Genomic DNA, 42986 nt, shown 5'->3' on the forward strand with positions numbered 1-42986 from the left:
CAAATTTAAAAGATCACAACAGCCTAACCTGTTCAGTTTGCAGCAATGTTAAGGATATCAAAAGGTTATTAATTGTGATTTTGGGGAAACTCTATTATACCATAAATTCTTGACATAGATCATTTAATATGGTAAAGTAATCAAAAATAGCATAATAATATCTTATCAAGAGAGGTGGAGGGAACTGGCCCTGAGAAACCCGGCAACCAGCAGTTTATTCTGCCCGGTGCTAAATCCAGCAGGATAAACCTGAAAGATAAGTTATCCTAGGCCATTTCTTTTTCAGGGAGTGGATTTTTTAATTAAACAACATTTATTGATGATAATATATTAAGGAGAGAAAAGGTTAAAATGAAAATTAAAGATATTTTTGCAGAAAAAAAAGTGGTATTCTCACTGGAAATTTTTCCACCTAAATATGATATGCATATTGAAACAATATATAAGGTGCTGGATAAATTTAAAAAAATTGAGCCTGATTATATGAGTGTTACTTATGGTGCAGGTGGAGGGGTAAACAACAATAAAACCTGTGAGATTTCATCTTTATTAAAAGAAAAATATGGAGTAGAGCCCCTGGCACATTTAACCTGTATCAATTCTACCCAGGAAAATATAGATGATATTTTGGAGAGATTGAAGGCTAATAAGATAGAAAATATTCTGGCCTTAAGAGGGGATAAACCACTTGACGGCAGTCAGACAGGAAATTATAATTATGCCTATCAGCTGATTGATTATATTAAGAAAAAAGGAGATTTTGGAGTGGCTGCTGCTTCCTATCCTGAAGGACATCTGGAAACAGAGAATCTGGCAGAAGATATTGAATATTTGAAACACAAGGTTGATTATGGTGTCGATTATTTGATAACTCAAATGTTTTTTGATAACCAGATTTTTTATAATTTTATCAGTCAAATAAGAAAAAAGGGGATTGATATACCTATTGAAGCAGGTATTATGCCTGTTATTAACAAAAAACAGGTGGGAAGAATAATTGAATTATCAGATGCATATTTTCCCGAAAAATTTAAAAAGATACTTGTTAAATATCAGGATAACCCTGAAGCACTGCGTGATGCTGGGATAGCATATGCTGTAGAACAGATTGTAGATTTAATATCCAGTGATGTTGATGGGATTCATCTTTATACGATGAATAATCCCTTTGTAGCGAGGAAAATCAAAGAAGCTATTGAATCATTATTAAAACATATAAATCATAAAAAGGTTGGATAAAGTGATGGAATTTAAAATAGACAGATCTGAAGTATTGATGTATCTGCAGACATCTAAAGATTTAAAAGATAAAAATATTATACAGTTAATCAGTCAAGCATCGGCAGAGGTAAAAGATTTAATTGATTTTCGCTATTTATATAAAAAATTCCCGATAGAAATTTCTCAAAAAGGAATAAAATTATTAAATACAACCCTTACATTAAAAGGTAAAAGCATTAAAAAACATTTAAAAAAGTCACCAGAAATATATTTAATGGCAGTTACTCTGGGTGTACAAATTGATAAAAAAATATCGCTTTATGATAAAACTTCTGTCACAAAAGCAGTAATCTTTGATGCTTGCGCAACAGCAGCAGTTGAAGAAGGCTGTGATAAAGTCGAAGCTGAAATAAAAAGAAAAGCATTTAATGATGGATATAAAGACATTACCTTTCGCTATAGTCCGGGCTATGGTGACCTAAGTATAGAAGTTCAGAAAGAGCTTTTAAGAATACTTAATGCTCCCAAAAAAATTGGTTTAACAGTTTCTAAATATAATATGCTTCAGCCAAATAAATCAGTCACTGCTGTAATCGGCATGTTGACAGAAAAAACAGAAAGTGATGGAGAATTTTCTTTTGAAAAAAGACACTGCAGACAGTGTAATTTATATAATGACTGTCAGTTGAGGAGAAAGGGGAACTACTGTGGAACTAAAAAATAGGCTGGGGAAAGAAATAATAATTTTTGATGGAGCAATGGGGACTGTACTACAGATGAGAGGACTGAAAGCAGGAGAACTGCCCGAAATATTGAACATAGAAAAAAGTAAAGAAATCGTTGATATACATAAAAGCTATTTAGAGGCTGGGGCAGAGATTTTAACCACCAATACTTTTGGAGCAAATACCTTAAAAATGGATGAAACTGATTATTCTGTGGAAGAAATTATTAGAGCAGCAGTCAGTAATGCCCGCAGAGCTGTAGATGAAAGTTCTGTAGATGCACTGGTTGCCCTGGATATTGGCCCTTTAGGAGAGCTTCTGGAGCCGATGGGAAGTTTAACTTTTGATGAAGCATATCAGCTTTTCAAACAACAGGTTAAAATAGGTGAAGAAGCAGGAGCAGACCTCATACATATAGAAACTATTGCAGATCTATATGAAGCAAAAGCTGCGGTTCTGGCTGCTGAGGAAAATTCTGACCTGCCTGTCTTCTGTACAATGACCTTTGAGGAAAACGGCAGGACTTTTACCGGGGGCAGTATCCGTTCTATGATTTCTGTACTTGAAGGTCTGGGTGTAGATGCATTAGGTTTAAACTGTTCCCTGGGGCCGGAAAAACTAAAACCACTGGCAGAAGAAGTGCTGAAATATTCAGAAATTCCGGTAATTATGCAGGCAAATGCTGGGCTTCCTGTTGTAGAAGATGGAGAAACGGTTTTTAAGATTTCACCAGAAGAATATTTTAAGCCTTTAGCAGAACTTTATCAAAAAGGGCTGGCTGTTGTTGGAGGCTGCTGTGGTACAGATAAAAACTTTATTTCTATTATTGCAGAGAATCTAAAAAATAAAAAAGTTAAGAGCAGAAGAATAATAAAAGAGAGCACAGTCTGTTCACCCTCACAATATGTTAATCTTGCCAGTATTAATGTGGTAGGAGAGAGAATTAATCCGACTGGAAAACCTGTTTTCAAAAATGCACTTAAAAATAGTGATTTAGATTATATATTTAAAGTTGCTGTAGAAGAAGTGGAAGCAGGAGCAGATATACTGGATGTCAATTTAGGGCTGCCGGATATAGATGAGAAAGAGATGATGATCAGAACAATTAAAGAACTGCAGGGGATTTTAGACATTCCTCTTCAGATTGATTCCAGTGATCCTGATGTTATAGCAGGTGCTTTGAGATATTATAATGGGACTGCAGTGGTTAATTCTGTTAATGGAGAGACTGCTGTACTTGATAAGATCTTACCTTCAGTAAAAAAATATGGGGCAGCTGTTATTGGCCTTACTATGGATGAAAGCGGTATACCTGACAGTTCAGAAGAAAGATTTAAAATTGCCGAAAAAATAGTTAATAAAGCGGATGAGTATGGAATAAAGAGAGGGAAAATTATAATTGACTGCCTTACTTTAACTGCTTCTGCCCAGCAGGAAGGTGTAAAAGAAACCCTTAAAGCAATAAAGAGAGTAAAGGAAGAATTGGGAGTTAATACTACTCTTGGGATTTCCAATGTTTCTTTTGGGCTGCCTGCACGTTCGGTTCTCAATAGAACTTTTTTGAGTATGGCTCTTTTCCAGGGCTTAAATCTGCCTATAATTGATCCCAATGATAGAGAAATGATGGCTTCAATTAAAGCTGCAGCAGTTTTAAATAATATTGATCAAGGTGCTGTTCAATATATAGAATACATGGCGAAAAACAAAGATAATGTTGCTCCAGAAAAAAAAGAAATTCTGGAATCAGAAGAATTGGGTGATAAAGTCGATGATTTGAAAATGGTCATTATAAAAGGTTTAAAAAATGCAGCCGGTCCTTTAACCGAAAAGATATTAAAAGAAAAAGAAGCGTTAGAAGTAGTAAATGAATATTTAATTCCTGCTCTGGATATTGTCGGTGATAGTTATGAACAGGGAGAAATTTTTCTACCTCAACTTGTACAGTCTGCAGAAACTGTAAAGGAAGCCTTTGCTGTTATTAAGCAGAAGATGGCACACAGTGGTGGCAGAAATATTGCAAAAGGGAAAATTGCCGTTGCGACTGTAAAAGGTGATGTACATGATATAGGGAAAAACATAGTAAAAATAGTACTGGAAAACTACGGCTATCAGATAATTGATCTGGGTCGAAATGTGCAGACTGAGGAGATTGTTAGAACAGTAAAAGAAAATGAAATTAAACTTATAGGTTTAAGTGCACTTATGACTACTACAGTAAAAAATATGGAAAAAACCATAAAAGCTGTCAGAAAAGAAACTCCTGACTGTCGGATAATGGTTGGAGGAGCTGTACTTACATCAGATTATGCAGATATGATAGAAGCTGATTTTTATGCAAAAGATGCTAAAGAAGCAGTTAAGATAGCGCAAAAAGTATTTGCTGAAATAAATTAAGGCTGCGAATAATAAAATTTAAAAATAGTGTTAATTGAGAAAGGAAAGTCATCTAATAATATTTTAAAAACAGGAAAAGTTTTAATTATCTCGAATCTTAATATAAGGGATAAGGGTCAAATAATTTAAATCTTTTCAGGAAAGGAGACAAGATGAATAATACAAATGAAGCTCTGCTGAATGGATATATAATTACTGAAGAAAAGATAGAAAAGATAAAAGACCTTAATAATATAACAGAAAGAGATAGTCTGGGTGAAAAGGGATTTCTCTGGTATCATTTAAATGTGGGAACTGAAGAGACTAGGACCTGGCTTAAAAACAAAAGTGGATTATCAGAAATTGTAATTCAGGAACTGATCTCTGAGGAAACTAGACCCCGAATTCTAAAAGATGATGACGGTATTTTGATCAATTTGCGGGGACTAAATTTTAATGCTGATTCTGATGAAGAAGACATGGTTTCTCTTCATATGTGGATTGAGCCAGGTAGAATAATTACCAGCAGAAGTGAGCGAGTACTGACAATGGATGAGATAGATAAGAGTTATGCCGCTGGTGCTGGCCCACTTTCTATAAATGATTTTTTGATACGAGTAATAGATGGTATTACAAATAAGATTAGTGAGTACATATATGATATGGAAGAACAGATAGATGATATGGAAGAAGAGGTTTTGACAGGAGAAACCGATAGACTTCGTTCCCAACTATCTGAGAAGAGAAGAAAAACTATTATTATCAGGCGCTATATAGTACCTCAGAGAGAACTTATGGCCAGGCTTTATAGAGAAAAAATTCCCTGGCTGACAGAGGCAAATAAAGAATATATTTATGAATTTTCCGACCGAACTATCAGATTGCTGGAAGAACTTGATAATATTCGTGATAGGGCGGCACTTATACATGAAGAGATTAACAATAGGATAAATGATCAGATGAATCGGACCATGTATATTTTGTCGATAGTAGGAAGTATCTTTCTTCCTCTTGGATTTTTAACAGGACTGTTTGGAATTAATATTGGTGGCATGCCGGGTGTAGATAATGATTCTGCTTTCTGGATATTTTCCTTTTCTATGGTTATACTAATAGTGATAGAATATATTTTGTTTAAAAAAAATAACTGGCTTTAATTTAACCGCTGGACTTTCCCCATTTTTTATATACTGCTGCAAAAAGGGGAGATGCAGGAAAATTTCGTTGATGACTAAAGCCCCCTTTTTGCAGCTTGAAAATAAATTTTGGGGAAACTCCTGTTTAACCGAAGTTGACAAGATGATTAAAATATGTTTTAATATAGAAAAAGAAAATATATCTGTTGTCCAATCTCATTTTATGAGAGCGGAGGACCCACCTTTTTGGGGCGAATCTAATTTAATTAGAGGAAGACCTTTACTTCCAGCCCGACAGCTAACTCCGTAGACTTATTAAAGGACAGGCTGCCAGTCAATGGTTATATTATATTTGACACTACAGTCTATCTGTAGTGCTTTTTTATTTTGTATTTATATGGGAATATTTGTTCTTAAATTGAATTTATGGTTTCACTGCGAAAAGTATTAAATAATAATTTTCGACTTATATAATCCCTATCTTAAAAAGCTTCTCAAATTGGTATAATACTAAAAATCGACTTTTCGCACTGCAATCATTTATGATTATAAAAAAATGATTAATATGGTTCTCTCACAAAAAGGTTATTTGCGTCTCTAACTCATTAAGATTGCACCACAGGCACTACGTATTTAAATAATTCGTACAGGCACTGTTTAATGTAGATTAACGAAAAATGCCGAATGTTCCGCAAACACCCTTTTTGTGGACACATCTTTAATATATGTTCGGATTTTTATAAAGTGATCTGAAAAAATTCAAAATACAAAGCTCATAAAGCATTAAACAGTGTTGATAAAATTTTTACAGCATAACTGAGTAAATTCCAGAATAGGAGAGAAGTTGGATGATAATAAAGAAAAAAAATTTAACACCAGCTCAATATTTAGTCAGGGGATATTTTGTAGTAATTTTGCTGGGGTCAATACTTCTTATGCTTCCTATAGCTACAAATGATGGACAGGGACTAGGTATTATTGATGCTGTTTTTACAGCTACTTCTGCTACCTGTGTAACCGGGCTTATAGTTGTCAATACAAAAGAAGCTTTTACAATTTTTGGATCAACCGTAATTATGCTGATGATACAGATAGGTGGACTGGGTATTATGTCCATGTCAACACTGTTTGCCTTTATTATTGGCAAAAAAATCAGTTTAAAAGAGCGCCTTATTATACAGGAAGATCTAAATCAGTATCAGATTTCTGGAATGGTAAGACTTGTACAGTATCTTTTAGGATTTACATTTGTAATTGAAGGAACAGGTGCGGCAGTACTCTTTTTGCGTTTAAGTCAGGACTATACTTTTTGGAAAGCAGTTTATTTATCTGTGTTTCATGCTGTGTCTGCTTTTAATAATGCCGGGTTTGATCTTTTTGGAAACAGCCTGGAAAGTTTTACCGGTGATATTACCATTAATTTTGTAATTATGATACTTATTATTCTTGGTGGAATTGGATTTGGGGTAATGCTGGAGACATACAAAAGAGTTAAATTTAAGAAAGCCACCCTGCAGACAAAAATTGTTGTTGTAATTACCCTTGCTCTTTTAGTATTTGGATTTATAGTAATGTTTGCCCTTGAATATAATAATACGATGAAGGGGCTGCCTTTACTGGACAAGGTTTTATCAGCCATGTTTTTATCGGTCACCCCAAGAACGGCCGGTTTTAATACAGTCCCTACAGGTGCATTAAGGCAGTCATCTCTATTTATAATAATTATTTTAATGTTTATTGGTGCTTCACCAGGTTCAACAGGTGGAGGAATTAAAACAACTACTTTTGGTGTAATGCTTGTAACTTTAAAGAGTATGATTACTGGGAAAGAAGATATGGAAGTTTACAACAGGCGTTTTGAACGACATATTGTATATAAAGCTTTTACTATAACTATGCTTGCCGGCACACTGGTCTTATTAGTTACAACTCTGATTTTAATAATAGAAGATTTTCAGTTTATAGATGTATTATTTGAAACAGTATCTGCGTTTGGAACTGTAGGACTTTCTACTGGAATTACAGGTCAGCTCTCCAAGCTGAGCAGAGTTTTGATAACAATAACAATGTTTGCCGGAAGAGTTGGACCACTCACACTTGCAGTAGCCTTTGGAGAAAAACAAATTAAGGGTATATATCATTATCCAACAGAAAAAATTATGGTCGGTTAAATTATAAATTTGATATTTATACAAATTTCCTGGAGGTTGTGTAGATGAAACAGTTTATTGTAATAGGACTCGGTCGTTTTGGTTCAAGTGTGGCGACAACATTATCTGAAAATGGTTATGATGTACTTGCCATTGATAGTAATCAGGATAAAGTTCAGGCTATTACTGATAAGGTTACCCATGCTGTAAGAGCGGATGCAACAGATGAAAATACCTTAAAGGCACTGGGGGTTGGTAATTTTGATGTGGCAGTTGTCAGCATAGGTGATAATATTTCTGCCAATGTTTTGTGTACACTGATTTTAAAAGAATTACTTGTCCCATATGTAATTGTCAAATCCCCCCACAGTCTGCACGGTAAAGTTCTTACAAAAGTAGGTGCTGATAGAGTCGTTTATCCAGAAAGAGATATGGGTTCCCGAATTGCCCATAATCTTATATCTTCTAATGTGCTTGATTATATAGAATTTGCTCCAGAATACGGTGTACTGGAGATAGTTCCGATCGAAAATATGGTGGGAAAAACACTAAAAGAAATAGGTTTTAGATCTAAATTTAATGTCAATGTAATGGCAATAAAAAGAGGGGAGGATCTGCTGGTATCTCCTGGAGCAGAAGATAAGATTAATGAAGGAGATAGGATTGTACTGATGGGAAAAAATAATAGTCTCGAAAAAATTAGAGATTATAATGGATAGATAATGACGTATATTCAGGAGGCTTATCATGCAAATAAAAACACTGAAAGGGAAAATGCTGCTCGGTTTTGCAGTTATGATAATTATTATTGCCGGGGTAACCGGCTGGAGTATTTATAATTTTAAAATTTTATCTAATGCCATCAATGATATTATGGTAGAAAATTATAGAAGCATTAAGGCCAGTGAGAGTATGGTTGAATCTATAGAGCGGCAGGATAGTGCTTTGCTTTTAATGCTCCGCTCTCCAGAAGAAAAGGGTCAGGAAATTTTCAGGAAAAATGAAAAGGAATTTTATACCTGGCTTGCAAGAGCCGAAGATAATATTACAATTAATGGTGAGGGTGAAATTTTAAATAAGATTAGTGATAATTATTACAAATTTATTTCAAATTTTGATAGATTTTATAATGCAGAAGAAGATGAACGGTGGAATGTATACAATCAGAAACTTCTGCCAATATTTACACAAATAAAGGATGATATAAGAGGGTTGAGAGAATTGAACAGGCAGGCAATGTTGGATGCACAGCAGGAGGCCAACAGCAGAGCAAATCAGGCTATTATATATACTCTCATTTTAGCTTTATCTGTTATTATCTTTTCTCTAATTTTTGCACTTTATTTAACCAAACAGATATTGAGACCAATTAAAGAACTGGAAAAAGGTATCAAAAAGGTAGCAGATCGAAATTTCCAGCAGAAAGTTCAAGTTGCTTCTGAAAATGAAATTGGAGTACTTGCTGATGAGTTTAATGAGATGATTTCTAAACTTCAGGAATATGAAAAAATAAATATTAAAAAACTTTTAATAGAAAAAGAAAAATCTGAAGCTGTAGTTAATAACCTTTCTGGCCCACTGATTGTTACTGATAAAGACAGCAAAATAGTGTTAATTAATCAGGCGGCTAAAGATCTATTTTCAATAGAAAAAGATGTGATTGATGAACATTTTTTGGAGGCTATACAGTCAGAAAAGCTATTTGAATATATTAAAGAGCCGGGAGAAAAAGAAGAAAATACTATCTTAGTAAAGAAAGATGGTCAGGAAAAACATTATAAAGTCTCAACCAATCAGGTTATTGATGAAGAAGAAGGGTATCAGTTTACTGTAACCCTGCTGGAGGATATTACACGTTTAAAAGAAATTGATAATATGAAATCAGAATTTGTATCCACAGTATCACATGAATTTAGAACACCATTAACTTCTATGAATATGGGGTTGAGTATGGTTATTAATGGCGACACAGGAGAATTAAACGAAGAACAGCAGGAACTTCTGGAGGCTGCTTATGAGGATGTAGAGCGGTTAACAGAACTGGTTAATGATCTGCTGGACCTGTCTAAAATAGAGTCTGGAAGAATAGAAATGGAGTTTGATAAAACAGATATCAATAATCTAATAGAAAAGACACTGGAACCATTTTATCGACAGGCGGAAGAGAAAGATATTGAACTCATATTTAATAAAGACGAAGAAAACATTTTTGCCTGGGCTGATCCGGGTAAAATCAGCTGGGTTATTTCCAACCTGGTTGGTAATGCACTGAGATATGCAGACGAAGGTACTATACAGATTGATACAGAAGTTAAGGGAAGAAGGGTTTTAATCTCTGTAGAAGATAATGGCCCTGGAATTCCGGCAGAATATCAGAAAAAAATATTTGATAAGTTTGTCAGGGCCGGTAATGATAAAGACGAAAAAAGTGGTACAGGGCTGGGTCTGGCAATAGCAAAAGAAATAATAACAGCCCATAATGGAAGAATCTGGGTAGAAAGTGAAGAGGGAGAAGGTTCTAAATTCTACTTTTACATCCCAAGATTTGGTTATCAGGAGGAAGAAAAATGAAGAAAATACTGCTGGTAGATGATGAAAAAAATATAAGGCTTGTAGTTGGTAAAAGCCTTGAAAAAGCTGGATATGATGTAATATATGCAGTAGATGGAGTTGATGCAGTAGAAAAAGCAAATGAAGCAAATCCTGACCTGGTTCTGCTGGATCTGAGGCTTCCTAAAATGAACGGATTTCTTGTTCTGGAAGCTTTAAAAAGTGATGCTGCAACCGAAGAGATTCCTGTTGTAATAGTTTCGGCACTTTCGGAAGAAGATGATATACAGAAAACCATCTCACTTGGTGCTGAAGATTTTCTGGTAAAACCAATAAATCAAAGTGATTTATTGAGTGCTGTGGAAAAGAATATAAGGGAGGAAAAAGAAAATGAATAAAAAGATTTTAATAGTTGATGATGAAAAAAATATAAGATTAACTTTGAAGACAGCTCTAAAAAATGCCGGTTATGAAGTTGAAACTGCAGTTAATGGAGAAGATGGACTGGCACAGGTAAAGGAAGATGAATTCCCTGTAATTCTGCTGGATATGAAGATGCCCGGTATTGATGGTATTCAATTTTTGCAAGAACTAAATAATAAAGAAATTGAAACAAAAGTTATAATGATAACAGGATATGGAAGTGTTGAAACTGCTGTTGAAACTCTTAAACTCGGAGCGATAGATTATCTGCGCAAACCCTTTAAACCAGAAGAGATTATTGAGATAGTTGAAGATGTATTTAAGAGATATGAGCTTGAAAATATCGAAAAAGAAGTTGAAAGCTTTGAGGATTATATAATTTTAGCTAAAAATGCAATTAATAAAAGAAATTTTTCTAAGGCGAAGGAAATGCTGCAGAAGGCTACTTCAGAGAATTCAGAAAAACCGGAACCATTTAATCTGCTGGGTATCATATATGAGATGCAGCATAAGCAGCCCGAAGCTATGAAAATGTACAGAGCTGCACTGGCTCTTGATCCATCATATAAACCGGCAAATGACAATATTGAAAGAGCTGGAGAAAGGATGGGCTCTGTGGATATAGACAGTATGAATCTTGGAGACGAGGAAAGGGAGGAATAGATGTTTATTGTTATAATTGGATCCGGACGGACAGGTTCTCTTCTTGCCGGAAATCTGTCCAGATCTGGCCATGAAATTGTAGTTGTTGAAAAAAGAACTGCTTCTTTTACGCTTCTGCCGGTGGATTTCTCCGGATTTCAGATTAAAGGAGACGCTATGGAAAATGATGTTTTAAAAGAGGCAGGAATAAAATCCGCTGATCTTGCTATAGTAACTACTGGAAATGATCAGGTGAACTATCTTGTAACTCAAATGGCAAAAGAAAATTTTGATGTTCCCAGAATACTGGTTAGGACAATTGATCCTGCGGTAGAGGATATGTATAAAAATGAAGATAGAGTGGAAATATTTTCTCAAATCTCTCTTTTAGCTGAAAATATTATAAGCAAAATTGATAGGGAAGGAATGAAATTAGAGTGAATATCATCTTAGTTGGTGGTGGTAAATTAATTTACCATCTTGCCAAAAAATTAATCTCAAAAGGTCATTTCATTACAATTATAAATAAAGATCAAGAACTTGCTGCTGATCTATCTAAAGATATAAATGGAACCATAGTTTTTGGCGATGCATCAGAAAAAATGGTTCTGGAAGATGCTGGCGCATATAAAGCTGATGTTTTAGTTTCATTGACTCAAAAAGATCATAATAATTTATTTATCTGTAAAATGGCTAAAAAATATTTTGGAGTTAAAAGAACTACTGCTCTTGTAAATAATCCGGAAAACGAAAATTTATTTACTAAACTTGGCATCAACAGTATTTTTAATATAACCGATCTTATTAGTTCTCTAATAGAACAGAGTATTTCCTCTGATAATATTAACAATTTAACCATGATAGAAGATGGGAAGTTGAGCATATTTGAAGTAGAGGTTGAAGAAAATTCTGCAGCTGCCGGAAAAGAAATTAAAGAGATGGATCTGCCTCTTACCATTATTTTAGGAGGAATAATCAGAAATGGAGAAATACAGATACCAAGGGGTGGTTCTAAAATTGAAGTTGGAGATAAAATAGTTATTATCTCTCTGCCTGAAGAACAGGCTGAGGCAATTAAAGTTTTTGGTGGTGAATAAATGTGAACTACAAAGATCTGCTTGTTTCAAGATATTTTTTAATTTTTAAATATACAGGTATGATAATAATGTTTGCCGGTGCGGCAATTTTATCACCACTTTTTGTTCTGTTTGCCTATCCTGAAGAAGCAAATTATAGTTTTTATTTTATTTCAGCCGGTGGTCTTGCTGTTTTAACCGGTCTGTTACTTTATATTTATGGTATAAAAAATAAAAAAGAAGATGTGGAACTATCTTTAAATGAAGGTAGTATTATTGTAATATTTTCCTGGCTGGGTGCAATTGTTTTTTCAGCAGTCCCCTTTGTCAGTGGACTGAATATGAGCTGGAGTCATGCTGTTTTTGAAGTGGTAAGTGGATGGACAACAACCGGTCTTTCCCTTGTTGATGTTACAGAAGCTCCCCGAATATTTCTTCTCTGGAGAAGTATTATGCAGTTTTTTGGTGGTGCTGGTCTGGCAGTAATAGCACTTTCCTATCTTTTGCCGGTTCATGGAATGGGATTATATATGGCGGAAGCCAGAAGTGATAAACTTCTTCCCCATGTAAAGAGATCGACTTTAATGATTATGCGGATTTATACTTTTTATACTTTAGTAGGTGTTTTTTTATATTATATTTCTGGAATGGGTTTATTTGATTCTATCAACCATTCGATGGCTGCTATTTCAACCGGTGGATTTTCTACTCAGGCTGACAGTATAGGTCATTATAACAGCCTTTCAATTGAGATTGTTACAATTATACTTATGTTTCTCGGCACAATAAATTTTGCCACACATTATACTCTTTTAAAAGGTAAAGTAAAAACTTTTTTTAAAAATGCAGAAATACGCTTTATGATAACTTCACTTCTGCTTTTAACTCCAGTAATAATGTTTTTTTCTTTAGATATAATCTATCCTTATCTGGGAGAAAATTTAAGGCAGTCATTTTTTCAGCTGGTAACTGCACTTTCGACAACTGGTTTTTCTACAATTTCATTTACTGGCTGGCCTGCTTTCGCTAATTTTATAATCATTCTGCTAATGCTTGTTGGTGGTGGAACTGGTTCTACTGCTGGTGGTATTAAACAGTACAGAGTTTATTTGATAATTAAATCTATTTATTGGGAGATCAAAGAACAGTTTTTACCAAGAAGGCATGTAAGCAGTAATTATCTCTGGAGGGGAGAAAGTAAATTTTACGTAAAAAGTGAGCATGTACAGAGGGTAGCAAATTATATTATACTGTATCTTTTAACATTTTTTGTTGGAGTTGGTATTTTTACTGCCCATGGATATACTCTGCTCGAAAGCATGTTTGAATTTGGTTCTGCTCTTGGGACGGTCGGGCTGTCAATCGGAATTACAGGTTTAGATACTCCATTAATGGTAATATGGACTGAAATTATAGGAATGTTCCTGGGAAGGCTGGAATTTTTGATTATTCTTTATGCAGCTATTAAATTGTTTAAAGATGGAATTTATATAAGCCGCCACAAAAATTAGTTAATTAATTTTTGTTTAAGTAATTTTAAAACAGAATATTTTAATTTGATTATTTCAGCAGGTATTTAAGAAAAAAATAGGGGTGGTGTTAAATGGATATTGGTAATATTATTTTAGCATTGGTAACAATTTTTGTTTTTGGATATCTAACCTATGTATTATTTTTTCCCACAAAGTTCTAAAAGAAAGGTGAAAAAATGCTGAATATAATAGCTCTGCTTGTCTTTTTTTTACTATTATTTACTTTAATTTATTTATTTGGAGAATATATAGCCTGGATTTATAAAGATGAAACGAAAAGCAAAAGTAATTTGCCGAATAAACTGAAATTTATTAAAAAATTGGATAGGCCATTTAAGTTTGTAGAAGATAGGATATTTTCATTTTTGAATATTGATCAGAATAAAGAGATGAACTGGAAACAGTATTTATTTTCTTTACTGATCTTTAATGGAGTTTTATTTATATTTTTATTTCTGGTCTTTAAATTTCAGAACATTCTGCCTCTAAATCCGCTTAATTTAGAGGGTATGAGCTGGGATCAGGCTTTTCATACAGCCAGTACTTTTATTAGTAATACAAATCAGCAGCATTATGGTGGGGAAATATTATCATATTTTTCTCAGCTTTTTGCTGTTGGGCTGGCAATGTTTTTATCAGCAGGAACAGGTCTGGCACTGGCGCCGGCCTTTACACGAGGAATTCAGAATGAAGAAGAGAGTAAACTTGGTAATTTCTATGTAAATTTAATAAAAGGTTTAATTAGATTTTTACTGCCGGTTTCTTTTGTAGTTGCTCTGCTTTTAATTTCTCAGGGTTCACCCCAGTGGTTTGGTGGTGAGATTATAGTAAATACTATAGAGGGAGTAAAACAGGCGATCAGAGTTGGACCTGTAGCTGGAATAGAAGCAATTAAGACCCTGGGTACAAATGGTGGTGGTTTTTTTGCAGCAAATGCTGCTCATCCATTTGAAAATCCAACAATTCTATCAAATATAGTGCTCAATTTAATCATGCTGGCCAGCCCGATGGCAATAATTTATGCCTTTGGTATCTGGATAGGAAAGAGGAGACATGGGGTAATTTTAATTGGAGCGTTATTTGTAATTTTTCTTGGCTTATTCTGGGTTACAGCAGCTGGAGAAATGCAGCCAAATAGAGCTGTAACAATGGTAAAAGGAGATGTACACATAGATCAGAGTCTGGGTAATATGGAGGGAAAAGAAACACGCTTTGGCAGTCTTTTAAGTTCACTCTGGGCTATTTCCACAACTTCAACTACTAATGGAGCAGTTAACAGTATGCATAATAGTTATAATCCCCAGGGAAGTGTTGGTCCATTTCTGGCAATGGCAATGAACTGCTTATATAATGGAGTTGGAGTTGGTCTGCTTAACTTAATGACCTATATATTTATATGTGTATTTATAGCCGGTTTGATGATTGGCCGGGCTCCTCAGTACTTAGGGAAGCAAATTGAATGGCGTGAAGTTAAAATTGCAGCATTAATTATTCTTTTGCTTCCTGTTCTGGTTTTATTTCCAACTTCTATTGCAGTGATTACTAAAGTAGGAAAAGAAGCCATTCATAACCCGGGTTTTACTGGCTTCTCAGAAGTATTATATGAGAAGTTTTCAGCTGCTGCCAATAATGGTAGTGGTTTTGAAGGCTTAATGGATAATTCAGTATTTTATAACTTACTTAATGGTGGTGCAATTTTAATGGGGAGATATCTTCCCATTTTTGGTTAGCTTTTAATAGCTGGTAATTTATCGAAGAAAAAAATAAGACCAGAAACAGAAATAAGACCAGAAACAGAAGGAACACTTAAAGTAGAAAATTTGTCATTTCTAGTTCTATTTGTTGGTGTAATGATTATTATAGGTGGTTTAATCTTTATGCCTGCATTAGCAGTAGGGCCAATTGCAGAAATGCTAAGTGGGGGGATGTAAGATGTTCGATATAGATTGGGAACAGCAGCGGACAGCAGTCAAACAGTCATTTATCAAACTTGACCCTGGATATTTAATCAAACCCTGGATATTTAATCAAAAATCCAGTTATGTTTGTAGTAGAGCTCTGTACTATACTGACAATAATTTTGACTATTTATCCACCTCTTTTTAGTGGGCAGGAACCCACCTGGTATTATCTAACAATCACATTAATTTTAGTCTTTACGCTTTTGTTTGCCAATTATGCTGAATCTCTGGCAGAACTGCAGGGTGAAGCCCATGCTGACAGTCTAAAGGCCCTACAGGTAGAGAGTGAAGGAAAAAGGCTAAAAAATAAGGATATTGAATTAGATGAGATAACTGAAGCTGATTATGAGGTAGTTGCCGGAGAAGAGATAGAAAAAGGAGATTATGTCTTTGCCGAAAAAGGTGATATTATTCCTCGTGATGGAGAAGTTGTAGAAGGTAGTGCCTCTATTGACGAATCAGCAATTACAGGAGAATCAGAGCCTGTAATTAGAGAAAGTGGTGGTGACAGAAACTCTGTTACAGAGGGAACTGAAGTTTTAAGTGATGTGCTTAAAATTGAGGTTACTGCTGCTGTAGGAGAGTCATTTTTAGACAGAATGATCGATCTGGTGGAAACAGCCTCCAGACAGAAAACCCCCAATGAGATTTCAATGACTCTGATTTTAGCCAGTTTTACTTTTGTTTATCTGACAGCAGTTGTTACTATGCGTTTTTTTGGCATGTATGTGGATATGAATGTTGATGTTGCTAATTTAATTGCTCTTTTAATTGGTTTAATGCCGACAACTATTGGGGCTTTACTGGCCTCGATCAGAATTGCAGGGATGACCAGGGTAACTAGAGAAAATATTATTGCTAAATCAGGTAAGGCAGTTGAATCAGCCGGTGACCTTGATGCCCTGATTTTAGATAAAACAGGAACAATTACAACTGGAGAAAGAATAGCAGAAGAATTTATAGTAGTCGGAAGTGAGAAAAATGAGTTATATAAAGCCTGTCTGCAGTCCTCATATTTTGATGAAACTCCAGAAGGGCGTTCAGTAGTTAATCTGGCTCATGACCTGGATGTCGAGGTAGATGAAAGTGAATTAAAAAAAGAAAAATTCGTTGAGTTTTCTGCTAAAACCAGAATGAGTGGAATTGATCTACCAGATGGAACTGAAATCAGAAAAGGTTCTGTAGAAGCAGTTAAGGAATATGCTGAGGAGATTCCTGATGGTTTAACAGATAAAGCTCACGAAATTGCAGATAGTGGTGGGACTCCTCTAGCTGTAGCAGTAGATAAAAGAATTCTTGGCTTAATTGAACTTCAGGATGAATTGAAAATTGGTATTAAAGCCAGAATTCAGGAGTTACAGGAAATGGGAGTTAAATGTATTATGGCGACTGGTGATAATGAGAGAACTGCCCGCTATGTAGCAGAACAGGCCGGAATAGAAGAATATTATTCTGAATTTAAGCCAGAAGAAAAAATTGCTCTGGTTGAAAAAATTCAGAAATCAGGAAAGTTAATTGGCATGACCGGTGATGGGACCAATGATGCTCCTGCTTTAGCAAAAGCCGATGTGGGACTGGCCATGCAGGCCGGTACTAATGCTGCTAAAGAAGCCGGAAACATGGTTGACCTTGATTCTGATCCGACTAAATTAATTGAGGTAGTTGCTATTGGTAAACAGCTGTTAATGACCAGAGGTTCGCTAACAACTTTCAGTATTGCCAATGATATTTCCAGATATTTTGCTCTGATACCTGCAATTTTTAGTGCCGGGATACCTGCTTTACAGCAGATTAACTTTATGAACCTGTATTCACCACAGAGTGTAGTAATTGCATCTTTAATTTATAACTCACTGATCATCCCTTTCTTAATTCCACTGGCAATGAAGGGTGTGGATTATAAAGCGGAGAGCTCATCCAAATTACTGCGCAAGAATCTGGTTATATATGGTGGAGCCGGTCTAATTGCACCATTTATTTCTATTAAATTAATCGATATGCTATTGGTTATGCTGGGGGTGTTTTAAATGAGTATTAAAAAGAATATAATAACTGCAGTTAAGTTAATTGTTCTTTCACTTTTGATTTTCTCAATTATTTATCCACTATTACTGGGTGGAGTTGGACAGCTATTTGCTGATAAAGCAGCAGGCAGTATAATTTATCAGGATGGAGAAGCTGTAGGTTCCAGATTAATCGGATAAAACTTTGAAAGTGACAGCTACTTTATCTCAAGACCATCTTCGATTAATTATGATGCTTCAACTTCTGGCAGCGATAATCTGGCTGCTTCAAATCCTAAATTACAGCAGAGAATTGCGGCTGACTCAATGAAAATTAAAGTTAAATATCAGCCTGGTAATAGGGCTGTACCAGTAGATTTAATTACTGAATCTGGTTCTGCTTTAGATCCACATATCTCGCCTGAGGCAGCTTATTTTCAGGTTAGTTATCTAGTAGAACAGACAGGAATTTCTGAGTCAACCCTGAATTCATTGATAGAAGAACATACAGAATCAAAACTGCTGGGATTATTTGGGGAAAGCAGAGTTAATGTACTGGAATTAAATCTTGCTTTAGAGGAGGTATTAGATTAATGAATGATAAATTACAAGAAAGCTGGCCCGGATATAATAAAATTCTGCTTCCTTTAGGTCATAAAGCAGATATTAATAATTTAACTGATCTGGCTTCCTATATAATTGAAAGGAAAAAAGGAATGGTTAAATTTATTCATGTGATTCAGGAAGGAAGTTATATTAATCTTCCGAGAGAGTGGAGAGAGGGTGCGCAGAGAGTTACTGATAGCCATCATAAGATGATGACATATGGAATACACAGTGACCGTGAAATTGTGACCTCTAAAACTATTGAAAGAGGTATTTTAGAAACAGCTTTTGATATGGAAGCAGAAGCAATAATATTAGGCTGGGGGCCCAAACCAGGTGCTAAGATCTCTAAAATGGCTTCAAATATAATGGGCAATTTTCATGGAGATGTAATTATTTATAAAAATAGAGTTGATATCGAACAAATAAAAAAAATAATGTATCCGGTAGCAAAACACCTTCGAAAAGCAGATTGAATTTGATTAAACATATAATTCAGGAAACTGGAGCTACTTTAACATTAACTCATTACGTAGATAAAAGAAATGGCAGCCTTTAAAAAGGAAATGAAATTCTGGAATATGCAAAAGAAAAGGCCTTTGAATTTAATATTAATGTTAAAACTAAAATACTCGAGGGTGATTCTTTGACAACTAGTATTAAAGAATCCACAGATGATTTTGATTTGTTGGTTATTGGACCTTCTGGAGACTGGTGGGTTTACCAGACATTATTTGGAAAGAAAACAGATAAAATTGCAGAGGCAGCAAAATGTTCAGTCTTACTTCATAAGTATGGAGAAGAAGAATAGTATTTAAAATATCCTCATCTTATCAAAAATATTTAAAGAAAATTTTATTTAACATTTAAATCTATGATTTGACGGGGAAATTAACTAGTAAAAAATAAAAGATTCTTCGCTATTTATCATTTGTAATAAGCTTTGAAAATTTATTAAATATGTTATATAATGAATGCATAATAAAAAATGATTATTAAGGTGCCTATTTGGGAGAATAGGGAATCAAGTTTGAATCTTGAACGATCCCATCACTGTATTCAGCTTAAAAACTTTTTATAAACCACCTATTTAATTAGGGAAGGGAAAAAGAACTTGCTGTAAGTCAGGAGACCTGCCTTAATAATTAAATTATTTGTGGATGATGGAAAAGTTCACGATCTCTTTGGGGATCGTGAACTTTTTTAATTTAAAAAATATAGAAGGGGGAATTAAAATGCAAAAATTAGAAAAAACTATTAGCCAAATTGGAATACCTAATATTAAAAAAATGACAGAAGCTCAAAACAGATTAGATCAATTAACAAAACCTAAAGGAAGTCTGGGGAAATTAGAAAAAATGGCGGTCAAATTGGCGGGGATTTGTTCAGAACTTTATCCCAGTTTTGACAAGAAAACTCATATTGTAATGGCAGGAGATCATGGAGTTGTAGAAGAAGGAGTTAGTGCTTTTCCTCAAAAAGTAACAACTCAAATGGTAAATAATTTTTTAAATAATGGGGCTGCTATAAATGTTTTAGCAGCTGAAGTTGGTGTAGACTTAAAAATTGTAGATATGGGAATGATAGATAATATTAATAATCAAAAATTAATAATAAAAAAAGTAAAAAATGGTACTGATAATATGGCAAAAATGGAAGCAATGTCTAAAAAAGAGGCTGTGGACTCTTTAGCAGCTGGAATTGAGATTGCAGAAAAATCTATAAAATCAGGTTCTAAAGTAATTGGTATTGGGGAAATGGGGATTGGAAATACAACAGCTAGTTCTGCAATAATCGCAGTTATAACAAAGGCGCCACTGAAGGAGATAGTAGGTTTTGGAACCGGTTTAAATCCAAAAGGATTAAAAAATAAAATAAAAGTAATAAAAAGAGCCATAAAAATCAACAATCCTGATCCAGAAGATGCAATTGATATCCTTGCAAAAATTGGAGGTTTAGAAATAGCAGGTATGGCTGGTGTTATAATTGGAGGAGCTGCAAATAATGTGCCCGTTATTATGGATGGCTTAATTACTGGTGCTGCAGCCCTAATTGCCCAAAAACTAAAACCTGAAGTAGCTAATTATCTTATTCCTTCTCATAAATCAGTTGAGCCAGGGCATAAAAATGTTTATAAACAACTTGGACTTAGTCCTTTTCTTGACTTAAATATGCGTTTAGGAGAAGGTACAGGGGCTGTATTGGCTATGCCATTTTTAGATAGTTCTATTAATCTAATGAAAAGTATGGCTACCTTTTCTGAAGCTGCCGTCGATAATGCATCTGCATAGTTTTTTTAATATAGTACCGGGTACCTATAACGGTACCTATAAAATAATTACTAAAACTGGTGCAAATGTGATTTCTGTAACTCATGACAGACTTACACCTGATATATCTCTTAAACACGCCCAGGTTCAGATTACACTGGAAACAAAAAATGAAGATCATGTGAAGGATATTATGGATACTTTAGAGAATAATAATTATAGGGTCAAAAGAATAAGATAAGGTTAGAAGTATAATATATCATTTTTTAACTATCTTATTTACATTTAAAAGAGAAATATTTTAAACAAAATCAATTAGGAGGAATTTTAAAATGACAAAAGAAATTATTAAAACTGATAAGGCACCAGAAGCAGTGGGAGCATATTCACAGGCAGTAAAAGCAGGAGATACAGTTTATTTATCCGGACAGATTGCTATTGATCCGGAAACTCAAGAAATTATTGATGGTGGAGTAGAAGAACAGGCAAAAAGAGTTTTAGAAAATCTTAAGGCTGTTTTAGCAGCAGCAGATTGTACTTTTCAGGATGTTGTCAAAGCAGAAATTTTTCTTGATGATATAAATGATTTTGGCGCAGTAAATGATATTTATGCAGAGTATTTTAAAGAAAATCCTCCTGCAAGAGCCTGTATGGAAGTAAGCAATTTGCCCAAAGGTGTTTCAGTAGAAATAGCACTTACTGCAGTAAAGTAGATTAGTTTTTTTATTTTTTAGACCCCCTGTGGCTTTTTTGGCACAAGGGGTATATTTATGGTTTTTTCTTGTCCATATAATGCTGCTCACTACAAAAGACAAAGATAGTGAAATATCTTAATGTAGCGGCCAGAGAAGAAACACTAGGAATTTATTTGATTGTAAATACTTATCTTTACTCTTTTTGAGGTGGCATATCAATTTAACCCTGGATATTTCCCTGTTTTCCCGGGATTTTTTTCTATTTATATTTAAAAAAGATAAATTTGTGATAGAATATAGTTAAGAAAATAGATTCTGAGTTTCAAAAATTTAGTTTCTCAACTGCAAAATATATATGATTTTTGTCTGATTTGCTGCACTTTAAATTTCAGGAGGTAAAAACAGTGAAAAAAGATGAACGGATATCTTTTTATTCTCACTTAGTTGGTTTTTTTCTGGCTTTGATTGGTATGATTATTTTATTGATAAAAGCTTTTGACAGTCTCGATAAACTCATAATAGCTGCTGTCTATGGTCTGTCTGTGGTTTTTCTTTTCCTGGCTAGTTCACTTTACCATGCTCACAAAAAAGTCGATGACGAAAATTCTATCTGGAGGAAACTGGATCATTTTGCTATTTTTGTTATGATTGCAGGTTCTTACACACCTGTAGCCTATTTATATCTTGAAGGATGGCTGAAGTGGACAATAATTGCAGTACAGTGGGGACTTGTCCTGGGCGGTTTTTTTCTGAAGTTTATGTATTTTAAAACTCCAAGAATTCTTTACACTGTAATTTATCTTTTAATGGGCTGGGTGGGTATTTTTGCTTTCCATCAGCTGTTTATGACAATGCCTACTTTAAATTTAATTCTTATGTTTGCCGGAGGTTTGTCTTTTACAGCCGGAGCAGTATTTTATATTATAAAAAAACCGGACATTACACCTAATTTTGGATTTCATGAGATTTTCCATTTTTTCATACTGGCAGGTGGAATACTTCATTATTTGATGGTTTTCATTGCATTAGGATAACCTGCTCTACAGTTATATTACAGAATCAGATTAAATAGGGAGGCGGTAGCATGGATGCGTTTAAAGCTTATGATATAAGAGGGGTTTACAATAGTGATTTTGATAAAGAAGATGTATATAAAATTGGATATTTTTTACCCAAACTGCTGGAAACTGACAGAGTACTGGTCGGCTATGATGATAGAGAATCGACACCAGAAATTTTTACAGCACTGGCAGCCGGAATTACTGACAGAGGAGCGGATGTTTATAAAATAGGTTATGCAACCACCCCGATGGTTTATTACGGTACAGCCAAACACGGCTACAAAGCTTCGGTTATGATTACTGCTTCACATAATCCTCCTGAGTATAATGGGCTCAAAATTTCTCGCGAAAATGCACTTCCTGTTGGATATTACTCCGGCCTAAAAGAATTAGAAGAAATGATGGAAAATGAAGATGTAAAACCTGTAGGGAAGAATAAAAAGGGCCATATTTTAGAACACAACTTAAAGGATGAATATATAGAATTTCAAAAAATATATCTGCCTGATCTGTCAGACCTAAACTTATCCATAGATATTTCCAATGGGATGGTGGCTATTTTAACTGACGCAATTTTTGGTGATTATCCTCATTATCTATACAATGAACTTGATGGGACTTTTCCCAACCATGAAGCTAATCCACTGCTGAAAGAGAACAGAGAAGACCTAAAAAAATTATTGCTGGAAAAAGGGTCTGATCTGGGGGTGATATTTGATGGTGATGGAGACAGGGTGATGTTTTTGGATGAAAAAGGAAATTTTATCTCTCCTGATTTAATTATTGCCCTGCTGGCAGAGTATTATCTTGATCAGGGTAAAGGAAAAAATATTCTATATGATATCCGTACTTCCTGGTCTGTAAAAGAACATATAGAAAAACTTGGTGGTCAAACTCATATGTGGAAAGTAGGTCATGCTTATGCCAAGCTAAAACTCAGAGAAATAGATGGTGTGTGTGGTGGTGAACTGGCCGGCCATTATTATTATAAAGACTTTTTTTACTGTGATTCCGGTATGCTGACAGCTTTGGTGGTGCTAAATGTTGTTTCAAGCCTTAAAAAAGAAGGTAAAACTATTTCGGAATATATTTCTGAACTGGATAAATACGCTTCTTCTGGAGAAATAAATTTTAAAATTGAAAATAAAGCAAAAGTAATGGAGAAGGTAAAGGATTATTTTGTTAATAAAAAAGAACCTGTTAATTTCTATGATTTTGATGGTTACCGTCTGGAATATAAGGACTGGTGGTTTAATATAAGACCTTCTAATACAGAACCCTATCTTAGATTGGTTGTTGAAGCTAAAAACAAAGAACTTTTAGGTGAAAAAGTAGAAGAGATAAAAAAAGTGATGAATGTTGAGTAGAAAAAGATAAAATTGAGAAGAAAAGGAGCTGATTTTATGCAGATTCCTGTAAAACGTTGGTATGAAGCTGCTGAAAAACGATATTCTCGTAAAAAATATCAAAAAAAAGAAATCTCTAAGTTCACTTTAAGATCTTATGAAAAATTTCTTGAGGAATTAAATCAGATATTTCCTGAAGTTCGGATCGAGCTTTTTAAAGAAGACATCTCTAAACTGCTGCCGGCTCTTGAAGGCAAATATGGAAGTATTACAGGTGCACCTTATTTTATAGCTATTATTGTAGAAAAAGAAGGTGACTACTGCTGGGAAAAGGCGGGCTATGCAGGAGAAGCAGCACTTTTAGAGGCAACAGATCTGGGTCTGGCAACCTGCTGGACTGCCGGCCGTTATAAAGAGGAAAAATCAAAAGTAGATTTAGAATTAGAGCCTGATGAAAGGCTGGCCGCTGTTTCTCCACTTGGGTTTTCTTCTGAAAATTATCTTTTCAGCCAAAACTTTATATCCAAATTATTTCCCCGACATGACAGAAAATCACTTGATGATCTGTGTGAAGGTGGTTTTGATTCTGACTGGCCTGGGTGGATGAAAAATGCGCTTAAGATAGCAAGAATTGCTCCTTCCAGATTAAACAGACAGCCTTGGCGTTTTAAAGTTGAATCTGACAGGATTATAGTGGAATGTAAAGGAACACCAACTGCATATAGGAGGCTGGAATGTGGGATTGCCCTCCTGCATTTAGAAATTGGAGCTAAAGATGGTGGTGTAAACGGCAAAGTAGAATTTGGCGGAGAAGGGATAGGAAGTTTTAAGAAGGAACACTGATTATATATTTTAGGCCCTGGAGTTCAGTAATTTTTGGGCTTCCAGGGTTTTGATTTATACTAATAGATCTTCTGAAAGATGTAGACATCTTCCTTTGTGGTGGACACATCTTCTATTAAGAGTATAACAATAATCTCAATATTTTGACAAGATTAGCAATAGATTCTGATATATTAGAAAAAGTTCATAATAAGATCTTATTTGAATAGTTTATATAACAATAGATGTGGTATAATACGTAAAGGGAGGTATTGTTTTATAGTGAAAAAAGTAAAATTAGTTTATAATCCATATGCTGGGGATCGATCTTTTCCCAGATATTTAGATAGTTTTATAGAAAAATTTCAGAAAGCCGGTTATAAAGTAGATATATTCCGCAGTATGGAGCCAGGAGATTTTGGTAGAGGTCTTAAAAATATAGATGAAAACTTCAGCTTTATTGCTGTCGCAGGTGGTGATGGATCTGCTAATCAGATGTTAAATGTAATGAAAAAGAAAAAGATAGATCTTCCCCTTGCGATTATTCCTGCAGGTACAGTCAATGATTTTGCTTCTTATTTGGGAATGACACAGAACATCGAAAAAAGCTTTGATAAAATATTAGAACACAATATAAAAGAAATAGATATTGGCTGTGTAAATAAACAGTATTTTTTAAATGTATGTGTGGGTGGAGTTATATCCAATATATCTCATGGGACAGATACTGAACTTAAAAACAGGCTCGGTAAAGTAGCATATTATCTGCATGGAGTCACCGAACTGCCGAAGGTAAAACCGATGCCTTTAAAAATTACAACTTCTAAAAAAGTACTTGAGGGTGATTTTTTAGTATATTTTATTTTCAACAGTAAAGGAGCGGGTGGATTTAAAAATGTGGCTCAAAAAGCGGCCATAGATGATGGAGTATTTGATTTTATTGGAGTTAAAGTAGGCAACTTGATAAAATTAACATCTGCAGCAGCCCGGCTGTTTCAGGGAGAAAAAGTTGAGAGTGAAAATCTCATTTATCTTCAGGATAATTACTTTAAGATAGAATGTCTAAAAGAGGACTGTAATACAGAATTTTGTGATGTTGATGGAGAAAAAGGTCCTTCTATACCACTGGAAATAAATATTTTTCCTAAAAGTCTTAAGGTTTTTATAGGTTGAATTTACGATATCAAAGCAAAAATCAGCGAAGTGTTTTATACAGTTGAAATAATCAGTTTACAAATCAAATTTTGATAATTATTATCAGTTAGATTTGAGGTAACGTAGAATTATTAGGTGGGAAATTTATGAAAAAAATATTATTTATTTTAATTATAATAATAACTGTTTTTTCTGCTGGCAAAACTTTATCTGCTGAAAAAACAGAAATAGAGTTCTGGACTATTAATTTAAGTCCTAGATTTGATGAGTATTTTGAAAATTTAATTGAAAATTATGAAAGAGAAAATCCCGATATAAATATTATATGGGAAGATAATAGTTTTTCTGCTGTTAAACAGAAGCTGCTTTACAGAATGGCAGAAGATAGGAGTCCGGATGTTGTTAATCTTTCTCCTGAACTAATGACTTCACTGGTAAAAGAAGATCTGTTATATCCTGTGAGTAATTTTGATAAGGATTTTTCTCAGGATTATTATCAGGGTCTTTGGGAGGTCGGAGTATTTAATGGGAAAAGTTATGCTTTTCCCTGGTATTTAAGTACACAGATAATGATGTATAATAAAGAAATTTTTATGTTTGCTGGAATTGAAGAAAATGACTATCCTAAAAATATTGACGAATTAAAATTAACTGCTGAAAAAATAAAAGAAAATACAGGAATATATGGATTTATGCCTCAGATAAAGATACATCATGAATTTATAAAGGCTGGTATAGAACTTTATACAGAAAAAAATGGCAGAATTATGCCTGCTTTTAATACTAAAAAAGCTGTTGAGATATTAAGGTGGTATCAGAATTTAATGCAGAAAGATTTAATTCCGGCAGATACTCTTACGGGAGGATATAATCTGGCATTAGAAAGATATATTAATGGAGAGCTGGGAATACTGATTACGGGACCACAGTTTATAGATAAAATCAAAGAAGAATCCCCATATATTTATGATGTTACAGCTGCTGCCCCACTGGTTCTTCGAGAAGGAGAAAAAATTAGTGCTGCACTTATGAATGTTGTAATTCCTAAAAAATCAAAAAATCCTGAAAAAGCAGCTGAATTTGCGCATTATCTAACTGGAGCTGAAGCTCAGCAAGAATTTGCAGAAAAAGCAAATGTTCTTTCATCTGCAAAAAATGCAGGTGGAGAAGATTTAAAAAACAAGAATGGCGATTTACTTAAATCAGCAGTAAGAGAAATTTCTAAAAAGCAGCTCAAAAAAGCGGTTGATATGACATTGAAGCTGCCTCAGGCGGATGAACTCATTAGAGTAATGGATATAGAATTTGGCCGGGCAGTCAAGTCAAAAAATACTGCAGAAGAAGCGGTTAACAGGATGGAAAAAGGCTGGCTGGATATTTTAAATAAAGGGAATGAAACAGAATGATGAAAAATAAAACTAAATTAATTATAATATTTACTATAATTTTTCTGGTAGTAAATAGCATTCCAACAGCAGCAGTCTTTAAGCCAGAGCAAATGAGACAGGTTTTGATGAAAATAAGGGAAGCCGAAAGGGAAATCAGCAGAGCAGAAAGAGAGATAAATAAAGCTGAATTAGAATTTAAACTCTATAATGAAGAACAGGCAGAATATTTTTTATCTGAATCAAAACAATATCTGCAGAAAGCAGTGGAATTGTACGAAAATAACAGAGATGCTGAAGTTGAAGCTGCTGCTGTAAGGGCAGTAGAAATGGCAGATAGGGCAAAATTGCAGACATTAGAATCCTATCCTGTGCAGTTTCGGGCTTTCTGGCTTGATAATGGTACTATAGCAGCTGCTGGAGGTAGAGAAGGGATTGCAGAACTTCTGAATATGGCAGAAATGGCAAATTTTAATGCTGTCCTTCCGGAAGTGTTTTTTAAAGGAAAAACTATAATTCCTGATAATGAACTTTTTATACAGGATGAAAGATTTAAAAACTGGACTGAAGACCCTCTAAAAATAATAATTGAAGAAGCTAAAAAAAGGAATATGGAGGTTCATGCCTGGGTCTGGGTTTTCAACGAAAATACCCATGGTAAGCCGGGAATAATACTACAAGAACATCCTAGCTGGGCTACCAGAGATAAAAGTGGAAATATAGTAACATATCACAACAGCAGCTGGTTAAGTCCTTCCAGAAAAGATGTAAGGACATTTTTGATTAAGCGGTATGCCTACCTGGCAGAAAACTATGATCTGGCCGGTATAAATTTGGATTATATAAGATTTCCAGAAGAATACAGGGCCAGCTATGGATTTGATGAGAATACAGCAGCTTTGTTTGAAGAAACAACCGGTATTAATCCTTTTGAAATAAAAAGTGGCAGCAGTCAGTCAGCAGAGTGGAATAAATTTAGAGAAAGTTTAATTACACAGATGGTAAAAAAAACTTCAGCAGTGCTGAAAAATATCAAGCCCGGGCTTATAATTTCTGCTGATGTAATTCCGGGAAGAGAAGAAGCGAGGTATAGGGCGCTGCAGGACTGGTCACTCTGGCTTAAGGAAGGTTATCTGGATTTTGTTTTACCCATGACATATACTGAGAATTTATTTTCAGAACTAAGTCAATGGATTCAAGAAGATACAAAAGAACTTGATTACCCCATATATCCAGGGATTTCGGTATTTAAATTGTCACCATATCAGGTGATAGAACAGGTTGATGAAATTAATAATCTGAACAGAACAGGCTTATCACTATTTGCAGCTGCCCATCTTACGAAAGAACACTATTATATGTTAGGAGAAGGTCCTTTCAGGAAAAAAGCTCTGCTTCCATATAGGAATAGTTCTGAGGCAGAAAAAATGATTTTTGCCGTGATTAAAGAGCGTATAAAGCTTATACTAAAAGAAAGCGGAGCTGAAAATGAAAGTGATCTGCTGGATAATTTATCAGGTAATTTAGATACTGAAAAAGATTTTTTAAATTATCTTGAAAAATTAAATATATCTAAAGATATAGAAAAACTTAAAACTGATTACAGATATCTGCAGGAGCTGCGGCATGATAATTAATAAATTAAGGAAATTTGGGTGATGAAATTGAAAGACCGGAACTTAAAAACTACTATTCTCGCCGTAACACAGTTTGTTTTTAAAAAAAATTACAGATAAAGTTGAGCTGGCAGGAGTTGTTGATATTATAAATTTTTTGGGGAGGGAAATATAGTGAAAAATTCCTTAACAATTGGAGAATTATTTGGTATACCTGTTAAAATTCATATTAGTCTGCTTATAATACTCCCGTTTTTTGCCTGGGCTTTTGGAAATAATATTATTTATCTCAGTGAAAATACAGAAATTGCTCGCAGTGCACTTGTTTTAAATCCATACCTGCTGGGATTAATTATGGCGGTAATATTGTTTATAAGTATTCTTTTTCATGAGCTTGCTCATTCGCTTGTGGCCAGAAGTAAGGATATTAAAATAAATGATATAACTTTAATGCTTTTTGGTGGAGTAGCTAATATTGATGATATTTCTAAAGATCCAAAAGTAGAGATACAGATAGCTGCAAGTGGTCCGCTGACCAGTTTAGTATTAGGTATTTTACTGATTGGATTTTCACTGATTTTTCCCGGCTTTTTTATAGAAGATATCAGGCTTGTTACACTTTATTCCGGACAGCTAAATATTTTTCTGGCTCTTTTTAATCTTTTACCTGCTTTTCCTTCTGATGGGGGACGTATCTTAAGGGCTTTTCTGGCCCAGAGGACTTCTTCTTTGAAAGCTACAGAACTTGCTTCAAAGATAGGGAAAGGATTTGCTTTCTTTTTCGGCCTGGTGGGTTTTATGACAGGCAATTTTTTGCTTGTCTTTATCGGTTTTTTTGTTTATATCGGAGCTTCACAGGAATATCAATTTAGCACTATAAAAAATGCATTATCCGATCTGAAAGTTGCGGATTTAATGACTACTGAGGTGAAAACTGTGCCTGCAAATATAAGTGTACAGCAGCTTATAGAAAATATGTTTAATTATAAACATTCCGGTTTCCCCGTTGTTAGAGATGGAAAGGTCGTAGGAATGGTTACAATGGAAGATGCACAAAAGATACCTCAGGATGAGTACAGAAATACATCAGTTCAGAGTATAATGTCAAAAGAAATTCATTCTGTAAGTGCAGAAGATGAGCTTTATGAAGCATTTAAACTGTTATTTCAAAAAGACATAGGTCGGCTTTTAATTTTAGAAGATGATGAGTTAAAAGGTATAATTACCCGTTCTGATATTTTAACCGGTATTAGAATCAGGCAGCTGGAAAATTATCACTCTTCGAATTAGAATTTAACAAATTGAAAAAAGAAAAAAAGAAAAGAGTGCTGAAGCTGCTGAGAAGTATAAAATGAAAAAATTAATGCAAAAAAAATTAAATTATTTTCTCAAATTCATAATTCCTTCAAATTTAACTCCTATAATGAATTCAGAAAGTAAAATAAAACTTTAAATTAAAGGGGTTGAAAATAATGAGAAAAATTTTAGTAGGAATTTTAATTGTTAGTCTGGCACTGTTTGGAGTGGGTAGTTCTGTTATGGCATATGGTGGTTATGGTATGAACAGGGGTACAGCTGCTCCACAGGTGGGTACTGGATATCAGTCTGTAGAATTAACTGAAAATCAAATCGACAGGATTTCTGAATTGAGAGAAGAGTATTATAATGAAACAGATGAGTTGAGAGATCAGCTCAGAAATTTAAGATGGAATTTGAGAGATCTATATCTAAAAGGTGCAAGTAATGAAGAAATAGGAGCAATTGAGAACGAAATAGAAGTAATAGTTGAAAAGCTGGCGAAAATGCGTGGAAAACATCAGCAGGATATAGAAGCACTGCTGACAGAAGAACAGCTGCAAGAAATTGAGAACAATAGAAATAATTTTGGTCAGAGATTTGAGGCAAGAGATTACGGAAGATTTGATGCACACTATGGTCCCCACGGCAGTTATGGTCCTGGTATACGAGGCAGAAACTTTTTTGGACGGGGAAATTATAATAACTTTGGACATTGGATGGGAAGAGGATTTAACGATTTTAACAGATATCCTGGTTATGGACATTATGGAATGGGTCCTGGATTCTGCTATTAATTTTGTTTAACCAGGCTGAAGTCAAACAGCAGGAATATTGTAAATAAAAGATTAGAATAATCCGGTATATATACCGGGTTATTCTTTTTTGTGTTTAACTGTAGTATTTTTTGATTACTAAAGATTAAAAATATGGTGATAATTTTGTATAAATTGATAATTTAATTGAACAATGCAGTATATCAGGTTTTATCGATTACTGAGGCTGTTTAATATATTTTTATAGTGCTTATCATAAAGTATTTTGTTATTAATATCAGTATTTTATTAAATATCAATAAGCTCTTTACAAGTACTTTTAACCCCTGTATAATTGCTGATGATAAAACTCAGATAAGGAAATAATAAAAATAATTAGAGGTGTTAAAAGTGAATGATAATGAAAAGGGCATAGCTTATATGCTTTTGTCCTCACTGTTTTTTGCACTTATGGCAGGAACAGTAAAGTTTTTGGGTGAGATCCCGCTGGCAGAAAAGATATTTTTTAGAAATTTGATCGGAATGTTTATTGCGGCTTATATGATTCGGAAAAATGGAAGCAGCATAAAAGCAAATAATATTAAAATGGTGCTGTTTAGAAGTTTATTCGGGGTATTAAGTATTGCAGCTTACTTTTATGGAATTTCTCAGCTTAAGATGGCTGATGCAGTTATTCTAAATAAGATTTCCCCGTTTTTTATAATTGTACTGGCAGCTGTTTTTCTTAAAGAAGAAATTGGAAAACCACAGATGGCTGCTCTGGCATTTGCAGTAGTTGGTGCAGTTTTTGTAATAAAGCCTAGATTTGATGCATCTATAGTACCCGCCCTTGTAACACTTAGTTCCGGGATTTTAGCTGGTACAGCCTATACAATTTTAAGATATTTGCGGAAAAGTGATTCGGCTGACACAATAGTATTTTATTTTTGTGGATTTTCTACTTTGGTGTCCATTCCTTTTATGATTTTGGGCAAATTTGTGGTTCCTACCGCAAATGAAATGCTGGCTCTATTTGCTGTTGGTGTATTTGGAGTAGTTGCTCAGTTTTTTGTTACTAATGCTTACAGACTTGTACCGGCAGGGGAAGTATCGATTTATGCTTATTCTAATATAATATTTTCTGCATTAATAGGTATTTTTCTTTTCAGTGAGATTCCAGATATATTGAGTATTTTTGGTGGATCTGTTATTATACTGGCTGGATTTATTAATTTTCAGGCCGGGAGGAAGAAAAAGAAAAAAGCTGGGCTGGAAAGGAAAAAAAGACTCAGTTCTCAGGCTTCATAGAATATGTTTTAATATTAAATATTTGCTTTAAGGTAAATTATATAATACAAGTACGATCACGGTCAGCTGTTTAAAGCTGACCTTACTTTTTTAAAAGCAGAGCGGCCATGCATATTCTTTGTAATAATAAAAAATATAAGGTTTAAGAAGGAAATTAAATGCTATTATAGAAATATATAATAATCATTATTAATAATAATTTTAAATTCATAAGAAGGAGTGAAATTATGATCTGGCGTGATGATTATAAAATAGGAGTAGAACTTGTTGATAAACAGCATGAGGAACTTTTTAAAAGGCTTGGTAATTTTATTAAAACTGTGAGGAGTGATAGTGAAAAAGATGTAAAAAAAGAAGAAGTAGAAAAAACACTCGATTTTATGGGAGAATATGTAGTTACACATTTTGATTCTGAAGAAGCTCTTCAGAAAAAATATAATTATCCAGGTTATGAAGAACATCATGAAATACATGAAAATTTCAAACAGGAAGTAATTGATTTTCAAAAAGAATATAAAAATAATGACTATAATGAAGATTTTGTTATGGAATTCAGCGGGCGGCTGCTCACCTGGCTGATAAATCATGTAGCCTCAACCGATCAAAAGATTGGTGATTATATAAATTCTATTGAGGAGGGAAAATAATAATGAATGCAGATTATTTAAATCCGATAATTGCAGCAACTGATTCTGTTTTTCAGACAATGCTTCAGCTTGAGCCAAGAAAAGGAAAAGTTTTTGTACAGGAAGGGCTTGTAAGCAGAAAAGAAGCAAATGTGATAATTGGAGTTACTGGAGATATTAAAGGCTCCATTATATATAGTTTTTCTAAAGATATGGCACTTAAAGTTGTAGAAGCGATGTCAGGGATGGAAATGAAAGAGCTGGATAAATTTGTGACTTCTGCTATGGGAGAACTGGGCAATATAATTAGCGGAAAGGCAACAACTAGTCTGGCAGAAAAAAATTTCACCTGTGATATTGCACCACCACAGATTGTTACTGGAAAAGAGGTAAAGATAGTTACAGATGCAAAAAATGTACTTTCAGTTACATTTGATACTAATCTTGGTAGTTTTGATGTCAGTTTTTCTATAAATTAATCAGCTATTGCCCCAATAGATGGGGCTTTTTTGTTGATAAATTTATTTAATAATGATATTGTTGTATTAATATATCAAACTAGTATATGAAGGAGCAATTATTATGGAAGATATATATGAATACAGCAAAATTAAATTTTTAGAGAAAATGTATACTCCCGTAGGAATAATAATTGCAGGATTTTTAGTTGATTTTTTCTATCCAGTTACAGGGAGATATCAGCAAATCTTAATCTGGATTGTTTATTTTTCAGGAATAATTCTCTTTAGTTTTGAGTCATTACCATTGATAGTAAAAACTTTTGAAACCTGGAATGAAAAAATTATTCTTACAAACAGGAGTATTATAATTAAAGGAAATAAAGATTTTGAGATGAAAATAATAAATAGAAAAGATATAAAAGAGGTTAAATTTACTGCTTTAAGAGTCGAAGGTTTTACTATTCCTCACAGAAGAAAATTAAAAAAAATAGATAAGAGTATTTATAAACTTCCTGGGAGAGAATTTATAATTGAATCTGAATCTGAAACTATAGGTGGACCGGTTGTTTTATATTTAGAACTTTTACCAGAACAATTTGTTGAAGATTTTATTAGGTGGTATCAGGCAGATGTGGCTTTAAAAAATTAAAAAAGGATAGATGCAAAAATGAGTAAAAATGAAATCGATTTTTCGCAGATAGAAGAGGCTCCAGAAAATGTAGAGTTTGAAGTTGGAGATGAAGTGGATATATTTATAGATCATTTTACTGATCTGGGAGTTAGAGTTGTTATTAACAATAAATATTTTGGTTTAGTTTATGAGGATGATATATACAAACACCTGGGTACAGGTATGAGAACAAAAGGGTATATAAAGAAAATAAGGGATGATAATAAGATAGATATAAGCTTAAGAAAAATTGGTTATGGTAAAGTTGAAGATGCAAAGCAAAAAATAATGGATAAGCTAAAGGCTAAAAATGGATATTTAACTCTAAATGATAATAGTTCTCCTGAAAAAATAAAAAAAGAACTGCAGATGAGCAAAAATACTTTCAAAAAGGCTATTGGTGGATTATATAAAGATAAAGTTATAGATATTACAGCTAAAGGAATAAAGGTAAAATAGATTATTCTATAAGACTGGGAGTTTTTGAAGATTAATATGTTAAAAATAACTAAAAATATGCGGGAATATGGTAATAGTAGAATTATTAAAAAATAAATTTAGATAATAGTTGACAGAAACATATAAGAATGCTATACTGTTGGAGATGGAGAAAAAAAATAAGTAAGATTTCCATCGTTAAAAAATAGGAGGAATTTATTTAATGATTTACACAGGAACAGTAAAGTGGTTTGATGGGAAAAAAGGATTTGGATTTATTGAAAGAGAAGATGGAGACGACGTGTTCGCACACTTCTCAGCAATTGAAGAGGAAGGTTTCAAAAATCTTGACGAAGGTCAGGAAGTAGAATTTGAAATCGTGGAAGGCGATCGCGGCCCACAAGCTGCTAATATCGTTAAATTATAAAGCAAGTTAAAGTTTTATAATATAGAAACAGAAACCCTGATTGCGTAATGTAATCAGGGTTTTTTGTTGATAGAAAAAGTTTTTTAGAAGATTAATATTCAAAATTCAGCAGTGTTAAACTGCCGGATCAGTTCAAAATTTCTTTGAGTTTAAAATTTAGAATAGATAAAAATTCGGCTTTATATAGAAAGGTTTTAATATGAATAAAAAAGAGATAATTAATTTAGCTGTAATTGCACATGTTGATGCAGGTAAATCAACTCTGGTGGATGCCTTTTTGAATCAGAGTGGAGTCTTTAGGGAAAATGAAGAAGTTGTTGACTGTGTAATGGATAGTAATGATTTAGAGAGAGAAAGAGGAATTACCATTTATTCTAAAAATTGTGCCATAGAATATAATGGTGTAAAAATAAATATAGTTGATACTCCAGGCCATGCTGATTTTTCTTCTGAAGTGGAACGAGTTATTAAAGCAGTTGATTCTGCTATTTTGATTGTGGATGCTTCTGAAGGGCCAATGCCTCAGACAAGATTTGTTCTAAAAAAATCCTTGGAAAAGGGTATTAAACCGATTGTATTTATTAATAAAATAGATAAAAATAATGAGCGAGCAGAAGAAGTTAAAGATGAAATACTTGATCTGTTTATTGATTTAGCTGCAGATGATGAGCAGTTAGAATTTCCAGTTATATATGGTATTGCAGTTGAAGGAAAAGCATTTTACAATCTTGAAAAAGAAAGTGAGGATCTGACTCCTCTTTTTGAAACTATTATTGATAATATAAATATCTATCCGGATTATGATGATAAACCACTGCAGATGCAGGTTTATGATCTTGCTTATGATAATTATCTTGGCAGAATAGGAATTGGTAGGATATATCAGGGCAGGATTGAAGATGGACAGCAGGTTGATATTTTTAAAAGAGACGGAACTATAAAAAGAGGTAAAATAACAAAGCTTTCTGTATATGAGGGACTTAAACAGAATTCCGTTGAAACAGCATATAGTGGAGATATTGTATCAGTAGCAGGTATCCCGGATATATCGATAGGTGAGACGATCTGTGAGATTAATAATGTTATTCCTATGCCGATGATAGAAATTGCAGAACCCACACTTGCTATGTATTTTCTGGTTAATGATTCTCCATTCGCCGGTCAGGAAGGGGAATATCTTACTACCCGTCATTTAAAGGCTAGACTAGAAAGAGAACTTGAAGTAAATGTTGGGCTCAGGGTTAAAAAAGCAGAAAGTGCAGAAGCTTTTAAAGTTTCTGGTAGAGGAGAACTTCACCTTTCGATACTGCTGGAAAACATGAGGAGAGAAGGGTATGAAGTTTCTGTCTCCAAACCTGAGGTTTTGATGAAAACAATAGATGGACGAAAAAATGAACCAATAGAGAAAGTTATTTTGGAGGTGCCTGAAAAATATTCAGGAACAGTAATTAATAAGCTTAACCAGAGAAAAGGCTTAATGCAGTCAATGCTGCCGGAAAATGATTATATTCGTTTAGAATATATGGTGCCTACAAGAGGTTTAATTGGTTTTCGAAGTGAATTTATAAACGATACTCGAGGTGAAGGAACTTTAATTAGATCTTTTGCCAGATATGAACCTTACAAAGGGAAAGTACCACAACGTCAGAACGGTGTTTTAATTTCCAATCAAGCTGGGACAGCAATGAGTTATGCCCTTTCCAATCTTGAAGAAAGAGGAGAAATTTTTGTTGAACCAGGTACTAAAGTTTATGAAGGTATGATTATAGGTCTTCACAATAGAGATAATGATCTAACAGTAAATCCATGTAAAAACAAGAAACAAACCAATATGCGGGCTTCTGGTTCTGATGATAATATCAGCCTTGCACCGGCTAAAAAGTTTACACTGGAGACTGCTCTAGAATTTATTGATGATGATGAATTAGTTGAAATTACTCCGGAAGCAATAAGGCTGAGAAAAAAGATACTCAATGAAAAGATGCGTTTAAGAGATAACAAATAGTTTTTAAAATAGGAGATAGAAAGAAAAATTATAATTAAATAAATTATTTGATAAAGATAATACAGGTAGTTTAAAACTGCCTGTATTTTTCGTCCAGACTATAGACAAAAGAAAGAATTTCAGCTATTACGCGGTATAGATCTTCAGGAATTTCTTCACCAATATCAAGTTTGGCCAGTACTTCGACAATATCTGAGTCATTTTTGATAGGGATATTTTCTTCTCGTGCTTTTTTTAAAATTTTTTCTGCTATACTGCCTTTGCCACTTGCAATTACTTTTGGAGCACTATCTTTATTTTTATTATATTTTAGGGCAACGGATTTTTTATCTTTTATGCTGTTTTTAGCTGTATCATTATCTTGATTTATATTTGAATTATTTGCAGAAGACATATTTTTAGCTCCTTTAATCTAAATAATAGATTTTTGCATAAATCAGAACAGGTGTTTCAATAAATATTTTTGCATTTTAAGAAATAAAAATTAGCTGAAGTCAGATTTTAACATCAATATGTGTATATTTATTTGCTTCAAATTGAATGTTATTTAATTCATTGAGTACAAGCTCATTATAAAATTTATTTCCATCAATATTTTTATCCGCATCTTCTAAAACATCTATACTTAAACTTTCCAGGTGATAATTAATTTTATTTAAGCTGGTTTTTAAAAGCTCTATATTGGCATCTATTATTTCAGCGGCAGTTTCAGATTCTGCAAAAAATTCTCCACTTATTGTACTTCCTTCAATACTTATATTACTCTGAATAAAACCCAAATTTTTCAGCTCTATAATAAAAGTTATTTTAAAAGCGCTTTTAGAATCCATTTCAGTTTTATTTCTGTTTGAATCTTCTATTTTTAAATAAAAAGGTTTAAGGTTTTTGTTATCTGCTATCTGTACAGGTATTTCTAAAGCTAGAAGAGCAGGATTGAGTTCCTGATTTTTTTCTAGATTAATTATTTTTTCTCCCAGTATTATTTCAGCTGCAGTTTTTTCTTCTCCATGTTCAGCAATTCTATTTAAAAGAGAAAAAATCTCTCCTTTTTTTTCCGATATAAGTTCCAGCTGTTCAGCTATTTGGGCTGGTGTATTATTTAATTTAATACTGAGATCATTTTTGCTGATTGGATTTTTTAGATTTTCATTTGAGGTACTCAGTATTTCATCTTTAATGTCTGTATTTTCTGCTAAAAAGTAAGTTTTATGCTGTGAAAATTTATCCATAATGATTTTTGTTAAATTTTCTGTAAGCGGGATATTATTTTTTTTCATAAATAAAAGTGATTTGATAGTAAGTAGTTTTTCATTACTGCTAAAATTATTATTATTTAAAAAGTCACTGAGAAAGTTAACTGTTCTGCTTTTAAAATCACTACTTATCTTATCCCAGCTGGAAAGAACTATATTTTTTGTTTCTGTTTCCAGTCTGCTGATTGAATCTGCTAATTTGGGATTTGTGTTTTCCATATTTTTGAGTAAGCTCTCTATCTGATCGGAATTATAATTTTTTTCTGAAAAAGTATTTCCATTTTGAATCGAATTCTGGCCCGAAATTTCTGTATTAACATTTTCAAAAACAGATAAAAGTTTTTGTGAATCCAACTGAGAAAGTAGATTTTTTGTGTTTTCACTGTTTAATAAAGATGGTCTGTTTACAATGTTGTTCAAAAGGCTGCTCAAATTGTTCTGATGAGAAAAAATTGTCTTTAAGGCATTAATTATTTTATCTGAATATGGAAGAGTGCTCTTTTCTAAAAAAGCAAAAGCTTTAATAACAGAAAGTTTTTCTCCTTCACTATCTGCAGGATTTTGGGCGAGATAACTCAAGAGATTCTGCACAGTCTCTTCACCTAATGGCATTTCTAGTTTGGCCCAGCTGCTTAAAAGCATATTCTGACTTTCATCTTCCAGCGAAGCCAGCAGACGAAAGATTTCAGGCAGAAGTTGGGTTTCTGCAGTTTCTGTTTTACCTTCATCTGTTGTAATGTTATCTGTGTTTAGTGCCTGTTTTAATATACCTATATCCACTTTTCTAATTGGCTGTAGAGACCCTAAATCCATAATTTTCACCCTATAATAAAATATTATAAAAATAAACTTCTACTTTAAACTTTCGCGATATTTTGTTGAAATCCTTTTTCAATGTTGTATACTAATAGAGAAAGAAGATAAATTAAGCAGGAGGTAATAATATTGCGGTGAATAGTGCATTTGTATACAGGTAGTGGTAAAGGAAAGACTACTCCAGCAATAGGTCTGGCATTTAGGATAGAAAATATTGATATAGAACAGTATGGTCTTGACTGTTTTATTGTCAATGAACCTGAAGAAAAAGACAGTAAAGCTGCTCCTCGGGGCTTAAAAGAAGTTAGGCTAGCCGTATATTGAAAAGTGGAGATTAAACATTTTTATCAGCAGGGTATTAAAGCTTGTGAAGGTATAGAAAAGTAGTGGAGATAAATTTAATTTTAAAAAAGGGGGTAAAATATATGGGAAAGTGCTGTGGAAACTGTTCATGTGGACATAATGATAAACAAGTTGTGGATTATATGGTACAGTATAAATTAAATTATTCAGAAACTAAACTCAGCAGAGATGAATTGGAAAAGAAATTACTTAGTATTGATGCTGTAGATCAATTTGAACTTGCTAAAGAACAGCTGGTTATATATTTTGATGATAAGCTCATTTCTCCAGAAGAAATTAAAAATATTTTGATTTAATTTATAAAATAATCCTTATTAGATAAATTTTGATATAGATAGAGAAATATGCTATATTATGTTATAGAAGTTAGGCACTAGAAATCCTGACGGAATTGCCCTCACGGATGAATAGTGCCTAATTTTGAAGTAATTAAATATTACTTTAAAATTATTCTTTTTCCTGGTTCTCATACTTATTAAGTACCATCTTCATACCTTCTTCCATTAAATCATTAGCATTGCAATCTTTTTTTAGAGCTAATATTCTAATTTTCTTATATAATTCTTCATTTAAAGTAGTGTTGACTGATTTTCTTGGCATACTGAACACCTCCTACAATTATTATACTATATAGTTGACAATATATCAATACAATAGTATAATATAGTTAACTTATTTACTTTTTAAATATATAACAGTAATTTTGGACTTTAAACTATTAGATTTGACGGAACTATAAATATAAAAGGAGGTACAGATTATGCTGACATTAAAAGATGTTAAAGAAAATAAAGATTTTAAACATATGATAAAACAGGCTAACAGCTATCTTTCGGAAAAAGGTTATACTGAACATGGATTTCGTCATGTAAATTATGTTTCAAAATATACTGAATTTATTCTCAGAGAGCTGGATTATGATGATAGATTGGTAGAGCTGGGAGCAATTACTGGTTATTTACATGATATTGGTAATATGTTCAACAGAAAACACCACGGAATATCTGGAGCCAATATTGTTTATACAGAACTAAGAAATATAGGGGTACCTTTAGAAGAAATAACTGCAGTTACTACTGCAATTGCGAATCATGATGTAGATATCGGGAAAGCAGTTAGCCCAATTACAGCAGCACTTATTCTGGCTGATAAAAGTGATGCACATAGAACTAGGGTAAATAAAAAAGACTCTACTTTTATTCATGATAGAGTTAATCTTGCTATTCAAAACTCAGAAATAGAAGTTGATTCTGAAGATAAAACAATAACTCTAAAAATTGATTATGATTCTTCCATAAGTCAGGTTATGGACTATTTTGAAATCTATCTTTACAGAATGGAGATGTGTAAGGAAGCTGCTTCATATTTAGGATGTCGTTTTAGACTGCTGATAAATGATTTAGAATTATTGGGTCATGTAAATTACCAGGAGTAGTTTTAGCAGCGGTTTTAAAGACTGGGAAAATATATTTTAAATTTACTGTATGTTTTTGGTAGAAAAATATTATGATGAGTTTTTGCAGAAATTTTTTATTGACAAATCAAATTATTTTTGTTATTGTTATTAAAAATATTAATAAACTGATAAATGTTGAACAGGAAAAGTAATTATGCAATTTTCTTTTACAGAGAAGCAGGTAAGCTGAGAGCTGCTGAAGAAAGTATAATGAAAACTCACCTGAGAGTTCCAAAGCTGAAGGCTGATAAAAGCTGCTAGGGTTTGGCGTTATTGCTGATCGTTAATTCGGCAGTCTGTCTCAGCAGAAGGCAGGCTTAAGCCATCAAAGATGGTATCCCTTTTTTCTTTGAAAAAGGGTTTTTTATTTTATATAGTAAATTATACTTTTACAGGAATGTAGATAAAATTTCTGGATTCATAATTTCCGACATCAATAAAATTTAACTTTACTGTAATAAAGAAGTCAGAAGGTAATTTTGTTTTATTTAGGGGGTGATAAGCAGAATTGGCAAATTTAATTAATAATTTATTTATTAAGAAAATGAGTAAAGTAGTATTTAGAAAATTAGAAAATAATTATTTAAAGTAAAGAGTATGTCAAGAACAAAATTTGTCAGATTAAAAAAATTAAAATAATTTTATCAGAAGAAGAGAGAAGGAGAGAATAAAATGTGTAATTTTAAGAAAATTTCTATCTTTATTATTTTTGTAATTATGATGGCTGCTTTTAGCAGTGGAGTGTTTGCAAAAACTGTTACTATTGCAACTTCCAATGATGCACTGACACTTGATGCATATATGCTTAGTGAAACACCGACAAACTCTGTAAATCATATGATATCTGAACCGCTTACATTTTTCGATAAAGAGATGAACGTTATACCAGGACTGGCAGAATCATGGGAAGCTGTAGATGATACCACCTGGATATTTAATCTGCGTAAAGGTGTAAAGTTTCATAATGGAGAAGAATTTACAGCCGAAGACGTTAAGTTTTCTATTGAAAGGGCCCAAAATCATCCCAAGTCACAGATGAAATCTTATGTAGCAGATATAGAAGAAGTAAATATAATAGATGAATATACAATAGAATTCAAAACACTTTATCCGACACCTATTCTGGCAAGAAAGCTGCAGTCAGTAGTTATGTATTCTAAAGATTATACAGAAGCAAACACTGATTCCCACATGCAGAATAATCCAGTTGGGACAGGACCATATATGGTTGAATCCTGGGAAAAAGATGAAGAAATGGTGCTGACATTTTTTGAAGATTACTGGAGGGAAAAACCTGAAGTAGATAGGGTTATACTGCGTCCGATTACAAATCCAGCGACAAGAGTTGCAGCACTGCTGAGCGGAGAAGTAGATATATTGATTGATTTACCAGTACAGGATGTTGAAAATATAAAGGAAAATGGAGGTGTTGAAGTAATTACACTTCCTGATCTGCGACTTATCTTCCTTGGTATGGAAACAACTGAAGGTCCTCTGGCTGATGTTAGAGTTAGAAAAGCAATTTATCATGCGATTAATGAAGATGCCATAGTTGAACATGTAATGAATGGGCACGCATATCCAGCATCACAGTTTTTTCCAGAGTTTGTTTTTGGATATAATCCTAATATAGAAAGGCTGGAATATGATCCAGAAAAAGCCAAGGAACTTCTGGCTGAAGCAGGATATCCAGATGGTTTTACCATACAGCTTGATTCTTCCAATGACCGTTATATAAATGACGGACAGACAGCACAGGCAGTTGCTATTCAGCTGGCAAGAGTAGGGATAAATGTGGAGCTTAATGTACAGACAAAATCTGCCCATTTTGATAAAGTGCTTTCTCGAAACACAGAGTTTTATCTTTTGGGATGGTCAACAAATGGTGATGGAGCAAGTGCTCTAGAAGCCCTGCTGCACACACCCGAAGGCAAATATGGACGGTTTAATCTTGGAGACTATAGCAATAAGGAGTTTGACAGATTAACAGAAGAAGCTGCTCAGACACTGGATCCAGAAAAAAGACTTAAACTTATGCAGCAGGCTGTTAAGATTGCAATGGATGATGTTGCACAGATTCCTCTGCATTTTCAGCAGCAGATATATGCTGTACAGAATTATATAGACTGGACACCAAGACCAAATAAATATTTGAAACCGTATGAAATAGGATTTAAGTAATATTTATTTTAAAAATTAATGTAATACAATTGTTTTTCCAGGGGTTTAAAAAACCCCTGGTTTTTTGATTTTAACTGGACTTTCCCCATTTTTTATATACTGCTGCAAAAAGGGGAGATGCAGGAATATTGAAATTTTTAGTCAATGAATCTTAACGAAATGAAGGAAGAAATAGAGTTGAAC

At 33.6% G+C, this 42986-nt stretch carries 41 protein-coding genes, 2 pseudogenes and 3 riboswitches; of the genes and pseudogenes, 40 read left to right on the top strand and 3 right to left on the bottom strand.

All coding sequences use genetic code 11. From position 1 onward, the window contains the following. The first annotated feature begins 159 nt into the window (after positions 1 to 159). A riboswitch (SAM riboswitch) is annotated at positions 160 to 263 on the top strand. A gap of 88 nt (positions 264 to 351) precedes the next feature. The 36 genes and pseudogenes from metF to typA all read left to right on the top strand — a co-directional run bounded on the left by metF (position 352) and on the right by typA (position 36734). Next, positions 352 to 1239, top strand: a complete 888-nt coding sequence (gene metF, locus DER71_RS08215; RefSeq protein WP_114458039.1) for a methylenetetrahydrofolate reductase [NAD(P)H] — start codon at positions 352 to 354, stop codon at positions 1237 to 1239. Between the two features lie 4 nt (positions 1240 to 1243). Next, positions 1244 to 1945, top strand: a complete 702-nt coding sequence (locus DER71_RS08220; RefSeq protein ID WP_114458089.1) for a vitamin B12 dependent-methionine synthase activation domain-containing protein — start codon at positions 1244 to 1246, stop codon at positions 1943 to 1945. Beyond that, positions 1929 to 4340: a homocysteine S-methyltransferase family protein gene (locus tag DER71_RS08225; protein WP_114458040.1), complete on the top strand. Its 2412-nt coding sequence runs from the start codon at positions 1929 to 1931 to the stop codon at positions 4338 to 4340. The genes DER71_RS08220 and DER71_RS08225 overlap by 17 nt, the downstream gene beginning before the upstream one ends. A gap of 152 nt (positions 4341 to 4492) precedes the next feature. Then, the gene (locus DER71_RS08230) at positions 4493 to 5476 is read left to right on the top strand and encodes a zinc transporter ZntB (protein WP_114474528.1); all 984 of its coding nucleotides are present in this window, start codon (positions 4493 to 4495) and stop codon (positions 5474 to 5476) included. Positions 5477 to 5652: 176 nt separating this feature from the next. Further along, positions 5653 to 5783: riboswitch (cyclic di-AMP (ydaO/yuaA leader) on the top strand. A gap of 520 nt (positions 5784 to 6303) precedes the next feature. Then, the gene (locus DER71_RS08240; protein ID WP_114458043.1) at positions 6304 to 7626 is read left to right on the top strand and encodes a TrkH family potassium uptake protein; all 1323 of its coding nucleotides are present in this window, start codon (positions 6304 to 6306) and stop codon (positions 7624 to 7626) included. Between the two features lie 44 nt (positions 7627 to 7670). Continuing rightward, positions 7671 to 8324: a TrkA family potassium uptake protein gene (locus tag DER71_RS08245; RefSeq protein WP_114458044.1), complete on the top strand. Its 654-nt coding sequence runs from the start codon at positions 7671 to 7673 to the stop codon at positions 8322 to 8324. 28 nt (positions 8325 to 8352) lie between these two features. Beyond that, entirely contained in the window at positions 8353 to 10176 is a 1824-nt protein-coding gene (locus tag DER71_RS08250) for an ATP-binding protein (RefSeq protein WP_114474529.1), read from the top strand. Continuing rightward, positions 10173 to 10553: a response regulator gene (locus DER71_RS08255; protein ID WP_114458046.1), complete on the top strand. Its 381-nt coding sequence runs from the start codon at positions 10173 to 10175 to the stop codon at positions 10551 to 10553. Before DER71_RS08250 ends, DER71_RS08255 begins: the two co-directional genes overlap by 4 nt. Continuing rightward, positions 10546 to 11241: a response regulator gene (locus tag DER71_RS08260; RefSeq protein ID WP_114474530.1), complete on the top strand. Its 696-nt coding sequence runs from the start codon at positions 10546 to 10548 to the stop codon at positions 11239 to 11241. The genes DER71_RS08255 and DER71_RS08260 overlap by 8 nt, the downstream gene beginning before the upstream one ends. Beyond that, positions 11242 to 11661 carry a TrkA family potassium uptake protein gene (locus tag DER71_RS08265; RefSeq protein ID WP_114458048.1) on the top strand — a complete coding sequence of 140 codons (420 nt, stop codon included), beginning with the start codon at positions 11242 to 11244 and terminating at the stop codon, positions 11659 to 11661. Continuing rightward, complete coding sequence (locus DER71_RS08270; RefSeq protein WP_114458049.1) at positions 11658 to 12317, top strand: TrkA family potassium uptake protein; 660 nt, start codon at positions 11658 to 11660, stop codon at positions 12315 to 12317. Before DER71_RS08265 ends, DER71_RS08270 begins: the two co-directional genes overlap by 4 nt. Before the next feature lie 2 nt (positions 12318 to 12319). Then, positions 12320 to 13807 (top strand): TrkH family potassium uptake protein, encoded by a 1488-nt coding sequence (locus tag DER71_RS08275; protein ID WP_114458050.1) that lies wholly within the window; start codon positions 12320 to 12322, stop codon positions 13805 to 13807. 92 nt (positions 13808 to 13899) lie between these two features. Next, a complete protein-coding gene (locus DER71_RS12530; RefSeq protein WP_114458051.1) occupies positions 13900 to 13989 on the top strand; it encodes a potassium-transporting ATPase subunit F in 90 nt (29 codons plus the stop codon). Between the two features lie 15 nt (positions 13990 to 14004). After that, positions 14005 to 15759, top strand: a pseudogene (gene kdpA / locus DER71_RS08285) (potassium-transporting ATPase subunit KdpA). A 110-nt stretch (positions 15760 to 15869) separates the two neighbouring features. Beyond that, on the top strand, positions 15870 to 17816 hold the full coding sequence (kdpB, locus tag DER71_RS08290; protein ID WP_114474531.1) for a potassium-transporting ATPase subunit KdpB: 1947 nt from the start codon (positions 15870 to 15872) through the stop codon (positions 17814 to 17816). Continuing rightward, positions 17817 to 18386 (top strand): annotated as a pseudogene (gene kdpC, locus DER71_RS12235) (potassium-transporting ATPase subunit KdpC). It begins immediately after the preceding gene. Beyond that, the gene (locus tag DER71_RS08300; protein WP_114474532.1) at positions 18386 to 18874 is read left to right on the top strand and encodes a hypothetical protein; all 489 of its coding nucleotides are present in this window, start codon (positions 18386 to 18388) and stop codon (positions 18872 to 18874) included. Before kdpC ends, DER71_RS08300 begins: the two are co-directional and overlap by 1 nt. Positions 18875 to 19044: 170 nt before the next feature. Beyond that, positions 19045 to 19209, top strand: coding sequence for a universal stress protein (locus DER71_RS08305; protein WP_158531806.1), 165 nt, complete (start codon positions 19045 to 19047; stop codon positions 19207 to 19209). A gap of 170 nt (positions 19210 to 19379) precedes the next feature. Continuing rightward, a riboswitch (cobalamin riboswitch) is annotated at positions 19380 to 19554 on the top strand. Positions 19555 to 19633: 79 nt separating this feature from the next. After that, positions 19634 to 20689, top strand: coding sequence for a nicotinate-nucleotide--dimethylbenzimidazole phosphoribosyltransferase (cobT, locus tag DER71_RS08310; RefSeq protein ID WP_114474534.1), 1056 nt, complete (start codon positions 19634 to 19636; stop codon positions 20687 to 20689). Beyond that, the gene (locus DER71_RS08315) at positions 20676 to 20909 is read left to right on the top strand and encodes a hypothetical protein (RefSeq protein WP_114474535.1); all 234 of its coding nucleotides are present in this window, start codon (positions 20676 to 20678) and stop codon (positions 20907 to 20909) included. Before cobT ends, DER71_RS08315 begins: the two co-directional genes overlap by 14 nt. A 91-nt stretch (positions 20910 to 21000) precedes the next feature. Next, on the top strand, positions 21001 to 21381 hold the full coding sequence (locus DER71_RS08320) for a RidA family protein (RefSeq protein WP_114458062.1): 381 nt from the start codon (positions 21001 to 21003) through the stop codon (positions 21379 to 21381). Between the two features lie 386 nt (positions 21382 to 21767). Continuing rightward, complete coding sequence (locus DER71_RS08325) at positions 21768 to 22397, top strand: hemolysin III family protein (protein WP_114458063.1); 630 nt, start codon at positions 21768 to 21770, stop codon at positions 22395 to 22397. Positions 22398 to 22447: 50 nt separating this feature from the next. Continuing rightward, complete coding sequence (locus DER71_RS08330) at positions 22448 to 23791, top strand: phosphomannomutase/phosphoglucomutase (protein ID WP_114474536.1); 1344 nt, start codon at positions 22448 to 22450, stop codon at positions 23789 to 23791. Positions 23792 to 23827: 36 nt separating this feature from the next. Beyond that, the gene (locus DER71_RS08335) at positions 23828 to 24613 is read left to right on the top strand and encodes a nitroreductase family protein (RefSeq protein WP_114474537.1); all 786 of its coding nucleotides are present in this window, start codon (positions 23828 to 23830) and stop codon (positions 24611 to 24613) included. Between the two features lie 261 nt (positions 24614 to 24874). Beyond that, on the top strand, positions 24875 to 25765 hold the full coding sequence (locus DER71_RS08340) for a YegS/Rv2252/BmrU family lipid kinase (protein WP_233487006.1): 891 nt from the start codon (positions 24875 to 24877) through the stop codon (positions 25763 to 25765). Positions 25766 to 25893: 128 nt separating this feature from the next. Beyond that, positions 25894 to 27153, top strand: a complete 1260-nt coding sequence (locus DER71_RS08345; protein WP_114474538.1) for an ABC transporter substrate-binding protein — start codon at positions 25894 to 25896, stop codon at positions 27151 to 27153. Further along, on the top strand, positions 27150 to 28769 hold the full coding sequence (locus DER71_RS08350; protein ID WP_233487007.1) for a glycoside hydrolase family 10 protein: 1620 nt from the start codon (positions 27150 to 27152) through the stop codon (positions 28767 to 28769). The genes DER71_RS08345 and DER71_RS08350 overlap by 4 nt, the downstream gene beginning before the upstream one ends. Positions 28770 to 28922: 153 nt before the next feature. Continuing rightward, a complete protein-coding gene (locus DER71_RS08355) occupies positions 28923 to 30038 on the top strand; it encodes a CBS domain-containing protein (protein ID WP_114458067.1) in 1116 nt (371 codons plus the stop codon). Positions 30039 to 30220: 182 nt separating this feature from the next. Beyond that, on the top strand, positions 30221 to 30841 hold the full coding sequence (locus DER71_RS08360) for a Spy/CpxP family protein refolding chaperone (RefSeq protein WP_114458068.1): 621 nt from the start codon (positions 30221 to 30223) through the stop codon (positions 30839 to 30841). 369 nt (positions 30842 to 31210) lie between these two features. Further along, a complete protein-coding gene (locus tag DER71_RS08365) occupies positions 31211 to 32107 on the top strand; it encodes a DMT family transporter (RefSeq protein WP_114474539.1) in 897 nt (298 codons plus the stop codon). A gap of 227 nt (positions 32108 to 32334) precedes the next feature. Beyond that, positions 32335 to 32754, top strand: coding sequence for a bacteriohemerythrin (locus DER71_RS08370; RefSeq protein ID WP_114458070.1), 420 nt, complete (start codon positions 32335 to 32337; stop codon positions 32752 to 32754). A 2-nt stretch (positions 32755 to 32756) separates the two neighbouring features. Continuing rightward, positions 32757 to 33212 (top strand): chemotaxis protein CheX, encoded by a 456-nt coding sequence (locus DER71_RS08375; protein ID WP_114458071.1) that lies wholly within the window; start codon positions 32757 to 32759, stop codon positions 33210 to 33212. Positions 33213 to 33315: 103 nt separating this feature from the next. Further along, a complete protein-coding gene (locus tag DER71_RS08380) occupies positions 33316 to 33843 on the top strand; it encodes a hypothetical protein (protein ID WP_114458072.1) in 528 nt (175 codons plus the stop codon). 18 nt (positions 33844 to 33861) lie between these two features. Beyond that, on the top strand, positions 33862 to 34323 hold the full coding sequence (locus DER71_RS12395) for a hypothetical protein (RefSeq protein ID WP_114458073.1): 462 nt from the start codon (positions 33862 to 33864) through the stop codon (positions 34321 to 34323). 202 nt (positions 34324 to 34525) lie between these two features. Continuing rightward, positions 34526 to 34729, top strand: coding sequence for a cold shock domain-containing protein (locus DER71_RS08390; protein WP_013406635.1), 204 nt, complete (start codon positions 34526 to 34528; stop codon positions 34727 to 34729). Positions 34730 to 34928: 199 nt separating this feature from the next. Further along, positions 34929 to 36734 (top strand): translational GTPase TypA, encoded by a 1806-nt coding sequence (typA, locus tag DER71_RS08395; RefSeq protein ID WP_114458074.1) that lies wholly within the window; start codon positions 34929 to 34931, stop codon positions 36732 to 36734. A 70-nt stretch (positions 36735 to 36804) separates the two neighbouring features. Here the strand turns inward: typA and DER71_RS08400 are convergent, their stop codons facing one another. Then, positions 36805 to 37128: an EscU/YscU/HrcU family type III secretion system export apparatus switch protein gene (locus DER71_RS08400; protein WP_114458075.1), complete on the bottom strand. Its 324-nt coding sequence runs from the start codon at positions 37126 to 37128 to the stop codon at positions 36805 to 36807. Positions 37129 to 37228: 100 nt separating this feature from the next. Continuing rightward, positions 37229 to 38800 carry a flagellar hook-length control protein FliK gene (locus DER71_RS08405; RefSeq protein WP_114458076.1) on the bottom strand — a complete coding sequence of 524 codons (1572 nt, stop codon included), beginning with the start codon at positions 38798 to 38800 and terminating at the stop codon, positions 37229 to 37231. A gap of 144 nt (positions 38801 to 38944) precedes the next feature. Between DER71_RS08405 and DER71_RS08410 the strand changes: the two genes are divergently transcribed. Both DER71_RS08410 and DER71_RS08415 read left to right on the top strand, forming a co-directional pair. Then, positions 38945 to 39127: a cob(I)yrinic acid a,c-diamide adenosyltransferase gene (locus tag DER71_RS08410; protein ID WP_233487008.1), complete on the top strand. Its 183-nt coding sequence runs from the start codon at positions 38945 to 38947 to the stop codon at positions 39125 to 39127. Between the two features lie 101 nt (positions 39128 to 39228). Further along, positions 39229 to 39462, top strand: a complete 234-nt coding sequence (locus DER71_RS08415) for a hypothetical protein (RefSeq protein WP_114458078.1) — start codon at positions 39229 to 39231, stop codon at positions 39460 to 39462. A gap of 151 nt (positions 39463 to 39613) precedes the next feature. On the opposite strand, the gene DER71_RS12075 is transcribed toward DER71_RS08415, so the two are convergent. Then, positions 39614 to 39766: a hypothetical protein gene (locus DER71_RS12075; protein ID WP_199505572.1), complete on the bottom strand. Its 153-nt coding sequence runs from the start codon at positions 39764 to 39766 to the stop codon at positions 39614 to 39616. Positions 39767 to 39926: 160 nt separating this feature from the next. Here DER71_RS12075 and DER71_RS08420 point away from each other — a divergent pair, with 160 nt between their 5' ends. Both DER71_RS08420 and DER71_RS08425 read left to right on the top strand, forming a co-directional pair. Next, the gene (locus tag DER71_RS08420; protein ID WP_114458079.1) at positions 39927 to 40601 is read left to right on the top strand and encodes an HD domain-containing protein; all 675 of its coding nucleotides are present in this window, start codon (positions 39927 to 39929) and stop codon (positions 40599 to 40601) included. Positions 40602 to 41294: 693 nt separating this feature from the next. Beyond that, on the top strand, positions 41295 to 42803 hold the full coding sequence (locus tag DER71_RS08425) for an ABC transporter substrate-binding protein (protein WP_114458080.1): 1509 nt from the start codon (positions 41295 to 41297) through the stop codon (positions 42801 to 42803). Positions 42804 to 42986: the final 183 nt, after the last annotated feature.

Origin of the sequence: Halanaerobium sp. DL-01 (assembly GCF_003338615.1) — a bacterium.
In the GTDB taxonomy this organism is placed as follows: domain Bacteria; phylum Bacillota; class Halanaerobiia; order Halanaerobiales; family Halanaerobiaceae; genus QPJE01.

Coding starts and splice junctions, on each gene's coding strand:
- DER71_RS08315 (WP_114474535.1), top strand. CDS start 20,676: ATGCATCTGCATAGTTTTTTTAATATAGTACCGGGTACCTATAACGGT.
- DER71_RS08420 (WP_114458079.1), top strand. CDS start 39,927: ATGCTGACATTAAAAGATGTTAAAGAAAATAAAGATTTTAAACATATG.
- cobT (WP_114474534.1), top strand. CDS start 19,634: ATGCAAAAATTAGAAAAAACTATTAGCCAAATTGGAATACCTAATATT.
- DER71_RS08345 (WP_114474538.1), top strand. CDS start 25,894: ATGAAAAAAATATTATTTATTTTAATTATAATAATAACTGTTTTTTCT.
- DER71_RS08335 (WP_114474537.1), top strand. CDS start 23,828: ATGCAGATTCCTGTAAAACGTTGGTATGAAGCTGCTGAAAAACGATAT.
- DER71_RS12530 (WP_114458051.1), top strand. CDS start 13,900: ATGGATATTGGTAATATTATTTTAGCATTGGTAACAATTTTTGTTTTT.
- DER71_RS08230 (WP_114474528.1), top strand. CDS start 4,493: ATGAATAATACAAATGAAGCTCTGCTGAATGGATATATAATTACTGAA.
- DER71_RS08390 (WP_013406635.1), top strand. CDS start 34,526: ATGATTTACACAGGAACAGTAAAGTGGTTTGATGGGAAAAAAGGATTT.
- DER71_RS08265 (WP_114458048.1), top strand. CDS start 11,242: ATGTTTATTGTTATAATTGGATCCGGACGGACAGGTTCTCTTCTTGCC.
- DER71_RS08255 (WP_114458046.1), top strand. CDS start 10,173: ATGAAGAAAATACTGCTGGTAGATGATGAAAAAAATATAAGGCTTGTA.
- DER71_RS08405 (WP_114458076.1), bottom strand. CDS start 38,800: ATGGATTTAGGGTCTCTACAGCCAATTAGAAAAGTGGATATAGGTATA.
- DER71_RS08220 (WP_114458089.1), top strand. CDS start 1,244: ATGGAATTTAAAATAGACAGATCTGAAGTATTGATGTATCTGCAGACA.
- typA (WP_114458074.1), top strand. CDS start 34,929: ATGAATAAAAAAGAGATAATTAATTTAGCTGTAATTGCACATGTTGAT.
- metF (WP_114458039.1), top strand. CDS start 352: ATGAAAATTAAAGATATTTTTGCAGAAAAAAAAGTGGTATTCTCACTG.
- DER71_RS08415 (WP_114458078.1), top strand. CDS start 39,229: ATGGGAAAGTGCTGTGGAAACTGTTCATGTGGACATAATGATAAACAA.
- DER71_RS08425 (WP_114458080.1), top strand. CDS start 41,295: ATGTGTAATTTTAAGAAAATTTCTATCTTTATTATTTTTGTAATTATG.
- DER71_RS08375 (WP_114458071.1), top strand. CDS start 32,757: ATGAATGCAGATTATTTAAATCCGATAATTGCAGCAACTGATTCTGTT.
- DER71_RS08380 (WP_114458072.1), top strand. CDS start 33,316: ATGGAAGATATATATGAATACAGCAAAATTAAATTTTTAGAGAAAATG.
- DER71_RS12395 (WP_114458073.1), top strand. CDS start 33,862: ATGAGTAAAAATGAAATCGATTTTTCGCAGATAGAAGAGGCTCCAGAA.
- DER71_RS08240 (WP_114458043.1), top strand. CDS start 6,304: ATGATAATAAAGAAAAAAAATTTAACACCAGCTCAATATTTAGTCAGG.
- DER71_RS08260 (WP_114474530.1), top strand. CDS start 10,546: ATGAATAAAAAGATTTTAATAGTTGATGATGAAAAAAATATAAGATTA.
- DER71_RS08320 (WP_114458062.1), top strand. CDS start 21,001: ATGACAAAAGAAATTATTAAAACTGATAAGGCACCAGAAGCAGTGGGA.
- DER71_RS08300 (WP_114474532.1), top strand. CDS start 18,386: ATGAATGATAAATTACAAGAAAGCTGGCCCGGATATAATAAAATTCTG.
- kdpB (WP_114474531.1), top strand. CDS start 15,870: ATGTTTGTAGTAGAGCTCTGTACTATACTGACAATAATTTTGACTATT.
- DER71_RS12075 (WP_199505572.1), bottom strand. CDS start 39,766: ATGCCAAGAAAATCAGTCAACACTACTTTAAATGAAGAATTATATAAG.
- DER71_RS08250 (WP_114474529.1), top strand. CDS start 8,353: ATGCAAATAAAAACACTGAAAGGGAAAATGCTGCTCGGTTTTGCAGTT.
- DER71_RS08360 (WP_114458068.1), top strand. CDS start 30,221: ATGAGAAAAATTTTAGTAGGAATTTTAATTGTTAGTCTGGCACTGTTT.
- DER71_RS08245 (WP_114458044.1), top strand. CDS start 7,671: ATGAAACAGTTTATTGTAATAGGACTCGGTCGTTTTGGTTCAAGTGTG.
- DER71_RS08400 (WP_114458075.1), bottom strand. CDS start 37,128: ATGTCTTCTGCAAATAATTCAAATATAAATCAAGATAATGATACAGCT.
- DER71_RS08330 (WP_114474536.1), top strand. CDS start 22,448: ATGGATGCGTTTAAAGCTTATGATATAAGAGGGGTTTACAATAGTGAT.
- DER71_RS08350 (WP_233487007.1), top strand. CDS start 27,150: ATGATGAAAAATAAAACTAAATTAATTATAATATTTACTATAATTTTT.
- DER71_RS08370 (WP_114458070.1), top strand. CDS start 32,335: ATGATCTGGCGTGATGATTATAAAATAGGAGTAGAACTTGTTGATAAA.